Annotated in this window: 51 protein-coding genes, 1 pseudogene and 1 riboswitch (2 of these 53 running past the window's edge); of the genes and pseudogenes, 17 read left to right on the forward strand and 35 right to left on the reverse strand. The window is 73.3% G+C overall.

What is annotated here, in order from left to right; translation table 11 throughout:
* A protein-coding gene (locus OG357_RS08140) for a DinB family protein (protein WP_329620511.1) crosses the window boundary here: on the reverse strand, positions 1–56 show its 5' portion. The gene continues 514 nt to the left of window position 1, outside the view; the window shows 56 of its 570 coding nt (coding positions 1–56); the start codon lies at positions 54–56; the stop codon falls past the left edge of the window.
* A 212-nt stretch (positions 57–268) separates the two neighbouring features.
* Between OG357_RS08140 and OG357_RS38815 the strand changes: the two are divergent.
* Positions 269–499, forward strand: a pseudogene (locus tag OG357_RS38815) (molybdopterin-dependent oxidoreductase); the annotation flags it as partial.
* Between the two features lie 98 nt (positions 500–597).
* Here the strand turns inward: OG357_RS38815 and OG357_RS08145 are convergent.
* Both OG357_RS08145 and OG357_RS08150 read right to left on the reverse strand, forming a co-directional pair.
* Positions 598–2,625: a sigma-70 family RNA polymerase sigma factor gene (locus OG357_RS08145; protein WP_329620512.1), complete on the reverse strand. Its 2,028-nt coding sequence runs from the start codon at positions 2,623–2,625 to the stop codon at positions 598–600.
* A gap of 71 nt (positions 2,626–2,696) precedes the next feature.
* On the reverse strand, positions 2,697–3,020 hold the full coding sequence (locus OG357_RS08150; protein WP_317602152.1) for a YciI family protein: 324 nt from the start codon (positions 3,018–3,020) through the stop codon (positions 2,697–2,699).
* 176 nt (positions 3,021–3,196) lie between these two features.
* Between OG357_RS08150 and OG357_RS08155 the strand changes: the two genes are divergently transcribed.
* A complete protein-coding gene (locus OG357_RS08155; protein WP_329620513.1) occupies positions 3,197–3,871 on the forward strand; it encodes a DUF998 domain-containing protein in 675 nt (224 codons plus the stop codon).
* A 64-nt stretch (positions 3,872–3,935) separates the two neighbouring features.
* On the opposite strand, the gene OG357_RS08160 is transcribed toward OG357_RS08155, so the two are convergent.
* The 9 genes from OG357_RS08160 to kdpF (OG357_RS08200) all read right to left on the reverse strand — a co-directional run bounded on the left by OG357_RS08160 (position 3,936) and on the right by kdpF (OG357_RS08200) (position 14,687).
* Positions 3,936–6,437 carry a sensor histidine kinase KdpD gene (locus tag OG357_RS08160; protein ID WP_329620514.1) on the reverse strand — a complete coding sequence of 834 codons (2,502 nt, stop codon included), beginning with the start codon at positions 6,435–6,437 and terminating at the stop codon, positions 3,936–3,938.
* Between the two features lie 14 nt (positions 6,438–6,451).
* Positions 6,452–7,138 carry a response regulator transcription factor gene (locus OG357_RS08165; RefSeq protein WP_329620515.1) on the reverse strand — a complete coding sequence of 229 codons (687 nt, stop codon included), beginning with the start codon at positions 7,136–7,138 and terminating at the stop codon, positions 6,452–6,454.
* 119 nt (positions 7,139–7,257) lie between these two features.
* Positions 7,258–7,926 (reverse strand): potassium-transporting ATPase subunit C, encoded by a 669-nt coding sequence (locus tag OG357_RS08170; RefSeq protein WP_329620516.1) that lies wholly within the window; start codon positions 7,924–7,926, stop codon positions 7,258–7,260.
* A 6-nt stretch (positions 7,927–7,932) separates the two neighbouring features.
* Complete coding sequence (gene kdpB / locus OG357_RS08175; RefSeq protein ID WP_329620517.1) at positions 7,933–10,095, reverse strand: potassium-transporting ATPase subunit KdpB; 2,163 nt, start codon at positions 10,093–10,095, stop codon at positions 7,933–7,935.
* Positions 10,092–11,756 carry a potassium-transporting ATPase subunit KdpA gene (gene kdpA, locus OG357_RS08180; protein WP_329620518.1) on the reverse strand — a complete coding sequence of 555 codons (1,665 nt, stop codon included), beginning with the start codon at positions 11,754–11,756 and terminating at the stop codon, positions 10,092–10,094. The genes kdpB (OG357_RS08175) and kdpA overlap by 4 nt, the downstream gene beginning before the upstream one ends.
* Positions 11,757–11,765: 9 nt before the next feature.
* Positions 11,766–11,855: a K(+)-transporting ATPase subunit F gene (kdpF, locus tag OG357_RS08185; protein ID WP_329620519.1), complete on the reverse strand. Its 90-nt coding sequence runs from the start codon at positions 11,853–11,855 to the stop codon at positions 11,766–11,768.
* Positions 11,852–11,980, reverse strand: a complete 129-nt coding sequence (locus OG357_RS08190; protein WP_329620520.1) for a hypothetical protein — start codon at positions 11,978–11,980, stop codon at positions 11,852–11,854. The genes kdpF (OG357_RS08185) and OG357_RS08190 overlap by 4 nt, the downstream gene beginning before the upstream one ends.
* Before the next feature lie 101 nt (positions 11,981–12,081).
* Positions 12,082–14,499, reverse strand: coding sequence for an ATP-binding protein (locus OG357_RS08195; RefSeq protein WP_443066642.1), 2,418 nt, complete (start codon positions 14,497–14,499; stop codon positions 12,082–12,084).
* A gap of 98 nt (positions 14,500–14,597) precedes the next feature.
* A complete protein-coding gene (gene kdpF / locus OG357_RS08200) occupies positions 14,598–14,687 on the reverse strand; it encodes a K(+)-transporting ATPase subunit F (RefSeq protein WP_267041926.1) in 90 nt (29 codons plus the stop codon).
* 494 nt (positions 14,688–15,181) lie between these two features.
* Here kdpF (OG357_RS08200) and kdpB (OG357_RS08205) point away from each other — a divergent pair, with 494 nt between their 5' ends.
* From kdpB (OG357_RS08205) to OG357_RS08220, 5 genes are all read left to right on the forward strand, one after another.
* Positions 15,182–17,341 (forward strand): potassium-transporting ATPase subunit KdpB, encoded by a 2,160-nt coding sequence (kdpB, locus tag OG357_RS08205; RefSeq protein WP_329620521.1) that lies wholly within the window; start codon positions 15,182–15,184, stop codon positions 17,339–17,341.
* A gap of 262 nt (positions 17,342–17,603) precedes the next feature.
* A complete protein-coding gene (locus OG357_RS08210; protein WP_329620522.1) occupies positions 17,604–18,413 on the forward strand; it encodes an SDR family NAD(P)-dependent oxidoreductase in 810 nt (269 codons plus the stop codon).
* A 25-nt stretch (positions 18,414–18,438) separates the two neighbouring features.
* The gene (locus tag OG357_RS38820) at positions 18,439–18,516 is read left to right on the forward strand and encodes a 50S ribosomal protein bL37 (RefSeq protein ID WP_371637667.1); all 78 of its coding nucleotides are present in this window, start codon (positions 18,439–18,441) and stop codon (positions 18,514–18,516) included.
* 74 nt (positions 18,517–18,590) lie between these two features.
* The gene (locus OG357_RS08215) at positions 18,591–19,379 is read left to right on the forward strand and encodes a GNAT family N-acetyltransferase (protein WP_329620523.1); all 789 of its coding nucleotides are present in this window, start codon (positions 18,591–18,593) and stop codon (positions 19,377–19,379) included.
* A 54-nt stretch (positions 19,380–19,433) separates the two neighbouring features.
* On the forward strand, positions 19,434–19,967 hold the full coding sequence (locus tag OG357_RS08220) for a hypothetical protein (RefSeq protein ID WP_329620524.1): 534 nt from the start codon (positions 19,434–19,436) through the stop codon (positions 19,965–19,967).
* 12 nt (positions 19,968–19,979) lie between these two features.
* Here OG357_RS08220 and lysA read toward each other — a convergent pair whose 3' ends face one another.
* Positions 19,980–21,350: a diaminopimelate decarboxylase gene (lysA, locus tag OG357_RS08225; RefSeq protein WP_329620525.1), complete on the reverse strand. Its 1,371-nt coding sequence runs from the start codon at positions 21,348–21,350 to the stop codon at positions 19,980–19,982.
* A 14-nt stretch (positions 21,351–21,364) separates the two neighbouring features.
* The gene (locus OG357_RS08230) at positions 21,365–21,817 is read right to left on the reverse strand and encodes an SAV_915 family protein (RefSeq protein ID WP_329620526.1); all 453 of its coding nucleotides are present in this window, start codon (positions 21,815–21,817) and stop codon (positions 21,365–21,367) included.
* 353 nt (positions 21,818–22,170) lie between these two features.
* Between OG357_RS08230 and OG357_RS08235 the strand changes: the two genes are divergently transcribed.
* The 4 genes from OG357_RS08235 (at position 22,171) to OG357_RS08250 (ending at position 26,526) form a co-directional block, all read left to right on the forward strand.
* Complete coding sequence (locus OG357_RS08235) at positions 22,171–24,126, forward strand: amino acid transporter (protein WP_329620527.1); 1,956 nt, start codon at positions 22,171–22,173, stop codon at positions 24,124–24,126.
* Between the two features lie 134 nt (positions 24,127–24,260).
* Positions 24,261–24,896 carry an ABC transporter ATP-binding protein gene (locus OG357_RS08240; RefSeq protein WP_329620528.1) on the forward strand — a complete coding sequence of 212 codons (636 nt, stop codon included), beginning with the start codon at positions 24,261–24,263 and terminating at the stop codon, positions 24,894–24,896.
* The gene (locus OG357_RS08245; RefSeq protein ID WP_329620529.1) at positions 24,893–25,771 is read left to right on the forward strand and encodes a metal ABC transporter permease; all 879 of its coding nucleotides are present in this window, start codon (positions 24,893–24,895) and stop codon (positions 25,769–25,771) included. Before OG357_RS08240 ends, OG357_RS08245 begins: the two co-directional genes overlap by 4 nt.
* Complete coding sequence (locus OG357_RS08250) at positions 25,720–26,526, forward strand: metal ABC transporter solute-binding protein, Zn/Mn family (RefSeq protein ID WP_329620530.1); 807 nt, start codon at positions 25,720–25,722, stop codon at positions 26,524–26,526. The genes OG357_RS08245 and OG357_RS08250 overlap by 52 nt, the downstream gene beginning before the upstream one ends.
* 48 nt (positions 26,527–26,574) lie before the next feature.
* Here OG357_RS08250 and OG357_RS08255 read toward each other — a convergent pair whose 3' ends face one another.
* Positions 26,575–28,236, reverse strand: a complete 1,662-nt coding sequence (locus OG357_RS08255; RefSeq protein WP_329620531.1) for a class I adenylate-forming enzyme family protein — start codon at positions 28,234–28,236, stop codon at positions 26,575–26,577.
* A complete protein-coding gene (locus OG357_RS08260) occupies positions 28,233–30,044 on the reverse strand; it encodes a CoA transferase (protein ID WP_329620532.1) in 1,812 nt (603 codons plus the stop codon). Before OG357_RS08260 ends, OG357_RS08255 begins: the two co-directional genes overlap by 4 nt.
* A 115-nt stretch (positions 30,045–30,159) precedes the next feature.
* On the opposite strand from OG357_RS08260, the gene OG357_RS08265 reads away from it, so the two are divergent.
* Entirely contained in the window at positions 30,160–31,341 is a 1,182-nt protein-coding gene (locus tag OG357_RS08265) for an acyl-CoA dehydrogenase family protein (protein WP_329620533.1), read from the forward strand.
* On the opposite strand, the gene OG357_RS08270 is transcribed toward OG357_RS08265, so the two are convergent.
* On the reverse strand, positions 31,328–32,404 hold the full coding sequence (locus OG357_RS08270) for a sugar ABC transporter permease (RefSeq protein ID WP_329620534.1): 1,077 nt from the start codon (positions 32,402–32,404) through the stop codon (positions 31,328–31,330). The genes OG357_RS08265 and OG357_RS08270 overlap by 14 nt on opposite strands.
* Positions 32,401–33,564, reverse strand: a complete 1,164-nt coding sequence (locus OG357_RS08275) for an MFS transporter (RefSeq protein WP_329625522.1) — start codon at positions 33,562–33,564, stop codon at positions 32,401–32,403. The genes OG357_RS08270 and OG357_RS08275 overlap by 4 nt, the downstream gene beginning before the upstream one ends.
* Before the next feature lie 197 nt (positions 33,565–33,761).
* On the opposite strand from OG357_RS08275, the gene OG357_RS08280 reads away from it, so the two are divergent.
* The 3 genes from OG357_RS08280 (at position 33,762) to OG357_RS08290 (ending at position 35,857) form a co-directional block, all read left to right on the forward strand.
* Positions 33,762–34,466, forward strand: coding sequence for a hypothetical protein (locus OG357_RS08280; RefSeq protein ID WP_329620535.1), 705 nt, complete (start codon positions 33,762–33,764; stop codon positions 34,464–34,466).
* A 137-nt stretch (positions 34,467–34,603) separates the two neighbouring features.
* Positions 34,604–35,287 carry a sigma-70 family RNA polymerase sigma factor gene (locus OG357_RS08285; RefSeq protein WP_329620536.1) on the forward strand — a complete coding sequence of 228 codons (684 nt, stop codon included), beginning with the start codon at positions 34,604–34,606 and terminating at the stop codon, positions 35,285–35,287.
* 114 nt (positions 35,288–35,401) lie between these two features.
* A complete protein-coding gene (locus OG357_RS08290) occupies positions 35,402–35,857 on the forward strand; it encodes a tellurite resistance TerB family protein (RefSeq protein ID WP_329620537.1) in 456 nt (151 codons plus the stop codon).
* A gap of 30 nt (positions 35,858–35,887) precedes the next feature.
* Here the strand turns inward: OG357_RS08290 and OG357_RS08295 are convergent, their stop codons facing one another.
* The 5 genes from OG357_RS08295 to OG357_RS08315 form a co-directional block, all read right to left on the reverse strand.
* Positions 35,888–36,820: a M56 family metallopeptidase gene (locus OG357_RS08295; protein WP_329620538.1), complete on the reverse strand. Its 933-nt coding sequence runs from the start codon at positions 36,818–36,820 to the stop codon at positions 35,888–35,890.
* An 8-nt stretch (positions 36,821–36,828) separates the two neighbouring features.
* Complete coding sequence (locus OG357_RS08300; protein WP_329620539.1) at positions 36,829–37,308, reverse strand: BlaI/MecI/CopY family transcriptional regulator; 480 nt, start codon at positions 37,306–37,308, stop codon at positions 36,829–36,831.
* Positions 37,309–37,394: 86 nt separating this feature from the next.
* Positions 37,395–38,312 (reverse strand): glutaminase, encoded by a 918-nt coding sequence (locus OG357_RS08305; RefSeq protein WP_329620540.1) that lies wholly within the window; start codon positions 38,310–38,312, stop codon positions 37,395–37,397.
* Positions 38,313–38,340: 28 nt separating this feature from the next.
* A complete protein-coding gene (locus OG357_RS08310) occupies positions 38,341–39,462 on the reverse strand; it encodes a hypothetical protein (protein WP_329620541.1) in 1,122 nt (373 codons plus the stop codon).
* 147 nt (positions 39,463–39,609) lie between these two features.
* On the reverse strand, positions 39,610–41,151 hold the full coding sequence (locus tag OG357_RS08315; RefSeq protein ID WP_329620542.1) for an MFS transporter: 1,542 nt from the start codon (positions 41,149–41,151) through the stop codon (positions 39,610–39,612).
* 144 nt (positions 41,152–41,295) lie between these two features.
* Between OG357_RS08315 and OG357_RS08320 the strand changes: the two genes are divergently transcribed.
* Complete coding sequence (locus OG357_RS08320; RefSeq protein WP_329620543.1) at positions 41,296–42,036, forward strand: TetR/AcrR family transcriptional regulator C-terminal domain-containing protein; 741 nt, start codon at positions 41,296–41,298, stop codon at positions 42,034–42,036.
* 3 nt (positions 42,037–42,039) lie between these two features.
* Here the strand turns inward: OG357_RS08320 and OG357_RS08325 are convergent, their stop codons facing one another.
* The 12 genes from OG357_RS08325 to OG357_RS08380 all read right to left on the reverse strand — a co-directional run bounded on the left by OG357_RS08325 (position 42,040) and on the right by OG357_RS08380 (position 55,523).
* Entirely contained in the window at positions 42,040–43,407 is a 1,368-nt protein-coding gene (locus OG357_RS08325; protein WP_329620544.1) for an MFS transporter, read from the reverse strand.
* Between the two features lie 91 nt (positions 43,408–43,498).
* Positions 43,499–43,921 (reverse strand): ArsR/SmtB family transcription factor, encoded by a 423-nt coding sequence (locus OG357_RS08330; protein WP_329620545.1) that lies wholly within the window; start codon positions 43,919–43,921, stop codon positions 43,499–43,501.
* A 30-nt stretch (positions 43,922–43,951) separates the two neighbouring features.
* The gene (locus OG357_RS08335; RefSeq protein ID WP_329620546.1) at positions 43,952–44,761 is read right to left on the reverse strand and encodes an ABC transporter ATP-binding protein; all 810 of its coding nucleotides are present in this window, start codon (positions 44,759–44,761) and stop codon (positions 43,952–43,954) included.
* Entirely contained in the window at positions 44,758–45,852 is a 1,095-nt protein-coding gene (locus OG357_RS08340) for a FecCD family ABC transporter permease (protein ID WP_443066643.1), read from the reverse strand. The genes OG357_RS08335 and OG357_RS08340 overlap by 4 nt, the downstream gene beginning before the upstream one ends.
* On the reverse strand, positions 45,849–46,910 hold the full coding sequence (locus OG357_RS08345; protein ID WP_329620547.1) for an ABC transporter substrate-binding protein: 1,062 nt from the start codon (positions 46,908–46,910) through the stop codon (positions 45,849–45,851). Before OG357_RS08345 ends, OG357_RS08340 begins: the two co-directional genes overlap by 4 nt.
* A 66-nt stretch (positions 46,911–46,976) precedes the next feature.
* Positions 46,977–47,183: riboswitch (cobalamin riboswitch) on the reverse strand.
* 60 nt (positions 47,184–47,243) lie between these two features.
* On the reverse strand, positions 47,244–47,450 hold the full coding sequence (locus OG357_RS08350) for a cold-shock protein (RefSeq protein WP_329620548.1): 207 nt from the start codon (positions 47,448–47,450) through the stop codon (positions 47,244–47,246).
* A gap of 124 nt (positions 47,451–47,574) precedes the next feature.
* On the reverse strand, positions 47,575–49,404 hold the full coding sequence (locus OG357_RS08355) for an APC family permease (protein ID WP_329620549.1): 1,830 nt from the start codon (positions 49,402–49,404) through the stop codon (positions 47,575–47,577).
* Between the two features lie 319 nt (positions 49,405–49,723).
* Positions 49,724–50,458 carry a DJ-1/PfpI family protein gene (locus OG357_RS08360; RefSeq protein WP_329620550.1) on the reverse strand — a complete coding sequence of 245 codons (735 nt, stop codon included), beginning with the start codon at positions 50,456–50,458 and terminating at the stop codon, positions 49,724–49,726.
* A 139-nt stretch (positions 50,459–50,597) separates the two neighbouring features.
* Complete coding sequence (locus OG357_RS08365; RefSeq protein WP_329620551.1) at positions 50,598–51,155, reverse strand: TetR/AcrR family transcriptional regulator; 558 nt, start codon at positions 51,153–51,155, stop codon at positions 50,598–50,600.
* Positions 51,156–51,224: 69 nt separating this feature from the next.
* Positions 51,225–52,946, reverse strand: coding sequence for an amidohydrolase (locus OG357_RS08370; RefSeq protein WP_329620552.1), 1,722 nt, complete (start codon positions 52,944–52,946; stop codon positions 51,225–51,227).
* A complete protein-coding gene (locus tag OG357_RS08375; RefSeq protein ID WP_329620553.1) occupies positions 52,939–54,240 on the reverse strand; it encodes an amidohydrolase in 1,302 nt (433 codons plus the stop codon). The genes OG357_RS08370 and OG357_RS08375 overlap by 8 nt, the downstream gene beginning before the upstream one ends.
* Positions 54,237–55,523, reverse strand: a complete 1,287-nt coding sequence (locus tag OG357_RS08380) for an MFS transporter (RefSeq protein ID WP_329620554.1) — start codon at positions 55,521–55,523, stop codon at positions 54,237–54,239. Before OG357_RS08380 ends, OG357_RS08375 begins: the two co-directional genes overlap by 4 nt.
* 63 nt (positions 55,524–55,586) lie before the next feature.
* Between OG357_RS08380 and OG357_RS08385 the strand changes: the two genes are divergently transcribed.
* Positions 55,587–55,613, forward strand: the 5' portion of a protein-coding gene (locus OG357_RS08385; RefSeq protein WP_329620555.1) for an Lrp/AsnC family transcriptional regulator. The gene runs 1,065 nt beyond the window's last position; 27 of the gene's 1,092 nt are visible here — the first part of the coding sequence; it begins with the start codon at positions 55,587–55,589; its stop codon lies beyond the right edge, outside the window.

Genomic DNA, 55,613 nt, shown 5'->3' on the forward strand with positions numbered 1-55,613 from the left:
TCGGGGTAGACGCTCGCCTGGCTCCATCGCGCGGGTCGGTCACTCATACGCCCCATGATCGTCCGTGCGCCACGGGTCGGCCAATGGTTTTGCGAGCGCTGCGCGTGAGGTTGGTGCATGAGACCGGAGGATGCGAGCGTTCAACTCGTAGCAAACTCACAAATGCCGGTCTGTGAGGTCGATCTGATGCGCAATCATGGTTCTCGGGTGAGCCGGTCGGGTATCACTGGGCGCAGCCGCCGCCTCGACCGCTCGAAGGGGATCGACGATGACTCGTCACAGCGCCACCGCACCCCGCTCGCATCCCGTACGCGCCGGAGCCTTCTCCGTCTGGGGGGACGTGGCCCATCCGGCCAGTCTCACCGTCGCGGACCTACGGCAGGGCTGGGCGCAGCACCGGGCCGACGTCGTCTTCGACTGCGCCACCGCGGGACCGCAGCACCACACGTTCACGGGGCCCCTGCTCCGCGACGTCGTGGCCGGGACCCGGCCGACCGCTGCGGGGCCCGGTACGTCAGCGCCGTCACCGGCATCTGGATCGGCTCGTGCCGCACTCCCTCGACGCCCTCCTCGATGTAACCGCTCGATGGGCCCCGGTCAGCGATCCCGGTGGTGCGGCTTGAGCCGGCGCAGGGTGTAGCCGTCGCGGGCCGGGTCCAGGGGCCTGGTGGCCTGCTTGAAGAGGAACTCGGCCCGCTCGTACGAGAGTCGGCGGCGGCCCGTGTCCGGACACAGGTCGGACGCCCCGGGCGTACGGGCCGGGCCGGGGCGGCGGTCGGAGAGGAAGACCGGGCCGCGTGTCCGGCCTTCGAGCAGCCGGGGCAGGAGCCGGGCCGCTCCGGAGCGCCAGCTCACCCAGGCGCCAGGGGAGTCGGGCGAGCCGGAGCGGGCGCGGCGGTCGTCGAGGTCCAGGTCCTCGACGTTCAGGGAAAGGACCGCGGTCGCCCCGGCGCCCGACTCGTTCAGCAGCCGCCACAGCGTCTCCTCGCGCAGCGGCAGGTCCGGGAGGCCCCAGACCGCGTCGAGCTGCGCGGGGCCGAGAGGCAGTGCCCGGGGGCGGGTCCCGGCGCGGCGGTCGAGCCCCGTGGTGAGGTCGTCCAGGTCGGCCCAGGCGCCGAAGGACCGGACGGCTGCGCGGTGCCGGTTCCAGGTCGCCGCCGCCGCCTCGCCCCAGGCCGTCGTGAACACCCGCGTCACCTGGTCCGCCGTGAGGGACGCCAGCGGCTGCCGGTCGCCGAGGGTGCGGCGGAGGCGGCGCAGGGTCTGCCCGTACGAGCGGCTCGTCGCGGGGTCCAGGTCGTCCCGGCGCAGGAACTCCTCAGCCGCCTCCCCCAGGACGGGGCCCGCCGGAGCGGCGGCACCGAGCTCGTCCGCGCGCCGCTCCAGGAAGGCGCGCTCGGCGGCGTTCCGCGCGAGGGACGCCGCCCGCCGGAACTCGACGCGGGCCTCGTCGAAGCGGGCGAGCCGGGCCAGCAGGTCTCCCCGGACGCTGGGGAGGAGGTGGTAGTCGCGCAGCACCGGATCGGTGAGGAGGGCGTCGGCCAGTTCGAGCCCCGCCCCCGGCCCGTACGCCATCCCGACCGCCACGGCGCTGTTCAGCCGGACGACCGGCGTCGGCAGGATCCGGGTCAGGGCCTCGTACAGGGAGGCGATCTGGGCCCAGTCGGTGTCCTCCGCGCTCCTGGCCTGTGCGTGGCACACGGCGATCGCCGCCTGGAGCATGTACGGGCCGGGGGCGCCGCCCGCCTCCCCTTCGGCCAGACCCTCCCGGGCCTTCAGCATCGCGGTGAAGCCTCGGCGGATGAGCAGCTGGTCCCAGCGGCCCCGGTTCTGCTCGTGGAGGGGGACGGGCTCGCCGGACGGGCCGGTGCGGGCGGCGGCGCGGGACGCCTGGATCTCCATCAGCGCGACGAGCCCGTGCACCTCGGGTTCCCCCGGGGCCAGTTCGGCGAGGAGCCGGCCGAGGCGCAGGGCCTCCAGGCAGAGTCCGGGCCGCATCAGATCGTCGCCGGAGGTCGCGGAGTACCCCTCGTTGAAGATCAGGTAGATGACTTCGAGGACCGAGGAGAGCCGCTCGGCCAGGTGGTCGCCGTCCGGCAGCTCGAAGGGGACGCCCTCCTCGGCCAGTGTCCGCTTGGCTCCGGCGACGCGCTGGGTGATCACCGTCTCGGTGACGAGGAAGGCGCGGGCGATCTCCTGGGCCGTCAGGCCGCCGAGCAGGCGGAGCGTCAGGGCGGCACGGGCCTCGGTCGGCAGCACCGGGTGGCAGGAGAGGAAGACGAGCCGGAGGACGTCGTCCGGCTCGTCGTCCGGCCGTGCGTCGGGGTCGTGGTGGTGGTCCTGTCGCTGTCCCAGCTCGTGCGCGAGCTGCTCCTGCTTGCGTTCGAGGCGCCGGCTGCGGCGGAGGTGGTCGAGGGCGCGCCGCTTGGCGGTGGTCGTCAGCCAGGCGCCGGGGTTGTCGGGGACGCCCGAGACGGGCCACTGTTCGAGGGCGGCGACGAGGGCGTCCTGGGCCAGCTCCTCGGCAAGACCGACGTCGCGGACCATGCGGGTGAGCGAGGCGACGATCTTCGCCGACTCCAGTTTCCAGGCCGCATCGACCGTGCGGTGAACGTCCGGCAGCACAGGAACGATCACAGCACCCGCCGCGGCTCGGTCGCAAGCCGCGGGGGTGCTGTGATCGGGTGTCTCGGGTATCAGGGGCCGAAGACCTCCTGGACGACGCTCTCGCCGTCGCCGACGATCCGGCGGAAGCGGCGGGCCAGCTCGATCGCCTCCTCCTTGGAGCGGACCTCGATCAGCGCGAAGCCGGCCACGGCCTCCTTGGCCTCGGCGAAGGGCCCGTCCGTCACGGTGATCTCGTCCCCCGCGGAGGTCACGCGGACGCCGCCCGGCTCCAGGCCTCCGGTTGCCAGGAGCACACCGGCCGCCGTCAGCTCCTCGATGAACCGGCCCATCTCGGCGTACAGCTTCTCGTCGGGGGCGGTGTCGGACGGCTTGGTCGTCATCAGGTAGCGCATGGGGATCTCTGGTCCTCTCATCGTTCCGGTCATCGTGCCGGTGATCGTTCCGGGTGGTTCTGCCTAAGCGTCGAACAAGTCCATGTGACAGGGAATGCGGGCGTTCCCTGTCACATCGCCGGATCGACGTGTCATCGAGAAGCAGATCGCCCCGGACACCGGAAGAGAGCCCCGACATGGCCACCACGCAGACCGCCCCCCGCACCGCCGCGACCGTCGCCCCCTCCCCCTCCACCACCCGCTCCCTGCTCACCGTCGCGGTCGTGGCGCAGCCCCTGTGGGCTCTCGTGGCGCTCACCCAGGCCGCCACCCGCGACGGCTACGACATCACCCGCCACCCGCTGAGCGCGCTCAGCAACGGGTCCCTCGGCTGGATCCAGATCACCAACTTCGTCCTCGCCGGTGTCCTGACCGTCATCGGCGCCGGCGGACTGCGCCGGGTCCTGCGGGGTACGCCCGGCGGGACGTGGGCGCCGCGGCTCGTACGGCTCAGCGGTGTCGGCATGATCGCGGCGGGCGCGTTCGTGATGGACCCGGCCGACGGTTTCCCCGTCGGGACGCCGGACGGGATGCCCGCCGCGCTGTCCTGGCAGAGCTACGCGCACTTCGCCGCCGGTTCGGTCACGTTCATCTCGCTGATCGCCGCCTGCTACGTCCTGGGCCGGCACTTCGGCCGCGCCGGGATGCGGAAGCACGCCATCGGTTCGCGGATCGCGGGTACGGCGCTGCTGCTCGGCAACGGCTGGGCGATGAGCGGCGGCAAGGCCGGCACGCTCACCCTGGCGATCGGCGTGATCACGGCGATGGTGTGGATCGCCTCGGTCGCCGCCCGGTACCGCCGCGCCCTCTGAGCCCCGCCGGCTCAGCCCGCCCGCTCAGGCCCGCTTGCTCAGCCCCGCCCGCTCAGCCCCGCCCTCATGGCGCGGCGCGGCGCAGCGCGAGCACCATGGTCAGGCCGCCGCCCGGGGTGTCCTCGGCGGAGAGGGTCCCGCCCATCGCCTCGACGAAGCCCCTGGCCACCGCGAGACCCAGCCCCACGCCCGCCCCGCGTGGGGCGTCGCCGTACCGCTGGAAGGCCCCGAAGATGCGGTCCTTGGCCTCGTCGGGGACGCCGGGGCCCCGGTCGACCACGCGGAGTTCGACGCGGTCGGCGATCGTGCTCGCCGCCACGAGGACGGGTGCGCCGTCGGGGCTGTACTTGACGGCGTTCTCGACGATGTTGGCGACGGCCCGTTCCAGGAGGCCGCGGTCGACGGCGACCATCGGCAGGGTCTCGGGGATGTCCAGCTCGACGCTGTCCTCCGGTACGCCCGCCAGCGCCATCGGGACGACCTCGTCGAGGTCGGTCTCCCGGATGACGGCGGTGACGGTCCCGGTCTCCAGACGGGAGACGTCGAGGAGGTTGCCGACGAGGTGGTCGAGCCGGTCGGCGCCCGCCTCGATGCCTTCGAGGAGTTCGGCGCGGTCCTCCTCGGACCACTCGACGTCGTCCGCCCGCAGCGAGGTGACGGAGGCCTTGATGCCGGCGAGGGGTGTGCGCAGGTCGTGGCTGACGGCGGCGAGCAGGGACGTACGGATCTTGTTGCCCTCGGCCTGTTTCCTGGCCTCCTCGGCCTCGCCGACGAGCCGCTGACGGTCCAGTACGACGGCGGCCTGGGCGGCGAACGCGCCGAGGACGCGCCGGTCCTCGGCGGGCAGGACCCGGCCGGTCAGTGCCAGGGCGAGGTGGTCGCCGACGGGCATGTCCACGTCGGCGTCCTCGGGGCGGCCGACGGACCGGGGCCCGACGACGGCGACGCAGTTCCAGGGCTCGGCCTCCTCGGTGCGCTCCAGGAGCGCCACCGACTCCATGGCGAAGGTCTCCCGGACCCGTTCGAGGAGGGCTTCGAGGCTCGTCTCGCCGCGCAGGACGCTGCCGGCGAGGAAGGACAGGGTCTCGGCCTCGGCCCGCAGGCGGGCGGCCTGATGGGTCCTGCGGGCGGCGAGGTCCACGACGGAGGCGACCGAGATCGCGACTCCGACGAAGATCACCAGGGCGACGATGTTGCGGGGGTCGGCGATCGTGAGTTCGTGGACCGGCGGGGTGAAGTACCAGTTGAGCAGCAGCGATCCGACGGCCGCCGAGGCGAGGGCGGGGCGGAGCCCGCCGAGGAGCGCGGCGGCGACGACGAGCGTGAGGAAGAGCAGGACGTCGTTGGCCAGGCCCAGGTCGGGGCTGACGGTGCTCAGCAGGAGCGTGAGCAGGGCCGGTCCGGCCAGGCCGGCCACCCAGCCCCAGATGGTCCGGGAGCGGCCCAGCCGCGCGCCGCGGGCGACGGGCAGGCCGCGGCCCTTCGCCGCCTCGTCGTGGGTGACGATGTGGACGTCGAGGTCGGGGCCGGACTCGCGGGCGACCGTGGCGCTGACTCCGGGGCCGAAGACGTAGTGCCAGGAGCGGCGGCGGCTCACGCCGAGGACGATCTGGGTCGCGTTGACCCCGCGGGCGAATTCGAGCAGGCCGGAGGGGATGTCGTCGCCGATGACGTGGTGGAACGTTCCGCCGAGGTCCTCGACGAGGGTCCGCTGGACGGCCAGCTCCTTCGGCGAGGCGGCGGTGAGGCCGTCGCTGCGGGCGATGTAGACGGCGAGGACCTCGCCGCCCGCGCCCTTCTCGGCCAGCCGGGTGGCCCGCCGTATGAGCGTGCGGCCCTCGGGGCCGCCGGTCAGACCGACGACGATCCGCTCGCGGGAGCCCCAGATCTTCGAGACGCGGTGCTCGGTCCGGTACTCCTGGAGGTACTCGTCGACGCGGTCGGCCGTCCACAGCAGGGCCAGTTCGCGCAGGGCGGTGAGGTTGCCGGGGCGGAAGTAGTTGGAGAGCGCCGCGTCGACCTTGTCGGATGTGTAGATGTTGCCGTGGGCCATGCGGCGGCGCAGGGCCTGGGGCGACATGTCGACCAGTTCGATCTGGTCGGCGCGGCGCACGATCTCGTCGGGGACGGTCTCCTTCTGCCGTACCCCGGTGATCGACTCGACGACGTCGCCCAGCGACTCCAGGTGCTGGATGTTGACCGTCGACACGACGTCGATGCCCGCGGCGAGCAGCTCCTCGACGTCCTGCCAGCGCTTGGTGTTGCGGCAGCCGGGGACGTTGGTGTGCGGGAGCTCGTCGACGAGGGCGACGGCCGGCTTCCTGGCCAGGACCGCGTCGACGTCCATCTCGGTGAAGCTGGTGCCGCGGTACTCGACGGTGCGGCGCGGGACCTGTTCGAGGCCGTGGAGCATCACTTCCGTACGGGGACGGTCGTGGTGCTCCACGAAGGCGACGACGCAGTCCGTACCGCGCTCGACCCGCCGGTGCCCCTCGGAGAGCATCGCGTACGTCTTGCCGACACCCGGCGCCGAGCCGAGATAGATCCGAAGCTTGCCGCGTCCCATGGTGTCGTTCGTCCTCAGGCTTCGAACCGGTAACCCATACCGGGTTCGGTGATCAGATGGCGGGGGTGGGCGGGGTCCGCCTCCAGCTTGCGCCGCAACTGGGCCATGTAGACCCGGAGGTAGTTGGTCTTGCCGCTGTAGCTCGGCCCCCACACCTCCTGGAGCAGCCGGCGCTGGCTGACGAGTACCCCCGGGTTGGTGACCAGGATTTCGAGCAGGTGCCACTCGGTCGGCGTCAGCCGTACGTCGTGGCCCCCGCGGCGGACCTTCTTGGCCGGCAGATCGACGGTGAACGCGTCGGTGCTGACCACCATCGCCGTCTGCGGCTGCGGCGGCGACTCCCGCGTACGGCGGGTGGCGGCCCGCAGGCGGGCGAGCAGTTCGTCCATGCTGAACGGCTTGGTCATGTAGTCGTCGGCGCCCGCGTCGAGCGCGCGGATCTTGTCCTCGGAGCCGCTGCGTGCGGACAGGACCAGGACCGGGGCGCGGCTCCGGCCGCGCAGGCCCTTGATGACGTCGAGGCCGTCCATGTCGGGCAGCCCGAGGTCGAGCAGGATCATGTCCGGCTGCTCGGCGGCCACGAGCCGGAGGGCGGTGGCACCGTCGGGTGCCGCGTCCACCACGTACTTCCGAGCCTGGAGGTTGATCACCAAGGCTCGTGCGAGCTGAGCGTCGTCCTCCACGACCAGCACCCGGGTCATCGGCGTGCTGCCTGCCTTCCTCTTGTCGTCCCACGGGACGTCGTCCCATGTGCGGCGGGAGTCGACGGGCCCCGGTCGCTCCGGGGCCCGCCGACTCCCACTCCGATGCGATAAGACCATCAGCCCTTGGTCAGTTCCTTGAGGGCGATGTTGAGCTGGAGCACGTTGACGCGGGGCTCACCGATGAAGCCGAGGATGCGGTCGTCGGTGTGGTCGGCGACGAGCTTGTCGACCTGGGCGACGGTCAGCCTGTTCTTCTCGGCGATCCGGTGGACCTGGAGCTTCGCGTACTCCGGGGAGATGTGCGGGTCCAGGCCGGAGCCGGAGGAGGTGACCGCGTCCGCCGGGACGTCGGACGGCTTGACCGTGTGGCCGGCCGTCGAGTTGTCCTTGATCACGGCCGCCTTGGCGTCCTTGACCCACTGGATCAGGTCCTCGTTGTCACCGGAGCGGTTGGTCGCGCCGGAGAGGATCAGCGTGTACTGGCCGTTGACGCTGTTGGTGCCCAGGCCGTTGGAGGGACGGGGCTGGAACCACTTCAGGTCCGGGGCCGCCGTCTCCTCGCCGTCCTTCAGCGGCAGGTTGTAGGTCTGGCCGATGAGCTCGGAGCCGACGACCTTGCCGCTCGCGTCGGTGATCTCGGAGCCGTTCGCCTTGCCGGGGAAGACCAGCTGGGCGACGCCGGTGACGGCGAGCGGGTAGAGGACGCCGCACACGACGGTCAGGACGAGGAGGGCGCGCAGGCCTGCCCAGAGGACGCGCCCGGTGTTTCCTACGGAGTTGTTCATCGTGGGTCAGCCGATTCCGGGGATGGTGGAGAGGAGCAGGTCGATGATCTTGATGCCGATGAACGGGGCGATCAGGCCGCCGAGGCCGTAGATCCCGAGGTTCCGCCGGAGCATCGAGTCGGCGCTGCTCGGCCGGTAGCGGACGCCCTTGAGGGCGAGCGGCACCAGGGCGATGATGATCAGCGCGTTGAAGATGACGGCCGACAGGATCGCGGACTCGGGCGAGGCCAGGCCCATGATGTTGAGCTTGTCCAGGCTCGGGTAGGCGACGGCGAACATCGCGGGGATGATCGCGAAGTACTTCGCCACGTCGTTGGCGATCGAGAAGGTCGTCAAGGCGCCGCGGGTGATGAGGAGTTGCTTGCCGATCTCGACGATCTCGATGAGCTTGGTCGGGTTGGAGTCGAGGTCGACCATGTTGCCGGCCTCCTTCGCGGCCGACGTACCCGTGTTCATCGCCACGCCGACGTCCGCCTGGGCGAGCGCCGGTGCGTCGTTGGTGCCGTCACCGGTCATCGCGACGAGCTTGCCGCCCGCCTGCTCCCGCTTGATGAGGGCCATCTTGTCCTCGGGGGTGGCCTCGGCGAGGAAGTCGTCGACACCCGCCTCCTCGGCGATGGCCTTCGCGGTCAGCGGGTTGTCGCCCGTGATCATGACCGTCTTGATGCCCATGCGGCGCAGCTCGTCGAACCGCTCCCGCATGCCCTCCTTGACGACGTCCTTGAGGTGGATGACGCCCAGGACGCGGGCGCCCTTGTCGTCCTTGACCGCGACGAGCAGCGGCGTACCGCCGGCCTGCGCGATCCGGTCGGTCAGGGTCTCGGCGTCGTCGGCGACCGTGCCGCCCTGCTCACGGACCCAGGCGACGACCGAGCCGGTCGCGCCCTTGCGGGTCTGCTTGCCGTCGACGTCGACACCCGACATACGGGTCTGGGCGGTGAACTCGATCCATGTGGCGTGGGCGAGCTCGCCCTGGTGGCGCTCGCGCAGGCCGTACTTCTCCTTGGCGAGGACCACGATCGAGCGGCCTTCGGGCGTCTCGTCCGCGAGGGAGGAGAGCTGGGCGGCGTCGGCCAGTTCGGCCTCGGTGGTGCCCTTGACCGGGACGAACTCCGAAGCCTGCCGGTTGCCCAGCGTGATCGTGCCCGTCTTGTCGAGCAGCAGCGTCGACACGTCGCCGGCGGCCTCGACCGCTCGGCCCGACATGGCGAGGACGTTGCGCTGCACGAGCCGGTCCATGCCGGCGATGCCGATCGCCGAGAGCAGGGCGCCGATCGTCGTCGGGATCAGGCAGACGAGCAGGGCCGTGAGGACGATCAGGGAGGTCTGCTTGTCGGCGCCCGCGTAGATCGCGAACGGCTTCAGCGTGACGACGGCGAGCAGGAAGACGATCGTGAGGGACGCCAGCAGGATGTTGAGGGCGATCTCGTTGGGGGTCTTCTGGCGCGCGGCGCCCTCGACCAGGCTGATCATCCGGTCGATGAAGGTCTCGCCGGGCTTCGTCGTGATCTTGACGACGATGCGGTCGGAGAGGACCTTCGTACCGCCGGTGACCGCACAGCGGTCGCCGCCGGACTCGCGGATGACCGGGGCGGACTCGCCGGTGATGGCGGACTCGTCGACGGAGGCCACGCCCTCGACGACGTCACCGTCGCCGGGGATGACGTCGCCGGCCTCGCAGACGACCAGGTCGCCGATGCGCAGCTCGGTGCCGGGGACCCGCTCCTCGTTCTTGCCGATGACGCGGCGGGCGACGGTGTCGGTCTTGGCCTTGCGCAGGGTGTCGGCCTGGGCCTTGCCGCGGCCCTCGGCCACCGCCTCCGCCAGGTTGGCGAAGATGGTGGTCAGCCACAGCCAGACGGTGATCGCCCAGCCGAACCAGTCGCCCGGGTTCTTGATCGCCAGGACGGTGGTGACCACCGAGCCGATCAGGACCACGAACATGACGGGCGACTTGATCATCACGCGCGGGTCGAGCTTCTTGACCGCGTCGGGGAAGGACTTGATCAGCTGCTTGGGGTCGAACAGTCCTCCGCCGATCCGTCCGGTGGCCTGGTGTCCCCCGGACAGGTCGCCGTGGGGCGCCTTGGTCGGGGTGGTGGACACGCTGTCCTCGGACTTCTCTGCGTCGAGCTTCTTCACGTCGGTGTTCTTCACGTCGTTGGTCATGCCGCGAGCCCTTCGGCGAGCGGTCCCAGCGCGAGGGCCGGGAAGTAGGTGAGACCGGTGATGATCATGATCGTGCCGACCAGGAGGCCCGTGAACAGCGGCTTCTCCGTGCGGAGCGTGCCCGCGGTCTCGGGCACCGGCGTCTGCTCGGCGAGCGAGCCGGCCAGGGCGAGCACGAACACCATCGGCAGGAACCGGCCGAGCAGCATCGCGATGCCGATCGTCGAGTTGAACCACTGTGTGTCGGCGTTGAGACCCGCGAACGCGGAGCCGTTGTTGTTGGCACCGGACGTGTAGGCGTACAGGATCTCGGAGAAGCCGTGCGCGCCGGAGTTCGTCATCGAGTTGGACGGGGTGTCCAGGGCCATCGCGACGGCGGTGAAGCAGAGCACGAGCGCCGGGGTGACGAGGATGTAGCAGGCCGCGAACTTGATCTCGCGGGTGCCGATCTTCTTGCCCAGGTACTCGGGGGTGCGGCCGACCATCAGACCGGCGATGAACACGGCGATGACCGCCATGATCAGCATGCCGTAGAGGCCGGAGCCGACGCCGCCGGGCGCGATCTCGCCGAGCTGCATGCCCAGCATCGTGATGCCGCCGCCGAAGCCCGTGTACGAGGAGTGGAAGGAGTTGACGGCGCCGGTCGAGGTGAGCGTGGTCGCCACCGCGAAGATCGACGAGCCGCCGATCCCGAACCGGGTCTCCTTGCCCTCCATCGCACCGCCGGCGAGGTCGAACGCGGGACCGTTGTGGGCGAACTCCGTCCACATCATCAGGCCCGTGAAGACGAGCCAGATGGTGGCCATCGTGCCGAGGATCGCGTACCCCTGCTTGATCGAGCCGACCATGCGGCCGAAGGTGCGGGTCAGGGCGAACGGGATGACCAGGATCAGGTAGATCTCGAAGAGGTTCGAGAGCGGGTTGGGGTTCTCGAAGGGGTGGGCCGAGTTGGCGTTGAAGTAACCGCCGCCGTTCGTGCCCAGCTCCTTGATGACCTCTTGCGAGGCCACGGCCCCGCCGTTCCACTGCTGCGTGCCGCCCATGAACTGGCCGACCTCGTGGATGCCCGCGAAGTTCTGGATCGCGCCGGTGGCGACGAGGACGAGCGCGCCGATCACGGAGATCGGCAGCAGGATGCGGACGGTGCCGCGGACCAGGTCGGACCAGAAGTTGCCCAGCTCACCGGTACGGGAGCGGGCGAAGCCGCGGACGAGGGCGACCGCCACGGCGATCCCCACCGCCGCCGAGACGAAGTTCTGCACCGCGAGGCCGCCGGTCTGCACGACGTGGCCCATGGCCTGCTCGCCGTAGTACGACTGCCAGTTGGTGTTCGCCACGAACGAGGCGGCGGTGTTGAACGCCTGGTCCGGGTCGATCGAGACGAAGCCCAGCGAGCCGGGCAGCGAGCCCTGGAGCCGCTGGAGCAGGTAGAGGAAGAGGACGCTCACGGCGGAGAAGGCGAGGACACCGCGCAGGTAGGCGGGCCACCGCATCTCGACGGTCGGATTCGCGCCGATGCCCTTGTAGATCCACTTCTCGACCCGCAGGTGCTTGTCCGAGGAGTAGACCCGGGCCATGTAGTCGCCCAGCGGGCGGTACGAGAGGCCCAGCGCGACGATCAGTGCGAGGAGCTGGAGAACCCCAGCAAGAACAGGACTCATGGTCGTACCTCAGAACCTCTCCGGCTTGACGAGGGCGAGGACGAGATAGCCGAGGAGGCCGGCGGCCACCAGCAGACCGATGATGTTTTCGGCATTCACAGCTTGGCCACCCCCTTGGCGATGAAGGCCACCAGCGCGAAGATCGCGACCGTGGTGGCGACGAAGGCCAGGTCGGCCATCGTGAGCTCCTGAGTGAAGAACGGATTCTCGGACGAGATGAGCAAACCGCCTTCCAGCCAGGTGGCGGCTTCCGTTAACGCCCCCCATACGTCCCGCAGCGCGCTCTTGACGCGTCCCCTACGCGACAGACTTGGATGCGGGGCTCTCAGACCGCGCAGGGCAGCGAGACGACCATGGTCAGGCCGCCGCCCGGGGTGTCCTCCGGGGTCAGCGTGCCGGACATGGCCTCGGTGAGGCCGCGGGAGAGCGCCAGGCCGAGGCCGACGCCCGTGGTGTTGTCGGTGTCGCCCAGGCGCTGGAACGGTTCGAAGACCCGCTCCCGGTCGCCTTGGGACAGTCCGGGGCCGCGGTCCACGATCCGGAGCTCCACCCGGCCGGCGAGCACGCTCGCGGTGAGCAGGACGGGGTGGGCGGGCGGGGCGTACCGGCTGGCGTTGCCCACCAGGTTGGCGATCACCCGCTCCAGGAGCGGAGGGTCGGCGAAGACCGGCGGGGCCTGCTCCAGGCCGCGCAGGACGGGCCGGGGCGCGTCGGGCGGCAGGGCGTCGAGGGCGGCGGCGAGGACCTCCTCCAGGGCCGTGGCGCGGAGCGAGAGGTTCAGGGCGCCCGCCTGGAGGCGGCTCATGTCGAGGAGGTTCTCGATGAGCCGGGCCAGTCGGGCCATGGACTCGTCGGCGGTGGCGAGGAGCTCGTCGCGCTCGTCCGGGGTGAACTCCACGTCGGTGCTGCGCAGGGAGGCGACGGCGGCCCAGCCGGCGGCGAGGGGCGTGCGCAGGTCGTGGCTGACGGCGGCGAGGAGGGCCGTCCGCATCCGGTCGGCGGCCCGTACGGGTTCCACCAGGGCGGCGGCCTCCGCGAGCCGGGCGTGTTCGGCGGCCGCGGTGACGTGGGCGGCGAGGGCCGCGAGGACGCGACGCTCGGAGGACGGCAGGGGCCGGCCGCGCAGGACCAGGAACCGGCCGTCTCCGACGGCCACTTGGCTGACCGCCGGATCGTCCGGGTGCGCGGCGGTGAGCCGGGTGACGGCGGCGAGGTCGGCGGAGTCGACGAGCTCGGCGGATTCGGCGCCGAAGATCTCGCGGGTACGGGCGAGCAGGGCGGGCACCGTGTGGTCGCCGCGCACGACCGACCCGGCGAGCGAGGAGAGGATCTCGGCCTCGGCGGTGGCCCGGGCCGCGCGCCGGGACAGCCGGAGGGACCGGTCGACGGCGCCGGCCACGACGGCGGCGACGAGGACGAACACGCCGAGGGCGAGCATGTTGTCGGCGTCGGCGAAGGTGAAGGCGCCCTCGGGCGGGATGAACCAGTAGTTCAGCAGGAGCGACGCGGCGACGGCGGCGACCAGCGCCGAGACGACCCCGCCGAGACAGGCGACGCCGACGACGGTGACGAGGAACAGGAGCGCCTCGCTGGTCAGGTTGAACACGCCCCGCGTGCGGTCGAGGAGCAGCGTGAGCAGGACCGGCAGGACGAGCCCCGCGACCGGTCCTGCGATGCGGCGCCAGGCCGGCAGCGTACGGCGGCGGTACGGGAGGAGGCGGCCGTGACCGGCCCGCTCGTGGGTGACCGTGTGGACGTCGATGTCGCCGGAGAGCGCGACGGTCGTCTCGCCGATGCCGCGGCCGGTCAGGAAGCGTTCGAGGCGGCGGCGTCTGCTGGTGCCGAGGACGAGCTGGGTGGCGTTCTCGGCACGGGCGAACTCCACGAGCGCCGTGGGGACGTCGTCCCCGACGACGGTGTGGTAGCTGCCGCCGAGGCTCTCCGCGAGCCGCCGCTGGCGGGCGAGGGCGGCGGACGAGGTGCCCGCCGCGAGGCCGTCGCTGCGGACGACGTGCACGGCGAGCAGCCGGCCCTGGGCGGTCCGGGCGGCGATGCGGCTCGCGCGCCGGATCAGGGTGTCGCCCTCGGGGCCGCCGGTGAGGGCGACGACGATCCGTTCGCGGATCTCCCACACCCCGCCGATGCCGCGCTCGGAGCGGTACCTCCGCAGGGCCTCGTCGACGCGGTCGGCGACCCAGAGGAGGGCGAGTTCGCGCAGGGCGGTGAGGTTGCCCGTACGGAATTGGCTGGCGAGGGCGGCGTCGACCTCCTCGGGCGGGCGTATGTTGCCGTGGGCCATCCGGCGCCGCAGTTCCTGCGGGTCCATGTCCACGAGCTCGATCCGGTCGGCGCGGCGGACGACGGCGTCGGGGACGGTCTCGTCCTGCGGCACTCCGGTGATCTTCTCGACGACGTCGCCGAGCGACTCCAGGTGCTGGATGTCGACCGTGGTGGCGACGTCGATGCCGGCGGCGAGGAGTTCCTCGATGTCCTGCCAGCGGTGGGTGTTGCGGTGGCCCGGGGCGTTGGTGTGGGCGAGGTCGTCGACGAGGAGCAGACCGGGGGCGCGGCGCAGGGCGCGGTCGAGGTCGAGTTCGGGGCGGCCGGCGTGGACCCCGCGGGCGGGCTCCAGGGTGTCCAGGCCGGCGAGCAGCGACGCGGTGTGGGGGCGGCCGCGGCATGCGGCGACGCCGACGACGACGTCGGCTCCGCGCGCGGCTCTGCGGCGGCCCTCGTCCAGCATCCGGCAGGTCTTGCCGACCCCGGTGGCGGCACCGACGAAGACCTTGAGCCTCCCCGGACGGATCTCCGGGTCGGCGGGCTGCGACGGCGCGGGAGGGTTCAGAACTTCTCCGGGCGGATCAGCGCGGCCACCAGGTAGCCGACGAGGCAGACGGCCACGATCAGTCCGACGATCTTCTCCACACTCATGCGACCACTCCCTGGTGATTCCCGGCCGAAGGCCGATCGGTGTCCCTGTGGGGAGGAAACCCGCTGAGCGGCGTCCCTACGAGCACCTTGACGGGTCTCTGACGGGGTCTTGACGTGTCTCCCCAACGTCCGTCAGGGGGGCGTCAATTCGGGTGTTCCGAGGCGGCCTCCGCCGCCCGGTGGGCCTAGCGTGCTTCTCGGTCGCTCACCGGCCGTGGACGTCAGTGGCCTGATCGTCCCCGGACCGCGGGGGCGCGGCAGCACACCCATCCGGCTGCCGCGCCCCCGCTTCCCGAGCGGCGCTGTCCGTCCGCAGCCGCCCTGTGGGTGCCCGGAGAACCTTCCGGCGCCCACGGGACGCGGACGAGGACACCCCTGCCGTGCTCTCCCGGCTCTCCCGGCCTGCGCCGATCGGGCGGACGGGCGGTCGGGCTATCAGAAGGTCTTCCGCGATGCATTCCCGCGCGCCCCAGCAGGCGCCCTCCGCTTCCCTGATGCCGACCGGTCCGACCGGCCCGATCGCCCCGCCCGCGGGGACCGGTCCGCCCCGCAACCCGGCCCCCACGCCCAAGCGGCGGCGCTCCGCGCGGAGCAGCGGCCTGCTCGATCCCGTACAGCTGGTGACGTGCTTCCCGGAGGCCGTGCGCAAGCTGCATCCGCGGACCCTGGTGCGCAATCCCGTGCTGTTCGTCGTCGGGGTCGGTTCGGTGCTCACGACGCTGTCGGCGCTGGTCAACCCGTCGGTGTTCACCTGGGTGATCAGCGTCTGGCTGTGGCTGACGGTGATCTTCGCGAACCTCGCCGAGGCGGTGGCGGAGGGCCGCGGCAAGGCCCAGGCCGAGTCGCTGCGCCGGGCGCGTACGGACACGGTGGCGCTGCGGCTGCGGCACTGGCGGTACGGGACGGACCTCGACCGGGCGGAGACGGAGGCCGTCGCCGCCACCGACCTGCGGCTCTTCGACTTCGTGCTCGTCGAGGCGGGCGAGCTGGTCCCGGCCGACGGCGACGTCGTCGACGGCGTCGCGGCGGTCGACGAGTCCGCCGTGACCGGCGAGTCCGCGCCGGTCATCCGGGAGTCGGGCGGCGACCGGTCGGGGGTCACGGGCGGGACGACGGTCCTCTCGGACCGGATCGTCGTACGGGTCACCTCCCGCCCCGGCCACTCCTTCATGGACCGGATGATCGCCCTCGTCGAGGGCGCCTCACGGCAGAAGACGCCGAACGAGATCGCACTGAACATCCTGCTCGCCGCCCTCACCGTCGTCTTCGTCCTGGTGGTCGTGGCGATCCAGCCGATGGCCGCGTACGCCGGGGCCCTGCCCTCCACCACCGTGCTCGTCGCCCTGCTCGTGACCCTGATCCCGACGACCATCGGCGCGCTGCTCTCGGCGATCGGCATCGCCGGCATGGACCGGCTCGTGCAGCGCAACGTCCTCGCCATGTCGGGCCGCGCGGTCGAGGCCGCCGGCGACATCGGCACCCTGCTCCTCGACAAGACCGGGACGATCACCCTGGGGAACCGGGAGGCCGCCGACTTCGTCCCGCTGCCGGGCGTCGACGAGGCCCGGCTCGCGAACGCCGCGCAGCTCGCCTCCCTGACCGACGAGACGCCCGAGGGCCGGTCCGTGGTCGTCCTGGCCAAGGAGCGGTACGGGCTGCGGGCGCCGGCCGAGGGCGAGCTCGCGAACGCCCGGTTCGTCGAGTTCAGCGCGCAGACCCGGATGAGCGGCGTCGACCTGCGCTGGGACAACGGCGCCGTCTGCCATCTCCGCAAGGGTGCGTCGGCGCAGGTCATCGCCTGGGTCGAGATGTACGGCGGGAAGGTGCCGGGCGAGGCGCGCGCCTGGAGCGACCAGATCTCGGGCGCCGGCGGCACCCCGCTCCTGGTGGCCGTCAACGACTGGGACGGACCACGGGTCCTCGGGATCGTCCACCTCAAGGACGTGGTGAAGGACGGCATCAAGGAGCGGTTCGCGGAGCTGCGGCGGATGGGCATCCGTACGGTGATGATCACCGGCGACAATCCGCTCACCGCGCGCGCCATCGCCCACGAGGCCGGGGTCGACGACTATCTGGCCGAGGCGACCCCGGAGGACAAGCTCGCGCTCATCAAGCGGGAGCAGGAGGGCGGCAAGCTCGTCGCCATGACGGGCGACGGCACCAACGACGCCCCCGCGCTCGCCCAGGCGGATGTCGGTGTCGCCATGAACACGGGCACATCGGCCGCGAAGGAGGCCGGCAACATGGTCGACCTCGACTCCAACCCGACCAAGCTCATCGAGATCGTCGAGATCGGCAAGCAACTCCTCATCACCCGGGGCGCCTTGACGACCTTCTCGATCACCAACGACGTCGCGAAGTACTTCGCGATCATCCCGGCCATGTTCGCCGGCGCCTACCCGGGGCTCGAAGCGCTGAACATCATGGGGCTGCACAGCCCGACGTCGGCCATCACGTCGGCCATCATCTTCAACGCCCTGATCATCGTGGCGCTCATCCCGCTCGCGCTGCGGGGCGTCCGCTACCGCCCGAGCTCCGCGCACGACCTGCTGCGTCGCAACCTGGCCGTGTACGGGCTCGGTGGCCTCGTCCTGCCCTTCCTCGGCATCAAGGTCATCGACCTCGTCGTCTCCACCATCCCCGGCCTGGGGTGATCCGTCGTCAGGGGGGCGTCAGGGAAGGCCCGTCGGGCTTGTCGCCTCCCGCCGGCTCGGGTTCGATGGACAGCATGAACAGCGCGTGGCTCCTGACCGACCGGCCGCCCCATCGGGCGCCCCGTCGTGAGCCCCGCTGTCCGGAGACGTCCGCCCGCCGCTGACCGTCTCCGGCTCTGCCACGGGGCGTCGTGACATCACTGTCCGACGCCCCGTCCGCGTACCCGATCCACACTCTTCACCCTTGAGGGACTGACCAGTCATGTCCGTATCCGACCTTTCCTCCCGTACCGTCCTGGTGACCGGTGCCACCTCCGGTATCGGCTACCAGACCGCGCGACTCCTCGCCGAACGCGGCGCGACGGTGCTCGTCCACGGCCGCACGGCCGAGGAGGCGCACGCCGCCACCGACCGGCTCGTCACCCTCGCCGACGTCGACGGGTCCCGACTGTGCGCGTTCGGCGCGGACTTCACCCGCCTGGAGGAGGTCGAGCAGCTCGCCGCACGGGTCCTCGCCGAACACCCGCACCTCGACGTGCTCGTCAACAACGCGGGCATGGCGGCGCCCGAGCGGCACACCGTCACGGCCGACGGCAACGAGATCGCGTTCCAGGTCAACTTCCTCGCGCACTACCTGCTCACGCACCTGCTCGAACCGGCGCTGACCACCGACCCCGGCGGCCGGGTCGTCAACGTCTCGTCCTCGCTGCACCGCACCGGCTCCATCGCGTGGAACGACCCCAACCGGGTCCGCCGCTACTCGCGCCTCGCCGCCTACGCCCAGTCGCAGCTCGCTCTGACGGTCTTCGCGGCCGACCCGCGGGTCACCGCCGTCTCCGTCCACCCCGGCATCTGCACCACCAGCCTCCTCCCCCTGTACGCCCACGAGGGCGTCGCGCCGGCCGAGGGCGCCGCGCACGTCGTGCGGCTCTGCGACCCGGCCGTCGAGATCGTCAACGGCGCCTACTACGACCGCGATCACCGGGTCGCCCCCGCGGCCGCCGCCTCCGAGCCCCGCACCGTCAAGCGCCTCACCAAGCTCGCCGACCTCCTCGTCGGCCAGTCCGCCTGACGGCCTGAAAGGAACCCGTACCGCCATGTCGAAGCGCGCACGCAAGAAGAAGGACCGCCGCAAGAAGAAGGCGAACCACGGCCGCAGGGCCGGGGCTCGCTGAACCCCCCGGGGGCGGCCCGCACCCGGGCCGCCCCCGCTTTGTTCCTCCGCCCGCCTTCCGCACCAGGAGGTGCCGTGATCTCCCACTCGTCCCACCAACCACCCGCTCCCGCCCGCGTGTTCCTGTCCGGCGCGCCCGGCACCGGGGCCCTCGCCGAGCACGTCCTCGCCACCGGCCACGGCCAGTGGTGGACCGACCGGGCCGAGAAGCCCCGCGTGGTGGCGGTGACGTGCGGCGGACACGCCCTCCTGGCCGGCGATCCCAGCGCCGTCACCCCGGACGAACTGGCCCCGCTCGCCCGGCACTACGTCGACACGTCCCGCCGCTTCGTCCCCGTCCTCGAAGCCGCCTTCGAGCAGCTCGTCCCATGGGAGCAGATGCTCTACCTCCACCGCGCCGTGGCCGTCGCGCCGCGCGTCCCCCGGGGCGTGACCGTGCGCCGCCTCACCCCCGAGGACGGCCCGGCGCTCGCCGCGCTCGACCCGTCCATGGCCTGGATCCACGGGAGTTGGGAAGGACCCGCCGCCCTCGCCGCGTCGGGCGCGGGCTGGGTGGCGGTGCGCAAGGGCCGGGTCGTCGCCGTGGCGTGCAGCCGGTTCGTCGGCAGCCGCTACGAGGACGTCGCCTGCGCCACCTCGCCCGAGGAGCGCCGTCAGCACCTCGCCCTGGCCTGCGTGTCCGGGCTGACGGCCGACATCGCGGCGCGCGGCCGGCTCGCCGGCTGGAGCTGCTCCCGCGACAACCGGCCCAGCCGCCTCCTCGCCTGGACCGCCGGCTTCCGGCTCGCGCACGAGTACGTCCACCACGTCGCCGGACCCGTCAGTCCCGTCAGCCCCGCGTCAAGGTCGGCGGCGGCCGCATAGGTACCGCGTCAAGGCGGAGTCACACGGGTCGGCCGCCGTCCTAGCGTCCGTGCCATGGAGCAACGATTCGTTCCGCCGTCGGAGCGCGACGACCGCACTGTGCACGACACCGAGTGGGCCCGCGACGCCCGGGCCGCCGCCGGCTGCGCCGGGCTGCTGCAAGCCGTGTCCCTGGCCGTGGACGCCGGGGACGACGGCCTGACCCTGACGAGCACACTGCTGTGGATCGCGCTCTCCGTCGCGCTCTTCGTGATCCTGCTGCCCGACCGGGTCGTCGCGGCCCCGGGCCGGGTCGCCGTCCGGGGCCTGTGGACCCGCCGTACCGTACGCACCGACCGGCTCGCCGCGGTCCGCTGGCCCACCGGCGTCGAACAGCGCGTCGACCTCGTCGACACGGACGGCGGCCGGGCCCGGATCGAGCTGCGCGTCCTCCTCGCCAACCCGCGGCTCTGGCTGCTCCTGGAGGACGGCGCACGCTCCTCCCACGCCCGCGGCACGCTGCGGGAGGGCGCGAAGGACCTCGACCGGCTCGCCCGCCGCGTCAATCGGCACAGCGCCCACTCGGAGGGGTCTTTGACGGATCCCTGAGGAGGCCGGGCCTCAGAGGCCGACGTCGCGGGCTCGGAGGTCGGCCAGGGTCTCCCGGCGGACGAGGAGCCGGGCGCGGCCGTCGAGGACGGCGACCACCGGCGGGCGGCCCACGAGGTTGTACGCGGACGCCATCGACAGGTGGTACGCGCCCGCCACCGGCAGCGCGAGGAGGTCGCCGGGGCGGATGTCGGCGGGCAGCGGGACGTCCTCGGCCAGGACGTCCCCGGCCTCGCAGTGCCGGCCGACGACCGTCACGCGCTCGGCACCGGCGCCCGAGTGGCGGCCGATGAGGCGGGGCGTGTACCGCACTCCGTACAGCGCGGGGCGCGGGTTGTCGCTCATCCCGCCGTCCACGGCCACGAAGGTGCGGCCCGGCGTGCGCTTCACCACGAGGACCCGGTAGACCGCGACCCCGGCGGGGCCGACGACGGCCCGCCCCGGTTCGATGATCAGGCGCGGGACGGGAAGTCCGGCCGCCGCGCAGCTCTCGGCGAGTTCGGCGCGCACCTTGCGGGCCAGGGTGGTCAGGTCGAGGGCGGGCTCGCCGGGGCGGTAGGCGACGCCGTGGCCGCCGCCGAGGTCGAGCTCGGGGAGCGTGACCCCGTGGGCGTCGCGGACCCTGGCCATGAGGCCGACGAGCCGTCGCACGGCCACCAGGTACGGCTTGACGTCCGCGATCTGCGAGCCCAGATGGCAGTGGATGCCGGTGAGTTCGAGATGCGGCTGGTCGAGGACGCGGGCAATGGCGTGCTGGGCGTGGCCGTCCCGGAGGGAGAGGCCGAACTTCTGGTCGTCCGAGCCCGTACGGATCTTCCGGTGGCCGCCCGCGCTGATGCCCGGCGTCACCCGGACCATGACCTTCTGGCGGCCGTCGGTGCCGACCGCCGCGGCGATCCGGGCGATCTCGGCGGGGGTGTCGATGACGATCCGGCCCACGCCGAGGCGGAGCGCGGTCTCCAGGTCCTGCGGGGACTTGGCGTTGCCGTGGAGCAGGATCCGCTCGGCCGGAAAACCGGTGGTGACGGCGAGCTCCAGCTCCCCGGCGGAGCACACGTCGAGGCCGAGCCCCTCCTCCTCGACCCAGTGGGCCAGGGCACGGCACAGGAAGGCCTTGGCCGCGTAGTGGATCTCGGCCTCGGGGAAGGCCGTGCGGTAGGTGCGGCAGCGCTCGCGGACCTCGGCCTCGTCGAGGACGTAGACGGGAGTGCCATGGCCCTCGGCGATCTCGGTGAGCGGTACGCCGCCGACGAGGAGCTGTCCGTGAGGCCGCTCGGTGGTGGTGGCGGGCCAGACGGAGAGCGCGTCGACGGGCGCGGTTCCGGGGGAGCCGGGAGTGCCGGACGGGGCCGTGGCAGGGGCGGGCAGGGGCAGAGTGGTCATCTCCGAGGCTCCCTTCAGCTCGCGAGCGCGGTGAACGTGAACGGGCGCGGGTCGGCCACGGGGGCGGGAGCCGGCTTCGGGCTCGGCCTCTGGCTCGGTTTGAGCTCCGCCTTTGGCCGCGGCTTCGGGCTTGCCGCACCGACCGGGACCAGAGCCGGGGCCGAGACGGGTACCAAGGCCGGGGCCGGGGCCGAGAACGCCGGGTCGATCCTCAGCGCGTGGACGCCCAGCGGCTCCGTGAGCGCGCGCAGCGCCGGTTCCGCGAGGAGGACCCACGGCTGAGTGGCCCCGAGGACCGCCCTCAACCGTCCCGGATCCGTGAAGGCGACGGCGGTCCTGCCGCCGGCCGGCGTCCGGAAGAGCCGGGTCGCCCAGCCGCCGGCGCACGGCCGGACGGGCACGCAGAGTCGTCCGGACAGGGGCTGTTTGAAGGGTTCGGCGTCGTCTCCGAACAGAGCGTCTGCCATCGGTTCCTCCCGAGGAGCGAAACACGGTCCCCAGCACGGTCGCGCCGGGGGTGCTCTTCGACGCTATGCCCGGTGATCGCCGGTCCCTGGTCCCCCCTGACGCGGCCCTGACGGAACGAGGCGGGACGCATACGCCGCACATACGCCGCGCCTCCCTCTCGCAGACGCCTGCGCAGGCGTCTGCGCGGGCGCCGTGCCCGGTTTCGGCCCGTCCGCCTCCGTACGAGGGCATCTTGACGCTTTCCTGACGCGCCCGCCCAGGCCCGTCGCACACCCCGTGCATACGCTGGCTCGGCCATCCGTGCGATGGCCGGAAATCCCCCCTCATCGAGCAGCACCCCAGGAGCACCCCCATGGCCACCACGAACGACACGCGCACCGGACGATTGCGCGCGTGGATGCTGGAGGGCCTCTCCGACATGGGGAAGGGCAAGCCTTCCCGGCCCAAGGAGGCGGCGCCGGACAGCGGGCACGCGGGGCAGCGCTGGTGGCGGGTGATGTGTCTGACCGGTGTCGACTACTTCTCGACACTCGGATATCAGCCCGGCATCGCCGCCCTCGCGGCCGGTCTCCTCTCCCCCATCGCGACCGTCGTCCTCGTCGTCGTGACCCTCGCCGGCGCCCTGCCCGTCTACCGCCGGGTCGCCGAGGAGAGCCCGCGCGGCGAGGGGTCGATCGCGATGCTGTCGCGGCTGCTGTCCTTCTGGAAGGGCAAGCTGTTCGTCCTCACCCTGCTGGGCTTCGCCGCGACGGACTTCCTCATCACCATCACGCTCTCCGCGGCGGACGCCTCCACCCACCTGGTGGAGAACCCGCACCTCGAAGAGGCGCTGCACAGCAAGCAGATGGTCATCACGCTCGTTCTGATCGCCCTGCTCGGCGCGGTGTTCCTCAAGGGCTTCCTGGAGGCGATCGGGGTCGCCGTCGCCCTCGTCGGGGTCTATCTCGCGCTCAACGCCGTGGTGGTCGTCACCGGCCTGTGGCACGTGATCACCGAGGGGCACGTGGTGACGGACTGGAGCGCCGCGCTGACCGCCGAACACGGCAACGTGTTCGCGATGATCGGCGTCGCCCTGCTCGTCTTCCCCAAGCTCGCGCTCGGCCTGTCGGGCTTCGAGACCGGTGTCGCCGTCATGCCGCACGTCAAGGGCGACCCGGGTGACACCGAGGCCCACCCCGCCGGCCGCATCCGGGACACCAAGAAGCTCCTGACGACGGCCGCGCTGATCATGAGCGTCTTCCTGATCAGTACGAGCTTCATCACCACCGTCCTCATCCCCCACGAGGAGTTCGAGTCCGGCGGCGACGCCAACGGCCGCGCGCTCGCCTACCTCGCCCACGAGTACCTCGGCAACACCTTCGGCACGGTCTACGACGCCTCGACCATCGCCATCCTGTGGTTCGCCGGTGCCTCGGCCATGGCCGGTCTGCTCAACCTGATGCCCCGCTACCTGCCCAAGTACGGCATGGCCCCGCACTGGGCGCGGGCCGTGCGCCCCATGGTCATCGTCTTCACCCTGGTCGCGTTCCTGGTCACGTGGATCTTCGACGCCGACGTCGACGCCCAGGGCGGCGCGTACGCCACCGGTGTCCTCGTCCTGATCTGCTCGGCCGCCATCGCCGTGACCATCGCTGCGCGCAAGGCCCGTCAGCGCGGCTGGACGATCGGTTTCGGCGTCATCTCCGCCGTCTTCCTCTACACCACCGTCCTGAACGTGATCGAGCGCCCCGACGGCGTGAAGATCGGTGCCTGCTTCATCGCCGGCATCATCCTCATCTCCCTCCTCTCCCGCCTCGGCCGCGCCTTCGAGCTGCGCGTCACGCACGTCGAGCTGGACGAGCTGGCCGAGCGGTTCGTCCGCGACATCTCCCACCGCACGCCCCGGTTCATCGCCAACGAACCCGACCGCCGCGACATCGCCGAGTACCGCGAGAAGATCGAGCAGATCCGCGCCGACAACGACATCCCGACCTCCGAGGACTTCGTCTTCGTCGAGGTGACGGTCACCGACCCGTCCGAGTTCGAGGCCGGTCTGACCGTACGGGGCGAGGTCCTGCACGGGCGCTACCGCGTCCTCACCATCGAGTCCTCCTCCATCCCCAACGGCCTCGCCGCCCTCCTCCTCCACGCCCGGGACACCACCGGCACCCGCCCGCACATCTACTTCGAGTGGACCGAGGGCAATCCGTTCGCCAACTTCCTCCGCTTCTTCCTCCTCGGCCAGGGCGAGGTCGCCCCGGTCACCCGCGAGGTCCTCCGGGAAGCGGAACCGGACCGGGACCGCCGCCCGCGCGTCCACGTCGGCTGACGTCGACTGACGCCGGCTGACGTCGGCCGAGTCGTCCGACGTCTTTCCCGCCGGCGGCGGGAACCCAGCCCGCCTCTCGTCCGACTTCCTGACCACATCGGTGCAGATCGTGCAGGATCGTCGAAGGGCAGAGGATGGGCGGACTCGACCTACGCATGCGCGGAGTCGCCTGCCGGCACGGCCGCGCCGAGGCGGTCACGGGCGTCGACCTGGAGATCGCCGCCGGTGAACGCGTCGCGCTGACCGGGACGAACGGCTCCGGGAAGACGACGCTGCTCCGCGCCGTCCTCGGGCTGCACCGGCGGACGAGCGGCACGATCGAGGTCGGCGGCCGCGAGGCCCGGTCGGCCGCCGACTGGGCGTGGCGGCGCCGGTCCTGTGCGTGGATCCCGCAGAAGCCGGTCGCCGGTCGGTTCCCGCTGCGCGGGGACGAACTCCTCGCGAGCAGCGGGGCGGCGGCCGAGGCGGCCGCAGCCGCGGAGCTGCTGGGCGTCGGCGCGCTGACCGGGAGGCCCGTGGACACCCTGTCCGGCGGGCAGCTGCAACGCATGTACCTGGCACGGGCGATCGGCTGTGTGGCGGCCGGAGCGCAGGTACTCCTGGCCGACGAGCCGACCGCCGCCCTCGACTTCGGCGGCCAGGAGGAGGCGGCCGGCGTGCTGACGGCGCTGCCCGTCACGCTCGTCGTCGTGACCCACGACCGGGCGCTCGCCGCGCGGTGCGACCGGGTCCTGGAGATGGCCGCCGGCCGGCTGCGGGAGGTGCGGTGAACGCGCTCGCGACCGCCGACCTCGGCGCCGTGCTCCAGCTCGTACCGGTGCAGCGGGCCGGGCTCGCCCTGCTCCTCGCGGCCGTCGGCCTGCCGGTCATCGGCGTCGTCATCGTGGGGCTCGACATCATGCCGGTGCGGTTCGCGATGATGCACGTGGCGCTCCTCGGTATCGCGGTGGGGCTGCTGACCGGGCTCGATCCGATGCTGTGCGCGCTCGTCGCGTGCGCCCTGTCGGGAGCGGGGATCGCTCCGCTGGCACGGACGCCGGACGGGCTCTCGGGGGCGATGGGCCTGCTGATGAGCCTGGCGATCGCCGCCGCGCTGCTCGTCCTCGCCGTCTCCGGGGTCAACGCCTCCGGGGCGTTCGCCCTGCTGTGGGGGTCGATCCTCTCGGTCGGCACCCCCGACCTCGTGGTCCTGGGTGTCCTCGCCGTGGTCGTGCCGTCCCTGTTCTGGTGGCGGCGCCGCGAGGTGGCGCTGCTGCTGTACGACCGGGAGCTCGCCCACTGCTCGGGCGTACCGGTCCGCTTCCTCACCACGGCGCTCCTCGTCCTCGTCGCGGTGTCGGTCGCCGGGGCCATCAAGCTGACCGGCGCCCTCCTCGTCGACGCCCTGACCCTGCTGCCCGCGCTGGCCGCGCGCCGGCTGGGCCGCTCGCTGTGGTCGATCACCGTGTGGGCGGTCGGCATCGGCGTCGCGGTCAATCTGACGGGCTTCCTGCTGGCCCTGTGGCTGGACTGGCCTCCGGGCCCGGTCCTCGTCCTGACGGCGGGGGCGGTCGTCCTCGCCGCGCACCTCATTCCCGAACGGAGAAACCGCTCATGGCGCGCAACCGCGTCCGTACCACCCGTCTCGTTTCCGTCCTCGCACTGAGCGCGGCGCTGCCCCTCGCCACCGGATGCGGCACCGAATCCACCCCCGCGCCGGATCAGAAGGCCGCCGGCCGCAAGCCCGTCGTGGTCGTGACGACCACCTGGGAGGGGGCCTTCGCCAAGGCCGCCGGGGCCGAGGACGTCACGGTGATCGTGCCGCGGTCGGTGCACCACGCGCCGGACTACGACCCGAAGCCCTCGGACCTGGCGGCCGTCGCGAAGGCCGACTTCGTGCTGTACGCGCCCTTCGAGCCGTACGCGGCGAAGATCAAGGAGGCGGCGGGCTCGAAGGCGAAGCTCGTCGAGGTGAACCTCGACAACGACCCGGCCAAGGCCGGAGCCGAAGTCGCCCGGCTGGGCGGCCTGTTCGGCACGAAGGACACGGCCTCGCGGTGGAAGACCCGCCTCGACGACGAGGTGGCGAAGCTGAACGGCGAGCTCAAGGCCGCCTGGCCGGACGGGAAGAGGCCCTCGGTCGTCAGTCAGGTCTTCACCGCGTGGGCGGCGGGCCTCGCCGGGGCCACGACGGTGGGGACGTACGGCCCCGAGCCGGTCACCCCCGCCCAACTGGCCTCCCTCTCGGCGAAGAAGCCCGCGCTCGTCCTCGACAACGCGCACATGTCGACGGGCACGGTGCTGCCGGACTCGGGCGCGAAGCAGGTCGGGATCGTGAACTACCCGGGCGAGGACCTGGACTTGCTCAAGGTGTACCGGGATGCGGCGGCCGAGCTGAAGAAGGCGATGGGCGGGGTCTGACCGGTACGGAGGAGAGCCGACCCGCGCGGCTCTCCTCCGTCCGTGCCGTCACGCCCTGACGAGGGTGGTGGCCCGCTCCTCCGCGATCCGGTCCCGCAGGGCCGTGCGGTCCGGCTTCCCCGCGGCGGTGAGCGGCAGTTCGGGCAGGACGAGCAGGTGCTCGGGATGCTTGTGCCGGTCGAGCCCGCGTCCGGTCAGGTACGTGCCCAGCTCGGCCAGGCTCGGCACCCGCCCGCCCTTGGTCACCAGGCAGGCGGCGAGCCGCTCCCCCATCAGCGGGTCGGGGACGCCCACGCACACCACGTCCCTCACCCCCGGGTGGGCGACGAGTGCGCGCTCGACCTCGGCCGGGCTGATGTTCGCGCCGCCGCGGATCACCACGTCCTTGAGGCGGCCCACGACGTGGAGGACGCCCTCCTCGTCGAGGAGGCCGAGGTCGCCGGTGCGGACCCAGCCCTCGGAGGTGCGGTAGCGGGCGTCGAGGTCCGGGGAGGCCACGTAGCAGAGCGGGGTCATGGGGCCACGGGAGACGATCTCGCCGATCCGCCCGTCGGGCAGGGGCTCGTGGGTGTCGGGGTCGGCGATGCGGATCTCCGCCACCCGGGGGTCGGGCCGGCCCGCGACGACGCCGGAGCGGGCGGTGGGCGGCACGGAACGGCCCAGTCCGGTGTGGCAGTTGACGCCGTCGGCCGACCCGTACAGGTTGACGACGGGGCAGCCGAACGCCTCGGCGGCCGCCGCGGCGGTGACCTCGTCGAGAGGGGCGCCGCCCACGACGAGCGCGGTGGGCGCGGGCAGCGGGCCGTCCGTGTGCTCCAGCGCCTCCAGCATCATCCGGACCATGGTGGGGACGCCGAGGACGTGGGTGGGGGCGTGGTCGCGTACGGCGGCGAGGGCGGCCTCGGGTGTGAAGTGGTCGAGGAGGACGAGGGTGCCGCCGTGCCGGGCGAGGGTGACGGCCGTGCCGTTGGAGCCGAAGGCCGAGGCCAGGGGGACGAGGAAGAGCGCGCGGGGCGGGGCTCCGTCGGGCATGAGGGAGGCGAGGAAGTTGCCCCGGCCACCGGCCAGGGCGTTGTGCGAGTACGCGACCATCTTCGGCTCCGCCTCCGAGCCGGAGGAGACGAGGATGCGGGCCGCGCTGTCGGGGTCGGGGCGGGCCGGGACGAATCCGGTGGGGTCCGTACGCAGGAGGGCCGCGAGCCTAATCGTTCCCTCGGGTGCGGTGCCGGGGCCCGCGGCGATCACGTGCCGGACGGTCGGCAGGCCACCCGGGGCGAGGGCGACGAGGTCGGCCGCGGGCGTCCGGCCCCGGTGTGCCGTGGCTGCGACGACCGCCACGGCCTCGGCCCGGCGCAGCAGGCAGGCGGCCTCCGCGGCGCCGCGGCCGACGGGGAAGGGCAGGGCCACCGCTCCGAGCGCGGCGAGGGCCAGGTCGACGACGACGGCGTCGCGCCGGTCGGGGAGCTGGACGGCGACGACGTCCCCGAGGCCGATGCCGAGCCCGCGCAGGCCCTCGGCCAGACATCGGGCCTTGCGGTCGAGCGCGGTGTAGCAGAGCGGGCCCTTGGCGTCGACGAGCGCCGTGCGGTGCGGGTCGGCGATCCGACGCGCCCGGTACAGGCTGTAGACGTCCAGGTCGGGGCATGTGCCGTCCGCCGCCCAGGAGCGGCGGAGCGAGGCGGGGAGCAGATCGTTCAGGGCGACGGTCACGCGAGGCTCCAGGGGTCGGGAACGGCTGGTGCACCGTGCGCGTCCCGGCTGATCGAGCCGGAGAGGCGCGGGTCGTGGGAGAGGCCGGTCAGATCGGTGGTGACCCCGGTGGCCGTCAGTCCGTGGGAACGCAGCTGGTCGAGGGCGTCCTCCGTGCACATCCCGCTCAGGTCGTACGCGGCGGCGGCCGCCGCGCAGGTGTCGCTCGGGGCGATCCAGCCGTCGGCGGTCGGCAGCGGGTGCCGGAAGCCGGCGGGGCGCCGGGGGTCGGATCCGGTGGCGGCCGCGCCCAGGGCGGGGGCGAGGAGGGTGTCGGCGGCGCCGAGCAGGGACGACTCCACCCGTACGCCGTGGCCGGTGCGCTCGCGCAGAAGGAGGCCGGCGAGCACCGCCTCGGCGCCGTGCAGACCGCCCAGGACGTCGAGCAGCGTCATGAGGGACGGCGCGGGAGGCTCGCCGGCCGGGTGGACCGCGTCCCCCACGGCCGTACGGGCCTGCACCATGAAGTCGGTGCCCATGGGGGCGTCGGCCGGCCGGCCGGCCCAGCCGCCGGTGTACGCGTACACGAGGGACGGGTTGGCGTCGGCGAGGTGCTCGGCGTCGAGCCGCAGCTCGGCGGCCTTGCCGGGAGCCCAGTTGTGCAGGAACACGTCGGCCCCGGCGGCGAGTTCGCGCAGGCGGCGCCGGTCGCCGGACGCCTTGATGTCGATCTCGACGGCTTCCTTGCCCCGGTTGAGCGCGAGCCAGCGGGCGGAGATCCCGCCGCAGGCGGGCGGCATCCCGCGCAGCGGGTCGCCGCCCGGCGGTTCGACGCGGATGACGCGCGCCCCGAGGAGCCCCAACAGATGGGCGGCGAGCGGTGCTTGGATGCGGCGGCCCGCTTCGAGGACGGTCAGCCCGGCCAGCGGCCGGCCCGGCGCGGGAGGCATGACGACGGGGGCGTTCCCCGGCCGCAGCGGGGTCAGGGTCCACGGGTCGGCGTCGGCGCCCTCCGCGGGCTCCCCCGCCTCCCCTGCCCGCTCGGCGAGCGTGCGTACGCGGCACACCTCGGCCCCGGACTGCCCGGCCGCCCGCCGGATCCGCTCCCACGTGTGGTGCCGGGTCACGTCGTGCAGCTCGGCGGGGAAGGGGGCGCAGGCGGTGGCGTACCGGAACTGGAAGGGGCGCCAGCCCGCCCGTATCGGCCCGGCGGGCGCGTCCAGGACACGCCAGAACGCCGCCCACGCACCCGGGTCGAGCGTCTCCAGCTCGAAGAGGACACCGTCGGCTGAGGTGAACGGCGGTCCGCCCGGGGCGAGTTCGACCGACTCCTGCTCGTCGGCCCCGGCGGCGGCCAGGTACTGGGACACGGCGAGCAGGCCCGCGCGGTCGGCCGTCGTACGCACGTGCGACACCGGGATGCGGCTCCCCATACCGCCCCGCGCCTGGCCGATGAGGGCGGCGAGCAGGCCCTGGACCGTGAGCACGCCGGTGGCGGTCGCGAGGTAGTCGACGCCGAGGCCGCGTGGGGCCCCGTGACGGCGGCCGTGCACGGCCATCACGCCGGTGGCGGCCTGGGCGGTGGCCTCGTCCTCGATGCCGGAGCCGAGCTCGCCCCAGGCGGTGCGGGCCGTGACGGGCGCGAAACCGCCGCCGCCGAGGACGATCTCCCCGGCGTCCCCGTCACTCGCCCGCGCGCCGAGCCGCCGCAGGTGGTCGGCCACGACCCGGGTCAGGGCCGGCGGCCCCTCGATGCCGAAGCGCAGCGCTTCGAGCGGGCGGCGTACCGACGTATACGTGGTGGAGGTCGTGGTCGATGGGGGCGCCATGCCTCTCCTCTCTTCCGTCACGGTTGCGGGAACCGGCGGGCCGATGCGCCCGACCACTTCCACGGACAGACAGTCGGACGCGTGTTCTGTCGAGTTCCCGAGATGGAGGAAAACGGTGACGGATCATGACGTAGCGGATGTCGAGCCGCTGCGGGAGCGGGTGACCGCCTTCGTCCGCGACCGGGTGTTCCCGTGCGAGTCCGGGCTCGACGCCGGCGGGCCGGTCGCCGGCGACCTGCGGCGGCGCCTGCGGGCGGAGGCTCGCGAGGCCGGCCTGTGGGCACTGCCACTCCCGTACGAACTGGGCGGTGGTGGCATCCCGTTGCTCGACTACGCCTCGCTCGCCGAGGCCGAAGGAGCGAGCGACCACGGCCCCGCCGCCCTGGGGTCCGCGCCGCTGCTCGACGTGACGATGCTGTCCCGGCACGGTTCCGGCCGGGTGCGCGCGGACTGCCTCCCCGGCCTGGTCTCCGGTGACCTCCGCACCTGTTACGCGATGACGGAGCCGGACACACCCGGCACCGAGCCGGCGCTCACCGCGACGCGGGCGGAGCCGCGGCCGGGTGGCGGCTGGCGCGTCACGGGGCGCAAGTGGTTCGTGTCGCAGGCCGGCGACGCCGCCCTCGTCACCGTCCTCGCCCGCACGAGCGGAGCGGCCGGGGACCGCGACGGCCTGTCCCTGTTCCTCGTGCCCACCACCTCCCCCGGCTTCCGGGTCGTGCGCGAGCTGCCCGTGCTCGGCTCGGCCGGACAGTACGAGATCGCGTTCGACCACGTCGACGTCGACGAGGACCAGCTCGTCGGCGAGGCCGGCCGGGCCCTGGCCGTCGCGGGCGAACGCCTCCAACTGGGGCGCACGCTGCGGGCGTTGCGCTGGGTCGGTCAGGCCCAGCGGGCCTTCGACCTGCTGTGCGGGCGGGCCGTCGCACGGCAGGGCGCCCGGGGGCGGCTCGCGGACCGGCAGCTCGTCCAGCAGCACGTCTTCGAGGCGCTCCTGGCCCTGCGGACCACGCGGCCGCTCGTGCACGAGGCGCTGGCCCTGGTCGCGGAAGGGTGTGACGCGCACGTGGAGGTGGGGCTCGCGAAGACGGCGGCGGCCCGCACGCTCCAGGACGTCGCCGACCGCGCCGTCCAGGTCTTCGGCGCCGCGGGGCTGGGTCCGGACACCCCGCTCCCCGCACTGTTCCGCACGGGGCGGACCGCCCGGATACTCGACGGTCCCGACGAGTTGCACGTCTCCTCCGTCGCCCGGCGCGTCCTGCGCAGCCGTGAGGGCTCTGCGGTCACACCCGCGTGAGGTCGGCGCGGCCGAGGAGTGCGGCCAGGCCGAGGGCCAGGAAGAAGTCGCCCCACACGAGTTCGTGCCGGACGGCCGTACCGCCGGGGGCGTCGTAGCAGCCGTCGACGAGCATGCCGGGCGGGCGGGGACCGTCCGGCCCGGTGAGATGGGCGTGTGCCAGCCGGTGCAGGACCGCCCGCGCGCGGGCCGCGCACGCGGACGCCCACGGAGCCCCGGGGACGCGGGCGAGCTTCAGCAGGGCGACGGCCGTGATGGCGGCGGCGGAGGTGTCCAGCGGGCCGTCGGGGCAGGAGGCGTCGGCGGGCGGGACGAGCGGCCCGGTGAGGAACTCGCAGCGGGCGAGGAGCAGTTCGGTGGCCGCAGGCAGCACACCCGTAGCCGGGGCGAGCGAGAAGGCGTCCGCGACGGACAGGAGGACCCATGCCTCGCCCCGGGTCCAGCCGGGCGCCGGATCGGGCTCGGCGGCCCAGCCCGTGACCTCGTCCCAGCGCCAGGCCGGGGTGGGTCTCCCGGTGTCCTCGCGGGGCAGGCACAGGTCGAGGTGGCGGTGCAGGTGCGCGGCGGCCGCCGCCCGGCCCTCGGGTCCGGCGGACGCCAGCAGGGGGACGAGGCCGGGCACGCCGTCCGCACGCGCCCGCAGCCGGGGGCCGCCGAGCGCCGCGCCCCACGGGATGAGGTCGAGCACCGGGTCCCTGGCTTCGAGGGCGGCCCGCGCGGCGCGGTCGCGCAGGGCGCCGGCCGCCGCGTCCCCGTCGGCCAGGGCTGTGCCGTACCAGAGGATGAGCCCTCGGGTCGCGGTGTCGGCCTCGGCCCAGGGGGCGAGCGCGGCGGTGGCGGCAGCTGCCGCCGAGCGGTGCGCGGGGAGGCCGGTGTGCCGGGCGCGCAGCCAGAGGAGTCCTGCCCAGAAACCCCCGGTCCACGACCCCCGCCCGGTGGTGGTCCAGCGGCCGTCGGCCGGGTCCGCGTACAGGGGGAAGCGACCGCCCACCTGCTCGGCGGTCACGGTGACCCGCTGGAGGAGGAGGTGGAGGGCGTCCTCGGCCCAGCCGTCGCCGGTCATGCCGAGGCGCCTGTTCTCGTACGGCGGTCCCGCAGCGCCCAGGCGAGGGCGACGGCCGCCGCGACGGCGAACTCCGCCGCGACCAGGAACCACCCCTGGCCGTACCGGCCCCGCTCCGCGAGCAGTCCGAACAGCGGGGGCCCGACGGCGAATCCGGCGAAGAACCCGGCGGCGACCAGCGCCGAGTCCTGCCCGGCGCGGCCGGGCGCGGAGCGCTGCATCACCAGGACCATCGAGACCGCGTTGCCGGAGACGGCGAAGACGCCCACCGCCACGGCCGCCACCCAGACGAGGAGTTCGACGCGGACGGCCAGGGCGAGGAGCACGGCGGCGGCGACGGCCCCGCCCGCGAGCAGGCCCGGGAACCACGGCGCCCGGCCCGGTGTGGCGGCCCGGGACCAGCCGACCCGGCCGGCGATCCCGGCGACGCCGAGGACGGCGACGAGCGCGCCCGCCACGGTCGGGCCGAGGCCGAGGTGCCGGGCGCCGAAGAGGGCGAGGTAGGTGTTGACGGAGGCGATGCCCGCGCCGAGGAAGAGCGAGAAGGCGGCGAGCCAGGGCACGTGCCGGCCGGACGACGCGGGCGGCGCGGGCGGCGCGGGCGACGTACGAGCATCCGGCCTCGGCATCGACGCCGGCGCGGGCGGTGCGTCGGCCGGGAGCGTGCGCCACGCCCACACCGCCGCGAGGAGCGCCGCCCCGGCGGCCAGCGCCACCGCGCCCCGCCAGCCGACGAGACCGGCCGCGGCCGCGAGCGGCAGCCCGGCCACGAAGGCACCCAGCTGGACGCCGGACTGCTTGGCGCCGGTCACCGCGCCCCGCTTCGAGGCCGGGACGGCGGCCAGGATGGCCTTGTTGGTCGCCGGGTTGGCGAGCGCCTGGGGCAGGCCGCCGAGCGCGACGGCCGCAAGGAGCAGGGCGGGCCCGGGGGCCGCGCCGATCAGCCCGAGGGCCACGGCCGAGACGGCGAGCAGCGTCACGAGCGCGCGCCGGGGTCCGACCCGGTCCACGATCCGGCCGCCGACGGGCGAGAGGACGGCGGCCGTGCCGAACCCGACCGTGGTGGTGAGGCCCAGGACGGTCGCCGAGACGCCGAGGTCGTCGACGAGGCGCGGGCCGAGCGCCCCGATGAGGAAGAGCTGCATCATCGAGAAGGCCATGGCGGTCGTCAGCAGCGCGGTCCTCACCGACTGTCCCTTCTCTCGCACCGTGCGGGCACCCAAGGAGTCGTCGCGGCAGTGCAGGAAGTTCCCGAGGCGCTCTTGTGGGGCGCGCCACAGTCCCGTAGTCATGAGCCGACAGCAGACAGCCGTACCGGTCCGCGAGCCGCCGGAGGGGGTGCGAGGATGGGCGCGCCATGACACCAGGCCGATGTTCCCGAGGAGCGCGGGCCGCGATCTTCGCGGCCGTCTGTGTGCTGCTCGCGGCCACCGGACACATCGTCATGTCGGGTCAGGGGGTGCCCGGTTGGGCGATGACCCTCGCGTTCGCGGGTACCGTTTCGTTCGCCTGGATCCTTGCGGGGCGCGAACGCGGGCTGTTCGCCGTGACGGCGGCGACCATCGCCGTCCAGGGCCTGCTGCACACGGTGTTCTCCTGGACCCAATCGCCGGTCGCCACTGACCCTTCCATGGCTCACGCCGACCCGGCCACGTCCCATGCCGCCATGTCCCACGCGGCCATGTCCCACGCGGGCATGGGGCACGGGGGCATGGGGCACGGGACCGCCGAGCCGCCCGCCGCCCACGACATGACAGACATGGCGGCCATGGCGGAGATGTCGTCGTCCTCCCTGGGCATGCTGTCGGCGCACCTGCTGGCCGCGCTCCTGAGCGGGCTGTGGATGGCGTACGGGGAGCGGGCCGTGTTCCGCCTGCTGCGCGCCCTGCCGATGGGGCTTTTCCGGCCCCTGCGGCTGCTGTTCACGGCGGTCGTTCCCGTACCGCGGGACGTGCCCCGCGTCCGGCCGGTCCGCGCGGGTGACGAGCGTGCGCCCCGGCGGCTCCTGCTCGCCCGTTCCGTCGTCTCCCGAGGTCCTCCACAGGCACTCGCTGTCCTCTGACAGCCGGCTCCCCGAGCGCGACGGACAGGCGTCCGCCGCTCGGGCATCGGCCATGCCGTTCCGGCGGGCCGTACCAGTCACCGGTGCCGCCGTCCGCGCGCCGCCGGGTTCCCCTTGCCTCGTAAGGACTTGTGGCGATGACCGCTGCCCACGAAACCCTCCTCGACGTATCGAGCACCTCACCCCGCTCCGCGCGCTCGTCGGCCGCCGACGCGGTGACGACCCGGCTCGCGCTGGCGGCCCGGGACGGCGATCCGGCCAAGGCCGACCTGTTCGTCCGTGCCCTGCACCGCGATGTCTGGCGCTATGTGGCCTACCTCAGCGCCGACCGCCAGGCGGCCGACGACCTCACCCAGGAGGTCTTCCTCCGCGCGCTCGCCGCGCTGCCCCGCTTCCAGGGGCGTTCGTCGGCCCGTACGTGGCTGCTGTCCATAGCCCGGCGGACCGTGGTCGACAGCCTGCGGCACGCGGCCGCCCGCCCCCGTCTCTCCGACCGCGACGACTGGCAGGCGGAGGCCGAACACACCCAGCCCCGGGGGCTTCCCGGCTTCGAGGACGGCATCGCGCTCGCGGAGCTCCTGGCGGCCATTCCGGCCGAGCGGAAGGACGCCTTCGTCCTCACCCAACTCCTGGGCCTGCCCTACGCCGAGGCCGCCGAGGCCATCGGCTGTCCGGTGGGCACGGTCCGCTCCCGCGTGGCCCGCGCCCGGGCCTCCCTGATCGCCCTCCTCCGCGGCGAGGAGGACGCGGCCCCGCAGACGCCCCCGGCCGGCCCCACCCCGCCGGCCAGGCGATTCCCCCGGGCGCCCGCCCTCGCCTGACCGGGGCTGTTCCGACCCCCCGTCATATCGGCCGCGGTGCCCGGGAACCTTCCCGGGCACCGCCACGTTCTACAGAAGCGTAGAAGCAATCGACGACGTCTGGAGTGACGGAACATGGCCCTGTGGGACCGCATCAAGGAATCCGCATCGACGATGCAGACCCAGCTGGAGGCGCGGAAGAACGACCTGAAGAGCGGCGCTTTCCGGGATGCCGGCATGGCGATGTGCGCGCTCGTGGCCGCCGCCGACGGGACGATCGATCCGGCGGAGCGCCGCCGGGTCGCGCAGCTCATCTCGACCAACGAGGTGCTGCAGAACTTCGACGCGGCCGACCTCCAGCGCCGGTTCGACGAGAACCTGAACAAGCTGACGGCCGACTTCGACTTCGGCAGGGTCAGCGTGCTCCAGGAGATCGCCAAGGCGAAGAAGAAGCCCGCCGAGGCCCGCGCCGTCATCCAGATAGGCATCGTCATCGGCGGCGCCGACGGCGACTTCGACAAGACCGAGCAGGCCGTCGTCCGCGAGGCGTGCTTCACCCTCGGACTGCCGCCGCACGAGTTCGACCTCTAGAAGGGACCCCGGCCGCCCGGAGGCCGGCCGCTACATCGGGGTGGCCGCCCGCAGGACGAGGAAGAGGGTGACGGCCGAGTTCGCCGAGGACAGGGCCGACACCGTCGCGCCGAAGGCCGCGCCCCAGGCCGCGAACCCGACGGCGGTGAAGAGCGAGGGCCAGGCGCGCCCCGCCGGGGCCGGTCGCAGCAGGGCCGCGACCCGGCGGGGCACCGGCCCGGCGCCGGTGACCGCGGGGAGCAGCGCGGTGGTCGAGGGCGGGGCCAGCAGGGCGGCCGTGCCGATCGCGCGGGCCACGCAGCGGCGGCTGCCGACCGCCGCCGCGGCCTCCTCGTCGGCCCAGCGTTCGGCGGTGTACGCGACGGCGGTACGGAGCGGGCGCAGGAACGGGTGGGCGCGGGCCGCGAGATGGACCGCCAGGAGGTGCCGGTGGTGACGCCCCGCCAGATGGGCCCGCTCGTGGGCGAAGAGGGCCCTGCGTTCGCGGGAGGTGAGCGCGGCGAGCATGCCGGTGCTGACGACGACCCGGCCACGCCGACGGCCCGGCAGCGCGTACGCGTAGGGGGCGGCGTCCGGCAGGACGGTCACGGAGGTCCGGGGCAGACCGGCGAGCGCGCCCTCGGCCCGTCGGCGTGCCCGCACCTGGCGCCGGGCCGCCGCGCCGCACGAGACGAGGACGGCGAGCAGGGCCGGGATCGCCGCCCGGCCGGCCACCTCGTCGTACGGCAGGGCCGCGCGTACCTCGGGGTCCGACCAGGCGTCGGGCAGCGGGTTGCCGGGCAGTTGGGCCGTGCCGACGATCATGAGCAGGACGAGACACAGGGTGCTGCACACGGCGAGGACGCCGGCGACGGCGGACAGGAGCCTCGTCGCGGTGCGGGGATGGAGCCGGCTCTCGGCGAGGCGGGCGATGGGCCAGGCGGTGAGCGGAAGGACGAGCGGAAGGAAGACGAAGACTCCCATGACTGCCGCTACCGGTCCCGCTCGGAGAGCCGGGGCTGACCAGGCTGACCGGACTCACCGGACTCACCTGGCTGACCGGACTCACCGGACTCACCGGGCCCTTCGGCGAGGAGTGCGCGCAGGAGCAGCTCGTCGTTCGGGGAGAGCGCGGTGACGAAACTGGCGAGCACGGCCTGACGGTCCGCCTCGGCGTCCAGCACCTTGCGCATCCGCAGCGCGGCGAGCCCCGCCTCGTCGGCCACAGCGGTCCAGACGAAGGAGCGCCCCGCCCGCTCGCGCTCGACGGCGCCCTTGCCGTGGAGCCGGGTCAGGATCGTGATCACTGTGGTGTACGCGAGGTCGCCGCCGAGGCGCTCCTGCACCCACGCCACGGGCACCGGTTCGGCGGCGCCCTTGAGCACGGAGAGGACGTGCGCCTCCAGCTTTCCCTGGCCGCGTCTGCGCGGCGAGGGCTCCGCCGCGCTCTCGCCCTCGCTCCGGTCCGTCATGCCGCCGCCCTCCCGCCGTTCCCGTACCCCTCACTCGTAGCCTACGACCGGTACGCCGCAGGTCAGTGACGCAGTGACGCTTCCCCTCAGAAGACGGAGAGGCCCGTGATGGTGGTGAAACGGTCCAGGGCGGCGACGCCGGCGACCGAGTTGCCGCGCTCGTCGAGGCCGGGGCTCCAGACGCAGAGGGTGCAGCGGCCGGGGACGACGGCAATGATGGCGCCGCCCACCCCGCTCTTGCCGGGGAGCCCCACCCGGAGGGCGAAGTCGCCCGCCGCGTCGTAGGTGCCACAGGTCATCATCACGGCGTTGACCTGCTTGGCCTGGCTGCGGGTGAGCAGGCGGGTGCCGTCGGCGCGGATGCCGTGCCGGGCGAGGAAGCCGGTGGCGACGGCGAGGTCGGCGCAGGACGCCTCGATCGAGCACTGCCGGAAGTACTCGCGGAGCAGGGTCGGGACGGGCGTGGTGATGTTGCCGTACGAGGCCATGAAGTGGGCGAGGGCCGCGTTGCGGTCGCCGTGGGCGGTCTCCGAGGCGACCACGTCCCGGTTGAAGTCGAGGTCCGGGTTGGCGGACTCGGCGCGCAGGAAGTCGAGGACACAGCCGGATGCGTCGCCGGTCATCCGTTGCAGGCGGTCGGTGACGACGAGGGCGCCGGCGTTGATGAACGGGTTGCGGGGGATGCCGTGCTCGTACTCCAGCTGGACGAGCGAGTTGAAGGGGTTGCCGGAGGGTTCGCGGCCGACGTGCTCCCAGAGGCTGTCGCCTTCCCGGGCGAGGTCGAGCGCGAGGGTGAAGACCTTGGTGACGGACTGGGTGGAGAAGGGCTGCTGCCACTCCCCCACCCCGTACACCGAGCCGTCGAGCTCCGCCACGGCCATGCCGAAGCGGCTCGCGTCGACGGCGGCGAGGGCCGGGATGTAGTCGGCGGGGCGGCCCCGGCCGGCGAGGCTCTCGATCTCCTCGCCGATGCGTTCGAGTACGGGTAGGAAGGACTGCACCATGAGCGCATTGTGCCCGGTGGCGCCCGGCTCAGCTCTCCGCCGTGTCGGGGACGCCGGTCTCCGGCGTCTCGTCCAGCGCGTACGGGTGCACGTACCGCGCGTCGTCGAACGGCGTGAACCACGTGCCGAAGCCGAGCGCCGCCACGCCGCCGTCCCCGGCGCCGTTCGCCCCCTCGCTCTGGAGCCACGCGAAGTCCATGTCCTCGTAGACCTCCCCGGCGAAGCGCCCCAGGGCGGCCGCGACCTCGTCGTCCAGGAGTCCGTGCAGGTCGAGGGTGACGTGGGCCTGTTCGAGGAGGAGCTTCAGGACGAGCTCCTCGGCGAGGCAGCCGAGCCGCCGGAAGCTGCCGTCGGTGAACCGGGTGGTGAGGGCGATCGCGGTCACCAGGAAGCGGCGCGCGAAGAGTTCGTCGTACTGCGGGGCGTGGCGCGAGGGCAGTTGGTCGAGGTGCCACAGGTGCCCCTGGCACTCGGCGACGGTGGTGTCCTCCTCGGCGAGGGCCTGGACGTCGTCGTACAGCTCGTCGATGAGGACCTCGGCGCCGTACACCAGGGAACCGGCGGCCAGTTCGGCGCTCTCGGGAGTGACGCCGACGGACCCGTCCGCCGACTCCTCCTCCCCCGCCACCGTGTCAGGCGCCTCGTCCGGGACACCGAAGGTCGCCGGGGTGAAGGAGCGCAGGCGGGTCGCGAGGGCGCGGAACGCGGCTTCGTGGTCCTGCGCCTCCCCCTCCGCCTCGTCGGCGGTGTCGGGCTTCGCCGTGTGGTGGGCCCGGCGCGCCTGCGGGTCGCTGGGCGGGGCGCCGGGCCCGTCGGCGGCTTCGAGGCTCTCGCGCGCCGCGTCGGTGTGCAGCTGCACCTCGCTGCTCTCGACCGTCCACTCGGCCAGCAGCTCCGAACGTTCCAGGACTTCCTCGCTGACGGAGCCGACCGCCTCCTCGGCGAACTCCAGCGACGGTGCCGCGACCATCACCCTCAGGATCGCCCCGCCCGGATGGACCGCCACGGCGACGTCGAAGAGGTCCATCTCCATGCCGTCGGCGCCTTCGATACCGGCCACCGACGCGAAGCCCTGTTCCAGCAGCGCGGAGGCTCCCACGCGGTGGAGCCCGTCCAGCTCCGGAGCACCCTCCGGAATGCGTATTTCCACGGTTACGACATAGGTCACGGACGAAAGCGTGCCAGGCCGGGGCGGGTGGACGCGGGTGTTCGCGGAAGCTTTTCGCGTACGGCATGCGCGTACGGCGGGAGCCGGTGCCCCCCGAAGGGGACACCGGCTCCCGGTGTGGGGCTGGGTTCAGGCGACGAGCTCGGACTTCTCCGTGCCCTCCGTGCCCGACGCGTCTGCCGCGTCCGCCGCGTCCGCCTCGTCTCCGGGGGCGGCCTTCTTGCCGTCCCGCATGACCAGGGTGGCGAGGGCGGCCGCCGCGAGGACGCCGATCGCGCTGATCGTGAAGGTGGTGGACATCGAGGTGGTGAAGGCCTCGCGGGCCGATTCGATCATCGCGGGGTCGCCCTTGGCGGCGGCCAGCGCCCCGCCGATCGACTGCTTGGCCCCCTCGGAGGCGTCAGCCGGCATCTCACGGGAGAAGGTGCTGGTGAGGAGCGAGCCGAGGATCGCGATGCCGAGCGCGGTGCCGGCCTGCTGGATGGTGTCGTTCAGGGCGGAGCCGACGCCCGCCTTCTCCTCGGGGATGGTGCTCATCAGGGCGCCGACGGCGGCCGGCATCGCGAGGCCGGCGCCGAGGCCGAGCAGGCCCAGGGCGATGGCCGGGACGGTGAAGCCGGAGGCGGCGTCGACCGTGGTCAGCAGGGCGAAGGAGCCGGCCATGACGAGCATGCCCGCCAGGACCAGGACGCGGTTGCCGACCTTGGCGGCGAGTCCGGCTCCGGCGCCGTTGCCGATGAGGGCGGCGACGGCGAGCGGGACGAAGGCGAGACCCGCCTTGACCGGCGAGTAGCCGAGGACGAACTGCAGGTACTGGGTGAGGACGAGGAGCAGGCCGCCGTTGCCGATCTGCACGAGGGTCAGCGAGAGCGAACCGCCGCTGAAGTTGCGGTTCTTGAAGAGGACCAGCGGCACCATCGGCTCGGGGGTGACGTTCTCCCAGATCACGAAGCCGACGAGGGAGACGACCGCGACGGCCAGGGTGACGAGCGAGCGGCCCTCGAAGGCGCCGTGCTGCGGGATCTCGATGATCCACCAGATCAGCGCGGTCATGCCGACGGCGGAGAGGATCGCGCCGAGCGGGTCGGGCTTCTGCCAGGGGCCCTTCGACTCCGGCATGAGGGTGAGGGCGGCGACGACGGCGAGGACGACGACCGGGACGTTGATGAAGAAGATCGACTGCCAGGAGAACCGGTCGATCAGGACGCCGCCGAGGACCGGGCTGCCGACGAGGCCGAGCATCGACACGGAGCCCCAGGCCGCCATCGCCTTGGGCCGCTCGTCCTCGTCGAAGACGGTGATGAGGATGGAGAGCGTGGAGGGCATGATCAGCGCGCCGCCGACACCCATCGTGATCCGCGCGGCGATGACCTCGCCGGGGCTGGTGCAGAAGGTCGCGGCCAGTGATGCCGCGCCGAAGAGCAGCAGACCGAAGATCATGATCTTCCGTCGGCCGAACCGGTCTCCGAGGCTTCCGGAGGTGAGGAGGAGTCCCGCGAAGACCAGGATGTAGGAGTCCAGGATCCACTGGATGTCCTGGGCGCTCGCGCCGATGTCCTCGGTCATCGAGGGGACCGCGACGGTCAGCGCCATGCTGTCGACCACCAGGACCAGGGTGCTGAGGCACAGCACGACCAGGATCCACCAGCGGCGTGGGTTGCGGTTTTCCATGGGACTTCCCCCTCGACTTTCGTCTTCTTCTCGTGCCGTTTTCCTTCGGTGCGAACACTGTACGCAGACGCGCACAGTGTTCGCAACCTCTTGCACCTGTACGCTGGATGCGAACGCCGTACGCCGCGAAGGAGGACCCGTCCCATGGCCACCAAGGCGAACCCCGTCCCGTCCGTATGGACGCGACAGCAGTCCGCACCCGATCAGCCCGCCCTCAGCCGGACCGCGATCGTCCGCGAGGCGATCGTCATGCTGGACGCCGACGGCATCGAGGCGCTCAGCATGCGCAAGCTCGGCGCCCGCCTCCACGCCGGCGCCGCCTCCCTCTACCGCCATGTCGCGACCAAGGACGAGCTCATGGAGCTCGCCGTGGACGAGGTCGCCGCCGAGATCGCCGTCCCTCCGGCCGAAGCCGCCCGCGGCGGAGCCGGCTGGCGCGCCGCCGCGACCGAGGCCTCGGAATCCTTCCGCGCGACGGCCCTGCGCCACCCCTGGCTCTCGTCCGTCCTCGGCCAGGCGGGCCTCGCCTACCTGGGCCCGAACCTGATGGCGTACTCGGAGCGGCTCGCCGCCCTGTTCACGGCGGCCGGGTTCCCGGAGCCGAGCCGGGCGATCGACACGCTCCTCTCGTACGTCATCGGGATGAGCACGACGGAGGCCGCCTGGCTCACCACGGTCGCCCGCTCCGGCGAGAGCGAGGCCGACTTCATCGCCCGCCTGATGCCCGCCGCCCAGCAGGCCGCGGCCGGCCACGACCACCTCACCGAGGCGTACGCCGACTCCGCCGTCCACGCGGTCGTCGACCCCGTCGCCATCCGCGACGAGAAGTTCGCCTACGGCCTGAACGTCGTCCTCGACGGCCTGGAGATGCGCCTCCCTCGATAGGCGCTACGCGGCCTCCCCGCGCGGCCAGCGGCGGTGCAGTTCGTCGATGTGGAAGTCGTGCGCGTGGCGACCGCCGCCGCCCGCCTCCACGAGATGGGGGTGGCCGGCGGGGAGTTCGGGGTGGACGTGTGCCAGCGTGGCCGGGTCCGTACGGGGCCACAGGCGGGTGGCGGCCAGGGCGCCGAGCAGGGCGATCCCGGCGAGTACGGCCGCCGAGGCCATGAGTCCGGCCCGCGCGGCGAGCCCGCCGGCGAGGGGATAGGTGAGCAGCCAGCAGGCGTGCGAGAGGGAGAACCGGGCGGCGAAGGCGGCCGGCAGGTCGGCGCTCCGGGCGGAGCGGCGCAGCAGCCTGCCGCCGGGCGTCAGGATCGCCGACGTCGCCGCGCCGAGCAGCAGCCAGACCGCGAGCAGCCCGGGCCAGGCCCAGTCCCCCGGCGGCAGCGCGAGCCCGAACGCGAACAGCCCGAGGGCCCCGGCCAGGACGAAGGCGGCGCGCAGCATGAGCGCCCGTTCACCCCCCGGGGCAGGCCGGCCGGCGGGCCGGCGGTCGAGCGCCCGCGGGAGCAGGAGCGCGACCGCCATCGAGCCCGCCCCGTACGCGCCGAGGGCGAGCGGGACGTCTCCGGGGGTGCGGCCGAGGGTGTCGCGGACCAGGACCACCGTGTTGACGAGCACCGTCGCGCCCGCCGCCGCCACCGCGACGTCCAGGGCGAGCAGGGCCCGCAGGCGCGGGGTGCCGAGGAGGAGCCGCGTACCGAAGGCCGCTCTGGCGCGGAGTCCCCCCGCGCGTGCGGCGGGCGTGGGCGCGGGCAGGGTGGTCGCGCGGACCAGGATGCCCGAGGCGAGGAACCCGGCGGCGGTGCCGGTGAAGAGCCGGTCGTACGGGACGACGGTGAGCAGCGCGGCGGCGAGCACCGGGCTGAGCAGGCTCTCCAGGTCGTAGGCGAGCCGCGAGAGGGAGAGCGCCCGCGTGTAGTCGCGCTCCTCGGGCAGCACGTCGGGGATGGTCGCCTGGAAGGTCGGCGTGAAGGCGGCGGAGGCGGTCTGGAGCAGGAGGATCAGGACGTAGATCTGCCACACCTGGGTGACGAACGGCAGGGACAGGGCGACCCCGGCCCGTACGACGTCCATGGCGACGAGCAGGTTCCGGCGGGGCAGCCGGTCGGCGAGGGCGCCGACGACCGGGCCCATGCCGACGTACGCGGCCATCTTGATCGCGAGGGCGGTGCCGAGCACGGCGGAGGCGTTCGTCCCCGCGAGGTCGTAGGCGAGGAGGCTCAGCGCCACGGTCGCGAGGCCGGTGCCGGCGAGGGCGACGACCTGGGCGGTGAACAGGCGCCGGTAGGTGCGGTTGCGCAGCACGGACAGCATGGGGACGCCCCCGGTCGGCCAGGGCGGTCGGCGGACCTCTTCACCGTAGCCGATATGTGCATAGGTGCGCACACGTTGACGCCAGGTGGGCTCAGTCGTGCCAGGGTTCGCCGCTCACCACGTGGTCGGCGCGGCTGATCGCCTCGACGACCAGCCGCTTCAGGTGCCCGTCGGGCATCGCGTACACGACCCGCCGCCCGTCCTTGCTGGACTGCACGAGGCCGCCGAGTCGCAGCTTGGCCAGGTGCTGGCTGACGGCCGGGCGCGCGGCCCCGCACGCCTCGGTCAGGGCGCTGACGTCGGCCTCTCCGCGGGTGAGCAGCCACAGCAGGTGGAGCCGGGTGGGGTCGGCGAGGAGCGCGAACACCTCCGCCGCCGCGGCGAGTTCCCGCGCTCCCGGGGTCCGCTCGTGCGGACGCGGACGTGACACGGCGGCCGCCTCGGCATCCGCCGCCGGATCCGTCGTGGGGTCGTCGGGGCCTGCGGCGTCTGCCGGATCTGCGCGCTCGGACATGGGGCCATCGTAGGCAGAGGCGTCCCCGGCTCAATCTCCGGCGGGAGCCGGGAGCGTGCCCAGGAAGCGGATGTGCGGGTGGCCTCCGGGCGTCGGCCGGGTCACCGTGGCGCGTACCCGGTACACCTCGGCGATGAGCTCCTCCGTCAGGACCTCGTCCGGGGTGCCGCGGGCCACCACCCGGCCCTCCGCGAGAACGACGAGCCGGTCGCAGTACATCGCCGCGAGGTTCAGGTCGTGCAGGGCGACGACGGCGGTCAGGCGGAGCCCGGCGACCAGGGTCAGGAGGTCGAGCTGGTGCTGGATGTCGAGGTGGTTGGTGGGTTCGTCGAGGAGGAGTTCGCGCGGTTCCTGGGCGAGGGCGCGGGCGATCTGGACCCGCTGGCGTTCGCCGCCCGAGAGCGTCCGCCAGGAGCGGTGGGCCTTGTCGGCGAGGCCGGTGCGGGCGAGGGCGGAGCGGACGGCGGCCTCGTCCGACGCCGACGCGGGGGTCCAGGCCCTCCGGTGCGGGACGCGGCCCAGCCGGACGGCGTCGAGGACGGTCAGGTCGACCTGGGTGTCGGCCTGCTGCTCGACCGCGGCGAGGCGCCGCGCGACCGTGCGGCGGCCGAGGCCGTCGAGGGGATCGCCGTCGAGGGTGACGACGCCGCTGTCGGGGGCGAGGACGCCGGCGAGGAGGCGCAGGAGCGTCGACTTCCCCGAGCCGTTGGGACCGAGCAGGCCGGTGACGGTGCCGGGACGCGGGGCGAGGCTGACACCGTCGAGGACGGGGCTGCCGCCGACGGTGCGCGAGACCCGGTCGGCGCGGAGCCCCGTGGCCGTGCCCGCCTCCGCGGTCATCGCGTACCCCTCGTGCGGTAGAGGACGAGGACGAAGGCCGGTACGCCGATCAGCGAGGTCACCACGCCCACCGGGACCTCCTGGGGATCGAGCACCGTACGGGCGAGGGTGTCCGCCCAGACGAGGAAGACCGCTCCGGTGAGCGCCGTGACCGGCAGCAGCCGGGCGTGCCCGGGGCCGACGAGCGCGCGGGCCGCGTGCGGCAGGACGAGACCGACGAAGCCGATCGCGCCGGCCGCGGAGACCAGCGCGGCCGTCAGGAGGGCGGTGACGCACAGGAGGACCGTCCGGGCGCGGGTGACGGCGACGCCCAGCGACGCGGCGGCGTCCTCGCCGAAGGCGAAGGCGTCCAGCGTCCGCGCGTACCCGCCGCAGATCAGCAGGGCCGCCACGAGCACCGCTGAGCACACCCGCACCTCGTCCCAGCCGACCCCGCCGAGCGAGCCGAGCAGCCAGAACAGCACGCCGCGGGTGGTCTCCGCGTCCGCGGCCGTCATGACGACGAAGGAGGTCAGCGCGGAGAAGAGCTGCATCGCCGCGACCCCGGCGAGGACCACGCGGTCCGGCGAACCGCCGAGGGTGTGGCTGAGCAGCAGCACGAGCGCGAAGGAGCAGACCGCCCCGAGGAACGCGCCGCCGGTGACGGAGACGACTCCCCCGCCGACGCCGAGGACGACGACCAGGACGGCGCCGGTCGAGGCCCCCGAGGAGACGCCGAGGACGAAGGGATCGGCGAGCGGGTTGCGCAGGAGCGACTGCATCACCGCCCCGCACACGGCGAGTCCGGCGCCGCACACGGCCGCGAGGAGGGTGCGGGGCAGGCGCAGGTTCCAGACGATCCCGTCCCGGATCGGGGACAGGTCCGAGGCGCCCCCGGTCAGATGGGCGACGACGACGGACCACACCTCGCCGACGCGGATGTCCGCCGGCCCGATGGTGATCGCCGCGGCGACCGACGCGCAGAGGACGGCGAGCCCCGCCACGGCCCACGCCAGTGCCCGGCCGCCGCGCCGCACCGTGGTCGACCGGGTGGGAGGCCGGGAACCGGGAGGACGGGGCGCGGCGGGGCGGGCGGGGCGGGTGAGGGTCACTTGGCGAGCCCGTACGAGCGGAGCGCGGCCGCCACCTTCTCGACGCCTTCGACGGTACGGATCGTGGGGTTCATCGCCTGGCCGCTGAGCAGCACGTACCGCTTCTTCCTCACCGCCGTCATGTTCCTCGTGACCGGGTCGGACTCCAGGAACGCGATCTTCTTCGCGGCGCTCTCCGCCGACTGGGAACGGCGGGTCAGATCGCCGATGACGAGCACGTCCGGGTCGCGGTCCGCGACGGTCTCCCAGTTGATCTGGGGCCACTCCTCGCGCGTGTCGTCGAAGACGTTCTTCGCGCCGAGCGCGCGGGTCACGATGCCGGGGGCGCCGCAACAGCCCGCCATGTAGGGGGACTCGGCGTTGGCGAACCAGTAGAGGACGGAGACGTCCTTGAAGTCGCCCGCCGAAGCGGCCTTCGCCACCCGGCCCCTGAGCTCGGCGACGAGCTTCTCGCCTCGCTCCGGCACTCCGAACACCCGGGCCAGGTCCCGGATCTCGCCGTGGACGGTCTCCATCGTGAGCGGCCGGGTGCGGACACCGTCGCCGTCGCCGCTGTTGTCCTTGTCGGCACAGTCGGTCGGCGAGACGTAGGTGGGGACGCCGAGCTTCGCGAACTGCTCGCGGGGCGCGACGCCGCCCTTCCCGAGGGTGTACGCGAACGAGGCGGCGGCGAAGTCGGGTTCGGTGTCGAGCACCTTCTCGAAGGAGGGGTAACGGTCGGCGAGGCGCGGCACCTTCGCGTTCTGCGCCTCAAGCCCCTTGAGGACGGGGTCGGTCCACGTTCCGGTGCCGACCATCCGGTCGGCCAGGCCGAGGGAGAGCAGGATCTCGGCGGCTCCCTGGTCGAGCGCGACGGCCCGCCGGGGCGGGCGGTCGATCCGTACGCGCTCACTGCAGTTGTCGAGAGTCACGGGGTAGCCGGAGCCCGAGCCACCGGCTGAGCTCTTCGCCGACGGCGTCGTGGCGGGTCCGCCGCCACAGCCCGTCGCGGTCACGAGCAGGGTCAGGGTGCCGGCGAGAAACAGCGCGGCGGAACGGACGGGGTGTGCGAGCGGCACGGAGCATTCCTCTGCGTCCACGGCTCATACGCGGAGCCTGTCGTACGGTGCTCCCCGGTCGACGGCGTGACGCCGGGGCCGCCAGCAGGTCTTCGGACTCGGGGTCATCCGGACGGGGCGCCTTCCCGGGCCTGTTCCGCCGCCCAGTGGCCGATGCTCCGCCCGTCGCCCTCACCGCTGCGCGTCAGCTCCGGTTTCCCACCGGATTCCCTGACCCGTACGCTCGCCCGTTCGGGTGAGCGCAAAGGTGCGACTGGCCTCGGCACAGTACCACCGGGGACCCGTCGCACCTCCGGCCGCGAGCCCGGCCTGATCGGCAAGACACCCCGCAGGTCAGAGGCGCAGCTCCTTCGCCTCGAAGCGGCCGTCGCCGAGGACGAGGACGAAGGTGACCTGCTGGCCCTCGGAGACCGTCTGCAGCTCTCCCTCGATGTCCGCGGCGCTGAAGTACACCTGTTCCTCGGAATCCACCGGGACGACGAAGCCGTACCCGCCGAGACGGTTGAAGGACTGCACGAACCCTTTGCTTCTGCCTTCCACGGCGGCCTCCCTGTCGTCACCGGCGAAGTGCCTCTCAGGGGAGATCTACCCCGTCGGCCCGCACTTCGCCCGTCATGGGAGACCGCCATGGGAGACCGTCGCGGGAGACCGTCGTGGGTGTTCCCTACACCGTGAAACGGAGGCGGCAGACGACGGCGTCCGTGTCGCGGCGGACGGCCCGGGCGACGAGCGCGCCCCGGCGGTTCTGGAGAGGCCGCTGCCAGAGCCGTTCCGGTTCGGCCTCCGGGATCAGGACGGTGATCCGGGTGTCGGGTTCGGCCTCCCGGAGGCCGTGGACGTACGCGGTGATCGGGCGCCCGAGCGTGCGGCGCTCCGAGGGGAGCCGGACGAGGGGGACGCCCGGGTTCCACAGGGCCCAGTCGCGCTCCAGGGCTTCGGTCAGGGCCCGGTCCTCCGGGTCCGGGTGGCAGACGGTGACCGCCCGGACCTCGTCGCCGAGGGAGACCGCGGCGGTCAGCGCCTCGCTGGTGAGGCGGTTCAGGGACGAGACCGGGACCAGGACGAGGGAGCGCGCGCGGTGCGGCGGCTCGGGGACGCGGCCGACGCCGAGCCGCTCGCCGATCCGGCCGTAGGCGCGGTGGACGGCCTCGAAAGCGAGGACCAGGACCGGGAGGGCGATCACGATCAGCCAGGCCCCGTCGTGGAACTTGGTGGCGGTGACGACGATCGCGGAGACGCCGGTGAGGACGGCGCCGAGCCCGTTGAGCGCGGCCCTGCCCCACTGACGGGTCGCCCGCCAGTGCAGGACCATGCCGGTCTGCGCGAGGGTGAAGCCGACGAAGACGCCGATCGCGAAGAGCGGGACGAGGGTGTTGGTGTCGCCGCCGGAGAAGACGAGCAGGGCGGCCGAGACCACCGCGAGCCAGACGACGCCGTGGCGGTGGACCTGGCGGTCGGCCTTCAGGCCGAAGACGTGCGGCAGGTAGTTGTCGCGGGCCAGCAGTTTCAGCAGGACGGGCAGGCCGCCGAAGGAGGTGTTCGCGGAGAGCGCGAGCAGCACCATGGTGGCGAACTGGACGACGTAGAAGGCCCAGTTGTGGCCGAGGGAGGCGTCGGCCAGCTGGGCGAGGACGGTGACGCCCTCGACCGGCTGGAGACCGAAGCGGGAGATCAGTACGGAGAGGCCGATCAGCATCACGCCGAGGAGCGCGCCGAGCGCGACCTCCGCGCGCATCGCCCGCTTGGCGGCGGGGGTGCGGAACGACGGGACGGCGTTGGCGATGGCCTCGACGCCGGTGAGGGCGGAGCAGCCGGAGGCGAAGGCCTTCAGGAGGAGCAGGGCGCCGACCGTGGTGGCGTCGGCGGCGAGCGCGGAGGCGTGGCCGGCGGACGCGGCCGTGGAGACCGGGCCGTCACGGAAGAGGCCGACGACGATCAGGACGAGGATCGCGCCGATGAACACGGCGGTGGGGGCGATGAACGCCCGGGCGGAGTCGACGATCCCGCGCATGTTGACGGCCGTGATCAGGACGAGGACGGCAAGGCAGATCCCCAGCCGGTCGTCGTGGAGGCCGGGGAAGGCGGAGGTCAGGGCGGCGACGCCGGCCGTGACGGCGACGGCCACGTTCAGGACGTAGTCGAGGACCAGGGAGCCCGCGGCGACCAGGCTGGTGCGGCGGCCGAGGTGCGCCTTGGCGACCGCGTACGAGCCGCCGCCGTCCGGGAAGGCGGCGATGACCTGCCGGTACGAGGCCACGAGGACGGCCAGCAGGCCGGCGATGGCGAGGGTGACGGGAAGCGTGAAGCCGAGCCCGTAGCCGCCGGCGGCCGCGAGGACCAGGACGATCGCCTCGGGGCCGTAGGCCACGGACGCCATCGCGTCGAGCGAGAGCGCGGCGAGCCCCGTCAGGGCGGTCAGCTTGTGGCGATCACCGGTATCCGGGGGTTCCTCAGCGGCGGGCGCGACACCGTTCTCGGTGGTCAGGACGGCCATGTGTCTGGATCCTCATTCGTGGCGGGACGTGGTGGGACGTGGCGGGGACGTCGTTTCGGGACGTCCCCGCCGGTCCGCTCAGCGTGCGGCCGTTCCGGAGTGACCAGGAACCCCTTGCCCGTCGTCTTCCCGCCGTCTTGACGCCGCGCCCCCGGGTCCGTACGCGTTCTTGACGCGGGTGCCGGGTGACCTGGACGGCCCCGATGTGCGGCCACCCTCCACGATCTCGTAGAATCTTCAACAGAGGCCCGGTGCCGGAGATCCCCCGTGTCCGTCACCGGGCCTCGCCGACTTCACGGCACCTCCTGGGGCCCGCCGATCAGTCCCGGGTCCATACCGTGCCGCGGGCCTCGTACTCGAGCATCGCCTCCAGACCGTTCGCCGCGTCCGGGCCCAGCTCGCGGCGGACCAGCCAGAGGGCGAGCTCCAGACCGGACGTGACGCCGCCGGCGGTCACCAGGTCGCCGTCGTCGACCACCCGGGCCCTCTTCAGGACGCCGCCCTGCCGCTCCAGATCGGGCCGGGCCTTGTGGTGGGTGGTGCAGGGGCGGCCCCGGGTGAGCCCGGCCGCCGCGAGAAGCATCACGCCCGTGCACAGGGCGCTGACGGTGAGCCCCGGCCGGACCGCCGCCGCGAGGGCACGGGGCAGGACGCCCTTGTCGATCTCGGCCCACACGCCGGGGCTGTCGCGGCGCGCGTAGCCGCCGCCGGGCACGACGAGCAGGTCGGCCCTGTGCGGGGCCCAGGGGTGCTCGACGCGGAGCTTCGTCCCGTAGGCGGCGGTGAAGGTACCGGGGCCGGAGGTGGCGACGTAACGGACCTCCACCGGGCGGTCGGTGAAGAATCCGGCGGCCGAGAGCACCTCGTAGGGCGCGGCGAAGTCGAGCTCCTCGACGCCGTCGAAGAGGACGAGCTGGACGCGTAAGGGCTTCTCTGCGGCGGCTCCGGTGCGGGCGGGTCCCGTGGCGGCTTCGGCGGGTCCCGCGGCGACGCCCGCGACGGCGGAGGCGGCACCGAGGGCGGAGGTGGCACGGAGCAGGTTGCGGCGGTTCATGACTCTCCCCGGATCGTGGACGGACGAAGGGGACAGCCGCACGCGATGGCCGATCCGGACCGTCGTTCCCGGCGGTCCGTCCCGCCGAGTCAGTCGGACGGCCCCGCCGCCCGGTTCCCGCGCCCGGCCGGGCGGCGCCTCAGCAGCCGCCGGGGTACGCGGTCCGCGCCGTGATCCGGGCGATGCGCCGCGCCGACTCCTCCGGGGAGGCCACGGGCCGGACGATGTGGCTGACCGTGAGCCGCAGGATCGTCTCGACCGCGAGACGCCGCGACTCCTCGTCCACATCGGGCCACGTCTCGATCGCATACGCGTCGACCATCGCCGTCGAGGCGAGGAGAGCGCCCTCGCCGCCCCGCTCGGCCACCAGGACCCCCTTGATCAGCGGGTTGTCCGCGGCCTGCTGAAGGGTGTAGCCGACCCCGGCGGCGGCCGCGGCCTCCAGTTCGCCCCGGTGGGCGTCGAGTTCGCGCTGGATGCCGCGCAGGAAGCCGTCCAGCTCGCGCCGGACCAGGGCGTTGCCGATGGCGTCCTTCGAGCCGAACTCGTTGTAGAGCGTCTGGCGGCTGATCCCGGCGGCCCGCGCGATGGCGGTCATGCGCAGCCCGCCCCAGCCCTCGGCGGCGACGACGCGGTAGGCGGCGTCGAGCACTTGCTCGCGCAGGAGAGACCGGACGCTCTCGCGGAAACGTGTCATCGTGGCCCCACTTTATCCACGGTGACAGGCCCGCCCGTCCCCGTACGGACGGACGCCCGGCCCGTCCCGTCACCCGCTCCAGGTGAGCCGCCCGCCCAGATACGTCGCGGTGACCGCGGCCTCCTCCGGGAGGCGTTCCGGCGGGACGGTGTACGGGTCTTGGGCGAGGATCGCGAGGTCGGCGCGGAGTCCGGGGCGCAGGGTGCCGAGCTCTTCGTCGAGGTGGAGCTGCCACGCGGGGTGGGCGGTGACCGCGAGCAGGGCCTCGTCGAGGGTGAGCCGTTCCGTCGTGCCGTGGACCCGGCCGCTCGCGGGGGTGCGACGGGTGAGGGCGGTCGCGACCGAGGCCAGCGGGTCGGTCGGCGAGCACACGCCGTCGTTGTGGAGCGAGACCCGATGGCCCGCGTCCCAGGCCGAGCGGACCGCCATCCAGCGGTCGGCGACGTCCTGGCCGAAGAGGTCGTCCGCGAGGACGTCGCCCCACCAGCGGACGTGGTCCATGAACAGGCTGACGGTGGCGCCGAGTTCGGCGGCGCGGCGGTACTGCGCGGCGGTGACCGCGCCGCAGTGTTCCATGCGGGGGCGCAGCGCGCGGAAGGCCTCGGGGTCGGCCGCGGCGGCGCGGGCGTAGGCGTCGAGGACGGCTTCGAAGGTGACGTCGCCGTGGACGTGGCAGGCCATCGGATAGCCCTGTGCAGTGAACGCACCTGCCAGTGCGGCGAGTTGGTCGGGGGTGTAGTTCATCGGGGCGTGGTTGCAGCGGCCCGGCCCCATCGCCCGGGTGGCGGCGCTGTCCAGATAGGGGAAGCTGGTCGCGACCGTGCCCTCCCAGGCCGTGCCCTCCGCCCACAGTTTCATCCCGGAGATGCCGAACAGCTCCTCGGCGGGGGCGTGTCCGGGGAACCGGCGGTCCGGATCGGCGGCGAGTTCGGGGGTGCCGATGAGGTACGAGCGGACTCGGACGGCGGCGCCGGGGCGCTCCGCCGCGGCGCGCAGCGCCGGGAGGAGACGCGGCTCGGTGGCCAGGTCGGCGACGGTGGTGATGCCGACGCGGGCGTGTTCGGTGTAGGCCCAGTCGAGCGCGGCGGCGAGCCGGTCGGGCTTCAGCCGGTCCCCTGCCACCACCCACAACAGGGCCTCGACGGCGCCCCCTTCGTGGGCCTCGCCGGTGGGTTCGCCGTGCGCGTCGCGCAGGAAGCGGGCGCCGGCCGGGTCGGGGGTGTCCCGGGTGATGCCGGCGGCGCGCAGGGCGGCCGAGTTGGCCCAGGCGGCGTGGCCGCTGTTCGCGACGACGACGAGCGGGGCGTCGGGGCGGAGCGCGTCGAGCTCCGCCCGGGTCGGGGGCGTCAGGTCACGCTGGAGCAGCGGGTCGACACCGTAGGCGCAGACCGGTTCGCCGGGCCCGGCGGCGGTCACGGCGGCCCGGATCCGGTCGAGGACCCCCGCGCCGGTGGGCACGGTGAACGGCCGGACGTCCACGGCGGGCGGGGCGACGGCGAGGGCGACCATGACCGGGTGGCCGTGGGCCTCGACGAAGCCGGGCAGCAGGGCCCGGCCGGCGAGGTCGACGACCTCGGTCGTCCGGCCGCGCTGCCGGAGGATCTCATCGCGGGTGCCGACGGCGGTGATGCGCCCGTCGCGGACGGCGAGGGCCTCGGCGCGGGGACGGGCGGGGTCCATGGTGAGGACGGGCCCGCCGATGAACACGAGGTCGGCGGTGGGCGCGAGGTCGGGGGCGGGCACCAGGTCGGCGGTGGGCGCGAGGTCGGGGGTGGCGTCGGGCTCAGGCACCGGGGGTCTCCTTCCGCAGCCAGTGGGCGGCCGCGGCGAGCAGCGCGGTCACGCCGATGGGGATCGTCGGCCCGGGTACGGGGGCGAAGTGGGGCGAGTGGTTGGCGGGGACGGTGTCGGGGAGGCCGTTCTCCAGGAGGGAGTCGGGGGCGATGCCCGCGTACAGGGCGGGGTCGGCGCCGCCGAAGTGCCAGAAGACGGAGGGGACTCCGAGCGCGGTGCCGAAGACTCCGAAGTCCTCGCTGCCGGTGATGACCTGGGGGAGGGTGAAGACCCTGCCCTCGCCGAAGGCCTCGGTGAGGGCGGACTGGACGAGGGCGGTCGCGGGCCCGTCGTTGACGGTGACCGGGAAGGAATTGAAGGGGACGATCTCCGGTTCCTTGGGGGCGCCCGAGGCGGCGGCCTCCGCGCGGACGATGCGGGTGACGGCGGCCAGGATCCGGTCCCGTACGGCCGGGGTGGTCGAGCGGATGTTGATCCGCAGCTCGGCGGTGTCCGGGATGATGTTCTCCTTCGTCCCGGCGTGCAGCGAGCCGACGGTGACGACCGCGGTCTGCGAGGCGCCGATCTCCCGGGAGACCACGGTCTGGAGGCGCATGACGACGGCGGCGGCCATCACCACCGGGTCGACGGCCGTCTCGGGGCTCGAGCCGTGGCCGCCGCGACCGAAGAGGGTCACGCGGAGGCTGTCGGACGCGGCCATGACGGGGCCGGGCCGGGTGCCGAGGAAGCCGACAGGTGCCGGGGCGACGTGCTGGCCGAGGCAGATCTCGGCGCGGGGGAAGCGGTCGAGGAAGCCGTCCTCGATCATGGCGGGCGCACCGCCGACCTCCTCCGCGGGCTGGAAGACGGCGACGACGGTGCCGCTCCAGGTGTCGCGGTGCGCGGCGAGCCGGTCGGTGGCGCCGAGGAGGCAGGTGACGTGCATGTCGTGCCCGCAGGCGTGCATGACGGGGACCTCGTTGCCGTCCGGGTCGGTGCCCGTGGCGGTGGAGGCGTACGGCAGTCCGGTCTCCTCCTTGACGGGCAGGGCGTCCATGTCGGCGCGGAGCAGGACGACGGGGCCGGGGCCGTTGGCGAGGACGCCGACCACTCCGGTGCCGCCGACGCCCTCGGTCACCTCCCAGCCCTGGGCGCGCAGCCGCTCGGCGGCGACACCGGCCGTGCGGAACTCCTGGAAGGAGAGCTCGGGGTGGGCGTGCAGGTCCTCGTAGAGGGCGAGGAGCCCGGGGAGCCGTTCGTCGAGCCCGGCGAGGAGCGGGGCCACGGCTGCTCGGGTGGCTTCGGTGGTCATGCGGATTCCTTTGCGGGGCTCGGGTGACGGGGGGCGCGGTCGGCCGCGGCGCGGAAGGCGGTGGCGTCCTGCGGGGTCAGGCACGCCATGACGGCGGCGATCACCGCGCCGAGGACGAGGAAGCCGAAGGCGACCTGGAAGGAGAAGGCGTCGGCGAGGGCGCCCATGACGGGCGGGGCGATGATGCCGGCGATCTGGCCGCCGACGATGATCACGGCGCTGCCCACCCCCACGTACTCCGGGGTGAGGCCGGACATGGGGACGGCGAAGATCGGCATGTAGGCGAGGGACGCGGCGAAGACGGCGAGGGTGCCGAAGACGACGAAGCCGGTGAGGGAGGGCGTGTTCGCCATGAGGAGCAGGGCGACGGCGGAGACGCCCATGCCGGGGACGATGATCTTGCGGTGGTGGCCGCCGAGCCGGTCGGAGAGCCGGCCGCCGAGGACGGTGGCGGCGGCGGCCCCGAGCGCCGGGATCGCGACGAGGGCCCCGGCCGCGGCGAGGGAGACCCCGTGCTCCTCGCCGAGGTACGTGGGGACCCAGGTGTTGAGGCCCCAGACGATCGTGCTGTAGCCGAACATCATGAGGGAGAACCGCCACAGGACGCCCTTGCGCAGGACCTCGCGGAGCGGAGGCCGGGCCGCGGCCTCCTCGGACGGGGTGGTGCCGTCCGTACGGGGCAGGGGGGCCGGGAGCCAGAGGCGTACGGCCACGAGGGCGACGAGGCCGAGGGCGGCGGTGGACCAGAAGGCCGAGCGCCAGCCGAAGACGGCGACGAGCGGGGCGACGGCCAGCGGGGTGATGACGGCGGCGATCGCGTTGGAGCTCATCACCGCGCCGTTGGCGCCCATGCGCTCCTCGGGCCGGGTGCGCTCGACCAGGACCTTCATGGCGGCGGGCGGGAAGACGCCCTCGGCGACGCCGAAGGCGAAGCGCAGGGCGAGGAGCACGGCGAAGGACCAGGCGAAGCCGGTGAGGGCGGTGAAGACCGACCAGGCCAGCAGGGCGCAGAGGGTCACCCGCCGGCCGCCGAACCGGTCGGCGAGCATGCCGCCGGGGATCTGGCAGAGGGCGTAGGCGAGGAAGAACGCGGAGACGACGAGCCCCTGCTGGGTGCGGTCGAGGTGGAACTCCGCGCCGATGGACGGCAGCACGAGGTTGATCACGAGCCGGTCGGCGTAGTCGACCAGCCAGGCCGCGAAGAGCAGGACGACCGTGATCCGGACGGTTCTGCGGTGCGCGGGCGGCGCCGCCGAGGGTGCGGGAAGGGTCGGAGCAGGCACGGTACTCCTCTCACCGGTGGCCGAAACTGGTCGTCGGCCCGAAGTGCCCCTACGATCCGGTCCATGAGCGCGAACCCCGGTGAACTGCCG

This window comes from Streptomyces sp. NBC_01255 (assembly GCF_036226445.1).
Classification (GTDB): Bacteria; Actinomycetota; Actinomycetes; order Streptomycetales; family Streptomycetaceae; genus Streptomyces.

What these genes read in the sequence shown, in the direction of transcription:
- OG357_RS08155 (WP_329620513.1), top strand. Translation starts at nt 3,197, where the DNA reads ATGGCCACCACGCAGACCGCCCCCCGCACCGCCGCGACCGTCGCCCCC.
- OG357_RS08305 (WP_329620540.1), bottom strand. Translation starts at nt 38,312, where the DNA reads ATGGTGCAGTCCTTCCTACCCGTACTCGAACGCATCGGCGAGGAGATC.
- OG357_RS08160 (WP_329620514.1), bottom strand. Translation starts at nt 6,437, where the DNA reads ATGGGACGCGGCAAGCTTCGGATCTATCTCGGCTCGGCGCCGGGTGTC.
- kdpB (WP_329620521.1), top strand. Translation starts at nt 15,182, where the DNA reads ATGCCGACCGGTCCGACCGGCCCGATCGCCCCGCCCGCGGGGACCGGT.
- OG357_RS08325 (WP_329620544.1), bottom strand. Translation starts at nt 43,407, where the DNA reads ATGCTGTCCGTGCTGCGCAACCGCACCTACCGGCGCCTGTTCACCGCC.
- OG357_RS08220 (WP_329620524.1), top strand. Translation starts at nt 19,434, where the DNA reads ATGGAGCAACGATTCGTTCCGCCGTCGGAGCGCGACGACCGCACTGTG.
- OG357_RS08170 (WP_329620516.1), bottom strand. Translation starts at nt 7,926, where the DNA reads ATGAACAACTCCGTAGGAAACACCGGGCGCGTCCTCTGGGCAGGCCTG.
- OG357_RS08290 (WP_329620537.1), top strand. Translation starts at nt 35,402, where the DNA reads ATGGCCCTGTGGGACCGCATCAAGGAATCCGCATCGACGATGCAGACC.
- OG357_RS08330 (WP_329620545.1), bottom strand. Translation starts at nt 43,921, where the DNA reads ATGTCCGAGCGCGCAGATCCGGCAGACGCCGCAGGCCCCGACGACCCC.
- kdpB (WP_329620517.1), bottom strand. Translation starts at nt 10,095, where the DNA reads ATGACCAACGACGTGAAGAACACCGACGTGAAGAAGCTCGACGCAGAG.
- OG357_RS08240 (WP_329620528.1), top strand. Translation starts at nt 24,261, where the DNA reads ATGGGCGGACTCGACCTACGCATGCGCGGAGTCGCCTGCCGGCACGGC.
- OG357_RS08285 (WP_329620536.1), top strand. Translation starts at nt 34,604, where the DNA reads ATGACCGCTGCCCACGAAACCCTCCTCGACGTATCGAGCACCTCACCC.
- OG357_RS08270 (WP_329620534.1), bottom strand. Translation starts at nt 32,404, where the DNA reads ATGACCGGCGACGGCTGGGCCGAGGACGCCCTCCACCTCCTCCTCCAG.
- kdpF (WP_267041926.1), bottom strand. Translation starts at nt 14,687, where the DNA reads ATGAGTGTGGAGAAGATCGTCGGACTGATCGTGGCCGTCTGCCTCGTC.
- kdpA (WP_329620518.1), bottom strand. Translation starts at nt 11,756, where the DNA reads ATGAGTCCTGTTCTTGCTGGGGTTCTCCAGCTCCTCGCACTGATCGTC.
- OG357_RS08250 (WP_329620530.1), top strand. Translation starts at nt 25,720, where the DNA reads ATGGCGCGCAACCGCGTCCGTACCACCCGTCTCGTTTCCGTCCTCGCA.
- OG357_RS08320 (WP_329620543.1), top strand. Translation starts at nt 41,296, where the DNA reads ATGGCCACCAAGGCGAACCCCGTCCCGTCCGTATGGACGCGACAGCAG.
- OG357_RS08275 (WP_329625522.1), bottom strand. Translation starts at nt 33,564, where the DNA reads ATGGCCTTCTCGATGATGCAGCTCTTCCTCATCGGGGCGCTCGGCCCG.
- OG357_RS08235 (WP_329620527.1), top strand. Translation starts at nt 22,171, where the DNA reads ATGGCCACCACGAACGACACGCGCACCGGACGATTGCGCGCGTGGATG.
- lysA (WP_329620525.1), bottom strand. Translation starts at nt 21,350, where the DNA reads ATGACCACTCTGCCCCTGCCCGCCCCTGCCACGGCCCCGTCCGGCACT.
- OG357_RS08260 (WP_329620532.1), bottom strand. Translation starts at nt 30,044, where the DNA reads ATGGCGCCCCCATCGACCACGACCTCCACCACGTATACGTCGGTACGC.
- OG357_RS08230 (WP_329620526.1), bottom strand. Translation starts at nt 21,817, where the DNA reads ATGGCAGACGCTCTGTTCGGAGACGACGCCGAACCCTTCAAACAGCCC.
- OG357_RS08355 (WP_329620549.1), bottom strand. Translation starts at nt 49,404, where the DNA reads ATGGCCGTCCTGACCACCGAGAACGGTGTCGCGCCCGCCGCTGAGGAA.
- OG357_RS08365 (WP_329620551.1), bottom strand. Translation starts at nt 51,155, where the DNA reads ATGACACGTTTCCGCGAGAGCGTCCGGTCTCTCCTGCGCGAGCAAGTG.
- OG357_RS08315 (WP_329620542.1), bottom strand. Translation starts at nt 41,151, where the DNA reads ATGGAAAACCGCAACCCACGCCGCTGGTGGATCCTGGTCGTGCTGTGC.
- OG357_RS08150 (WP_317602152.1), bottom strand. Translation starts at nt 3,020, where the DNA reads ATGCGCTACCTGATGACGACCAAGCCGTCCGACACCGCCCCCGACGAG.
- OG357_RS08195 (WP_443066642.1), bottom strand. Translation starts at nt 14,499, where the DNA reads ATGCTGGACGAGGGCCGCCGCAGAGCCGCGCGCGGAGCCGACGTCGTC.
- OG357_RS08210 (WP_329620522.1), top strand. Translation starts at nt 17,604, where the DNA reads ATGTCCGTATCCGACCTTTCCTCCCGTACCGTCCTGGTGACCGGTGCC.
- OG357_RS08295 (WP_329620538.1), bottom strand. Translation starts at nt 36,820, where the DNA reads ATGGGAGTCTTCGTCTTCCTTCCGCTCGTCCTTCCGCTCACCGCCTGG.
- OG357_RS38820 (WP_371637667.1), top strand. Translation starts at nt 18,439, where the DNA reads ATGTCGAAGCGCGCACGCAAGAAGAAGGACCGCCGCAAGAAGAAGGCG.
- OG357_RS08375 (WP_329620553.1), bottom strand. Translation starts at nt 54,240, where the DNA reads ATGACCACCGAAGCCACCCGAGCAGCCGTGGCCCCGCTCCTCGCCGGG.
- OG357_RS08360 (WP_329620550.1), bottom strand. Translation starts at nt 50,458, where the DNA reads ATGAACCGCCGCAACCTGCTCCGTGCCACCTCCGCCCTCGGTGCCGCC.
- OG357_RS08300 (WP_329620539.1), bottom strand. Translation starts at nt 37,308, where the DNA reads ATGACGGACCGGAGCGAGGGCGAGAGCGCGGCGGAGCCCTCGCCGCGC.
- OG357_RS08335 (WP_329620546.1), bottom strand. Translation starts at nt 44,761, where the DNA reads ATGACCGCGGAGGCGGGCACGGCCACGGGGCTCCGCGCCGACCGGGTC.
- OG357_RS08165 (WP_329620515.1), bottom strand. Translation starts at nt 7,138, where the DNA reads ATGACCCGGGTGCTGGTCGTGGAGGACGACGCTCAGCTCGCACGAGCC.
- OG357_RS08280 (WP_329620535.1), top strand. Translation starts at nt 33,762, where the DNA reads ATGACACCAGGCCGATGTTCCCGAGGAGCGCGGGCCGCGATCTTCGCG.